Here is a 54,990-nt window from a genome sequence, read left to right on the forward strand (position 1 = left end):
GAGAAATCGCGGGGCAGGCGGTTTTCGGCGACGCGTACGTCGCGGATCGCGGCCGGGGTGTTGCGGCTGCGGCCGACAAAGCGCGGGATGCCATCGGTGACCACGGCGGCGACCGCGGGCACGTCACCGTTCCGCAAGGCCGAAAGCGCATCGTCCTGCGAGCCGCCGGCGCAGGCGTCGATCAACACCACGTCGGCGTCCTTGCCGACCTGCAGCAGGCCCGAATTCAGGCGATAGACCCGGGCATTGTTGCCGGTCGCGGCGGCGATCGCCTGTTCCGGCCGCATGCCGCCGAGGCTGGCGAGATGACTGATGGTGTAGAACATGCCGAGCGGCATGATTCCGCTGCCCGTCGGCGTATCGGTGGCGATCAGCAGGCGTTCGGGCTGCCCCGCATCGTCGAGCAATTTTGCGGTGAGCAATGCGGTGCGCAGGTTGCCGGCGGTACAGAGCTGCAGCGCGATGTCGCTTTCATTGACGAGGCGCGGAAAGCCGGCCTCGGGCATCGCGGTCGGGCCGCCATTGACGTGAAACGAGACGCTTGGGTTCGACGCCAGCACATGCTCGGCCCAGATGCCGGATGATCCGGGGATGGAGGATCCGCCGGTGTGCATGGTGGTGATCATGCCGAGCCGGCGTGCTGCCTGCATCAGCGGGGCGTAATCGAACGGCGTGTCGAACGCGCCGAAACCGGCCTTGGCCAGCCACAGCCCGGCCGCCACCAGCTCTTCGAGATCGCCTTCCGTGAGGCCTGGCTCGAGGATGATCGAGCCGGCGTGAACCCGCATGCCGCCAGGGCGGTAATCGAGGAAACAGGCGCGCGCGGCGAGCGCCAGCGCCTTGACGCCGGCGGGATCCTTCGGCCGGCCCGGCACGTGCACTTCGGAGGCGGTGATCGCCGTCGTGGTCCCGCCGTGCAGATAGCTTTCGAGGTAGCCAACCACCCGCTGCCGCGGCGTGTAGTCGCCGAAGGTGATGTGGACGTGGCTGTCGATCAACCCGGGAATGGCGGTGCAGCCCGCGGCGTCGATCACGACGTCGCAGCCCGCCGTTTGCGCGGAGGACAAGGTACCGATCGCGGCGATGCGACCGTCCTGCATCAGGATGCTGTCAGCCTCGGAAAACGGCGTCTTGAGGTCGCCGGTGACGATGGTGCCGAGATTGACGATGGCAGTCCGCATGATGTCGCTCCGCAGTTTGCGTTGTTCTAACGCAGCCCGTCCTTGCCGACGATCGCATTGGCGGCGAGGCCGCCGACTCGCGCATTGAGGCGGCCGCGGTTGGCGAGACATACGATCAATGCGACTTCATCGGCGGCGGGCGCGTCCGGCGGCAGCGTGACCGAGACGCCGTCATAATGCGAGCGGACATACAGCGCGTCCTTGTGCGCCAGCGGCACGTCGATCAGGCAGCCGGGCGCCGCAAGCTTGGTGAAGGACGGGATCCAGGCCTCTGCGCCGCCGACCGCCGCGCGCAGCGGAGTCGCGAACACGGTCGTCAGCATGGCATTGGCATGTTCCAGTTCGCCACCAAGTCCGACCACGCCGCCCTTGCCGTAGCTTTCGACCTTGAACGAACCCATCGCCTCGACCGCGAGCCTGGCCAGCACTTCGCCGATGGCGACACTGGCGGCAATCGCTTCGGAGAGATCCTCGACATAGCGTCCGGCATAGGGATTGGCGACGATCGCCACCGCCGCGACCCGGCGCAGCGGCTGCTCGTGGCGGCGGCCGCCTTCGACCTCCTTGTGGTCGGTCGTGCACAGCAGGCGGCGGATATCGAGCTTCATGGATGACCTCAAGGCGGTGGGCCTGCCACATTTGAACGGCGACGGAATACGACGGAGCGAAAGTTCACTTGCAGTAGAAAACGAACTACTACAACAATCAATATTGTCCTGCATCGCTTGCCAGAAAAACAAGAGTAGCTGGCTCCGTAATGGCGAACGACCTGCACGCCGGATTGCCGAAGGACCGCTACACGGTGCACACCTCGCGAATGTCGGCAACGCGGGGCTCGACTTGTTCGTGTTTGGCTGCACCTCGGGCGGTTCGTTGTTCGGGCTGGAATACGATCGCAATGTTGCGAACTGGGCGAAGCGGCGAAGTGCGAGTCGCTCGGCACCATCTCGGTAATGAACCAGGCCTTCGCTTTCGATAAATTGCGCGGTCTTCGATCTCCTATTTCGGCAGATAATTCCGGCGGCGCAAATGAGCCCAGCCGCGTCGAATCATTTCTTTCGGCGTGCTGTCGACCAGCGTGGCGATGCCGAGCCGGGCGCCGAGGATCATGCCGCCCACGGCAAACGGCCAGGACAGCGACAGCATCGATCCGGCGGTGATGCCTTGACCAATGGTGCAGCCTCCGGCAAGGATTCCACCAATGCCCATCAGGGCGGCACCGCAAAGATGGCGCCGCATTTCGTGGTCATCGTCGAAGGCCTCCCACCGCAATTCGCCCGCGCTCCACGCCGCGAGCCAGGATCCGGCGACGACACCGAACACGCTGCCGACTCCGAAATCCAGGAAATTCGCGGCATTGAGCAGTCCCGCATAAATCGCCCTTCCAACCGTCGACACAAAAGTCAGGCTTTGCGGACGGACCGGATTGTCGAAATTGTCTCCGAACCAGGATGTCGCGGCCCATCCTGCCACCGTCAGAAGGCCCAGTACGATTCCGGCCGACAGCAGGCGAGGCGTACGCCTCAGTCTCGGGTCGCCGAGCGCAAGCCAGCAAAGGGCGCCGCCTGCGGTCGCGGCGATCGCGACACGCACATCCAGGCCCAGGGCGTGCGTCGAGAGCGATGCCATGTCGGACCGCGCGCCGTCAGGCATGGCAATGGAAATGCCTTCCAGAACCGTGATGCGAAAGCTGGCGAACGCGCCGCGCAGCGTTGCATAGGCGGTCACCCCGAGGATGAGGATCACGATCAGGCTGCGCAGGTCACCTGTCCCCAGTCGCACCAGCGAACCGAAGCCGCAGGTCCCGACCATTGCCATGCCGGTCCCGAACATCAAACTGCCGATCAAGATCGCGACCAGTGGAAGGGCCGTGGGCGTGTAGCTCGTTTGTTCCGGGTCGAGAAAGCCGCCGATGATCAGCGCCTGCGTACCGAGGATCGCGATCCCGAGCGCCAGCCCGAAAATTCGGAGGCGACGGCTGTCGCCTCCCATCAACGCGTCCTCGATGGCTCCAAATGAGCATAGCCTGGCGCGGCGCACGGCAAACCCTGCAGCTCCGCCGATGGCAAAGCCAGCCAGCGCGAGCATCCAGCCAGACAGATTCTGCATGGCGTCTCTCCCGGGTCCGGCGCCGGCTTGCCTGGCGAATTATGGCTTGCCCGGCGAATTGCCGAACGGCCATGTCACCACTCTGCCGCGCGGCAGTTATTTCCTGGCGTCGGCAACCGCCGTTGCACAAAAGATGTCGTAAACGACCGAAATCACGCGACGCACATCCTCGTTGGCAAGACTGTAGTAGATCGTCTTGCCGTCGCGTCGCGTGTCGACCATTCCGTCATAGCGCAGGCGCGCCAGTTGCTGCGAAACGGCGGACTGGCGCAATGAAAGAATGTTTTCGAGCTCCGTCACCGACCGTTCACGCTCCGCCAGCAGGCAAAGCAGCAGAAGGCGGTTCTCGTGCGAGAGGGCTTTCAGAAAATTGCTGGCCTTTCTCGCCTTGCGCATCAACTGATCGAGTTCGGGCGAATACTCCGCGCCGTCGCGAAGTTCCGTCTCAAGGTCGGTCGAAAGGATCGATGTCATGGCGTCAGCGTGCCTTCAACTTGCCAAGTGATATTGCCTAGCTCGGATTGTTCTCGGGCCGTGAAGTTTCAATCTTGCTTACGAACGTGCCCAGCAATCCCCAGAATGCGGCGTCGTTGACGTAGCCGGTGATGCGTCCGATCTCGCGGCCGTTTTCCACCACCACGAAAGTTGGCGTGTAGCGCACCGGCGAAACGAGCGCGACACCGGATGCCGCCGGCCTGTCGATGTTGACGTGCCGCAATGGGAGCACCCTGGCTTCGTCGGTCTTGCCATAGCTGGAGCCGACGTCCCGGTCCCACCTCTGACACCAGACGCAGCCGTCGCGCCCGAACACCAGGAGTTCGGCCGCATCCGATGTCACCGGCCAAAACGCTGCTGCCAGCAGGAACAGCCGCAAGATGGGAAATTTCTTCAGCGTTTTCGCAATCATATGCTACATATAGACGAATTCGCATGTATCTGCCAGAGCCGGTAACGCTGTGATTTCAAATATTTCCCTGCTCGGGGCGTTGGGCGCGGGGCTGCTGTCCTTTCTCTCGCCCTGCATCCTGCCCTTGGTGCCACCCTATCTTTGCTTCCTTGCGGGGATCAGCCTCGACGATCTGACGCGAACCGGGCAGGGCCAGGTCGCGCGGCGGAATTGGCGCGTGGTGGCCTTGTCCTTCGCATTCGTACTCGGGTTTGCCACCGTGTTCGTCGCGCTCGGCGCTTCCGCCTCGTTGATTGGAAAAGCCGTCACCGCGCATTTCGAAACGCTCGGAATGATCGCCGGCCTGATTATCCTGATCCTTGGCCTGCATTTTCTCGGCGTATTCAGGATCGGCCTGCTGTTTCGGGAGGCCCGTTTTCAGACATCGCGCAGCGGGGCCGGCTATCTCGGCGCCTACGTCGTGGGACTCGCTTTTGCCTTTGGCTGGACCCCGTGCGTAGGTCCGGTGCTCGCAGCGATCCTCATCGTCGCCGGAGTGGAGGGATCGGCAGCGCGCGGAGCGACATTGCTCGGCTTCTATGCGCTGGGAATCGGAATTCCGTTCCTGCTGGCGGCTTTTTTTGCCGGCCATTTCATCCGACTGATGGGTCGGATGCGCAACCATATGAACCTCATCGAGAAGGTGATTGGTGCCGGCCTTGTGCTGACGGGCGTTCTGTTTTTGACTGGCGCGATGCCGCGCATCGCCGGCTGGCTGTTGCAGACATTCCCCGCCCTGGGATCGATCGGCTGAACGATAGCGAAAGGATGCCGCGATGCTGAAACCTGGATATCGCCTGAACCGAAGGAACGCCCTCGCCGTGCTGGGGCTTGGCGCTCTCGGCTTACGCGCGGCCCCCGCCGCGGCAGCGGCGAGGCTCGGCGATGACGGGCTCTATCAGATGGACTGGTATCTGGAGAGCTTCCTCGATCTTTCCGAAGATCTCGCCGGCGCTACGGAAAAGGGCAAGCGCTTCGCCATCATGTGGGGACTCAAAGGGTGCCCTTCCTGCAAGAAGATGCACGAGGTCCATCTGGCTGACCCGAAGATCGAGAGCTATATCCGCGACAATTTCGAGATCCTGCATCTCAACCACATCGGATCGCGCACCGTCACGGACTTCGATGGTCGCAAGTTGAGCGAAAAGGCGCTCGGCGAAGCATACGGAATTCGCTTCACGCCGACGATTCAGTTTTTCCCCGAGAAGCCGGCCGGTCTTTCCGCTTTGCGCGGGCAGGCGCGAGAGGTCGTCCGCATGCCCGGACTGCTGGAGCCCCAGGAGTTTCTCGCCATGTTCCGTTACGTGCGGGAAAAGGTTTACGACACTTTGTCGTTCCCTGACTGGCTCAGGAAGCCGGCCTGAGCCAGGCCTCCGGCGCCGCGGCTGTTCTAGAAATCCAGCTTGTCCCTGATCGCGTCTATTCCGGCCTTGGCGCAGGCATCGTCGGCGTCCCCTCCTGGTGCGCCTGAAACGCCAACGGCACCGACCATCGAGCCACCACCTTCGATGACCATGCCGCCGCCGAGGATGACGGCACCCGGCAGGTCACGCAGACCGGATTGCGGCATGCCCGGCTGGCTGATCGCCATCAGCGCGCTCGTGTCGGTACGAAAGGACGCCGCGGTCCAGGCCTTGCCGGCGGCCGTCGCCGGGGTATGCGCGCCGGCAAAGCGGTCGCGCAGCATGACCTGGGTCACGCCGAAGCGATCGACCACCGCCACCGCTACCTGGTATCCGCGCTTGCGGCATTCAGCGAGGGCGGCACGGGCGGAGTCCAGCGCAAGCTCCGGACTCAGCAATTTATAGGTGACGAGAGCCTCCTGCGCGCCGCCAGGCAGCGCCGTCAGCGCGACGATGGCCGATGCCAGCACCAAGCTTCGAAACGCCATGCTACGTCCTCCTTCATGCGCCGCCGCAAGCCCGAACGGATCGTCGGCCCGGTGCGGCTATTTGTTGACCGGGGATTCCGGATCGAACAGCAATGCGACGATGTCCTTGATCTGCTTTTCCGTCAGGAACTTGTTTGCGCCGAAGCGCGGCATATTCGAACATGCCACCACGGCATGTGAATTGTAGATCTTGGTGTAAGCCTGTTTGGCTTCCGCCGGATCAAATTTGCGGTCCTTGCCGTAAGAAGTCAGACTCGGGCCGAGCGTGCCGTAACTGACTTCCGCGAGCTCCAACTGGTGGCAGGCATAGCAATTGCCGCCGTTCACGGTTTTCTCGTTGTCGGAGAACTGTCCGCCGCGACCGTTGTTGGCGATTTTCTTGCCTTCCTTCCAGTCGCCGAGCAGTTTCCCGTCCGCTGGAAATACGACCTTGGCCAGTTCGCGCTGGACGATCTTGTCGGCCTCGGCGGACGGTACGTCGTTGCGGAAGTTGTTGCAGGTCTTCAGGGATTCATCCGGCTCAATTCTCGCCTGCCATTCCGGCGGGGCTTTGCCGAAAGTCGACTTCAGATAGGCATCTATCACGGCGGGATCGGCTTGCTTGGCGGCGGCTTGCTTGGGTGCGGTTTGCGCATCAGCCGTCAGCGGCAATACGATCGTTCCGGCGACGAGAACGAGAGCAGCGGTTTTCAGAATCGTTTTCATGGCGCGCTCCCTCAGCGTTTGATCGACGGTACGTTGATTTCACCGCCGAGCGCCTGCTTGTTCAGGAAGACGGTCAGCGCGGTGAGGCTATCGGAAGCATATTCCGGGACGGGCCAGCGCTGCTGACGGTAGCAGTCCCACAACCGATGCTGCATCGTGCGCAACGCGCCTTGCGACACCCGGTAGGTCGGCCATGATCCCATGGTCTCCTGAGCCTGCTTGCCGGCCTTGGACAACTCCGGCAAACCCTGCAACCGGATTCGCTTGCCTTCTTCGGCGTGACAGGTGGCACAGGCGAAATCCATCACGCCACCGCGCCTGAAGAACAGAGCCTCGCCGACGGCTGCCATTTCCGCCTCTTTGGGGTGGCCGAGTTGCACGTCGATTTTCATGCCGTTCGACTTATTGGCGATAAAGGCGACCAGATCCTCCATGTCGGAGGCGCGACCCGGTCCGGAAAACCGGCGCGCGATCACGTCCTTGGTGTCGAGCCCCTGGACGTTCTGCATGCACCACAGCAGCCGCTGTTCCAGGTCCATGACCTTGTCGGCATCCGCAAAAAACCGGGGTAACTTCGCGAAGGCGCCTTCGAGCTTTCCCGCGCCGAGCCCGAGATCGCACCCTTCAAGCGAAGCATTCTTGCTGCCGCGCTTTTCGCTCCACAGGATTTCTCCGCGATCGACCGCTAGAAATCCCGGGTTCGACATGGGGTCGGAGATCATGGCGCGGTAACGCTCGATCTCCTTCTCGCTCGCGTCCTGCGCGCCCACGTTAAAAGAAATTGTGCACAGCACAAAAGCGGTCAACACGGAACCGATTGCGGCTCGTCTCATCCCTCGTCCTCCCATCCGACGACCGTCTTTCGCGGTCCCTGAAGTCTTTTGCCCGTCAGGCATCTTTACATTCAAAAAAAACAATATAATGATATTTGCAGATCATGATAGATCAAAGTTGGAATCGTCAAGAGATTTCATCATCTAGGGATGCATCAAAGAGATCCCGCGGGAGGACACCCATATGGTTTGGAATTCGGTCGAAACGACTCGCCGCGAAGCGCTCACGCTCGCATCAATGCTCGGATTTGCAGCCCTGCTCGCGCCGAAGATGTCCTTTGCGGACGAGCCGGCGGTCGCCGCGGAAATCAAGAAACTTTACGGCGACAAGAAATTAGAGAGCGGCAAGATCAAGCTCGATGTGCCCGAAATCGCCGAAAACGGTCTCGTGGTGCCGGTCAACGTCGAGGTCGAGAGCCCGATGACCGATGCGGATTACGTCAAGGCGGTGCATGTTTTTGCCGACGGCAATCCGCTGCCGGGTATCGTCAGCTACAAGTTTACGCCCGCCTGCGGCAAGGCTTCCGCCTCGACGCGGATGCGGTTGGCGCAAACCCAGAACATCGTTTGCATCGCTGAAATGTCGAATGGAAATCTCCACATGGCGAAGGCCAATGTGAAGGTGACTATTGGCGGCTGCGGCGGCTGATCGGTCCCTCTCGAAGAAATTGAAATTGACAGGAATTCATCATGTCCATCAAGCCAACCCCGCGCGTTCGCGTTCCGGCCCAGGTCAAGCCAGGCGAAATCTTTGAAATCAAGACCCTGATCTCGCACGAGATGGAATCGGGTCAGCGCAAGGACTCCGCCGGAAAAACCATCCCGCGCAAGATCATCAACAAGTTCGTTGCTGAATTCAACGGCAAGACGGTGTTCGAAGCCGACTGGAATCCCGCGATTTCGGCCAACCCCTATCAGTCGTTCTTCTACAAGGCTGCCGAAAGCGGCGAGTTCACCTTCACCTGGAAGGATGATGACGGTTCGAACTACGTCTCCAAGAACAAGCTGACCGTCGCGGCCTGATCTGCGGGCGTGATGAAATTTGCCTGGAGCCAGGGAGGCATCGAGAGCCTCCCGGCAATGCTCTGAGCCCGAATGTAGCAAGGGTGGATCGATGATATCGAGGCGGGAATTCCTGCAGGCGACGTCGGCTGCGTCGGCGTTGCTGATCGGCAGCGGGGTCGGCGAACTCGGGAGAGTGGCAGCCCAGCAGCGCCTGTCGCAGGCTGACATCACGCGCTTCGACCCGTTGGGGACGGTCACGATTCTGCATGTGACGGACATCCACGCCCAGCTGATGCCGCTGCATTTCCGCGAGCCGTCCGTCAATCTCGGCGTGGGTGAAGTCAAGGGACTTCCGCCGCATCTTTCCGATGCGGAATTCCGCAAGTACTTCAAGATCGCAACCGGTTCAGCCGATGCCTTCGCGCTGACGTCCGACGACTTTGTGGCCATGGCGCGCAACTATGGCCGCATGGGCGGGATGGATCGCATCGCCGCCCTGATCGGGGCCGTGCGAGCCGAGCGCGGCGACGACAAGGTGCTGTTGCTGGATGGCGGCGACACCTGGCAGGGCAGCTGGACTTCACTGCAGACCAAGGCGCAGGATATGGTCGACGTCATGTCGGCGCTGAAGGTCGATGCCATGGTCGGCCATTGGGAATTCACCTACGGCGCCGACCGCGTCAAGGAAATCGCCGACAAGGCGCCGTTCGCATTTCTGGCCCAGAATATCCGCGACAATGAATGGCAGGAACCGGTGTTCGAGGCCCGCAAGACGTTCGAGCGGGGTGGCGCGAAGATCGCCGTGATCGGCCAGGCATTGCCGCGCACCGCCGTTGCCAATCCGCGCTGGATGTTCCCGAAATGGGAGTTCGGCATCCGCGAAGAGGACATGCAAAAGCAGGTCAACGAGGCGCGGGCCGACGGCGCTTCGATCGTCGTGCTTCTTTCGCACAATGGCTTCGACGTCGATCGCAAGCTCGCCGGTCGCGTCAAGGGACTCGACGTCATATTGACCGCACATACCCATGACGCGATGCCCGGCCTCATTCGCGTCGGCGATACCGTTCTGGTCGCCTCCGGTTCGCACGGCAAGTTTGTCTCGCGTCTCGACATCGAAGTGAAGGACAAGAAGGTTGCCGGCGTCCGTTTCAAGCTGATGCCTGTCTTTGCCGACGCCATCGCGCCCGATCCGGCGATGACCGCGCTGGTCGAGAAGGTGAGGGCGCCGTTCGCCAAGGATCTTGCGCGCACGATCGGCAAGACCGACTCCCTGCTCTACCGCCGCGGCAACTTCAACGGCACCTTCGACGATCTGATCTGCAACGCCATGCTCGCGGAGCGCGACGCCGAGATCGCGCTGTCGCCCGGTTTCCGCTGGGGAGGCACGTTGCTTCCCGGCGATACGATCACCTGGGAGCACGTCACCAACGCGACGGCGATCACCTATCCGAACTGCTATCGCAACCAGATGACCGGCGCGCAACTCAAGGAAATACTGGAAGATATTGCGGACAACATCTTCCACCCGGATCCCTATTTCCAGGGCGGCGGCGACATGGTCCGGATCGGCGGGATGGGCTATGCGATCGATATCGCCCAGCCCGCGGGCTCGCGCATTTCGAAACTCACCCATCTGAAGTCGGGCCAGCCAATCGAGGCGTCGAAGGCCTATACGGTCGCGGGCTGGGCGAGCATCAACCAGAACACGCAAGGGCCGCCGATCTGGGATGTCGTTGCCGCCCACGTTTCAAGACTGGGCTCGGTGAACATCGCGCCGAACACGGCAGTCAAGGTCACGGGGATCTGAAACGGGCGATGACGGTGCAATGTTGCGATTAACATATTCACGTATTGAGATAAATAGAGAGAAGGGATGCCCGCATGAGTGACAAGCCGGCAGCGGATAGTCTCAATCGCCGTCGATTTCTTGCAGCCGCGGGGATCGCGGGCACGGGGGCGGCGCTTTCCGCCGCATCGGCCTTTGCCGCGGAGGGCGGCAAACCCGATCCCCTGATCACCGAGGTGCAGGACTGGAATCGCTATCTTGGCGACGGGGTTCAATCCCGGCCATACGGCACGCCGTCGAAGTTCGAAAAGGATGTGGTGCGGCGCGACGTCCCGTGGCTGACGGCGTCACCGGAATCTTCGGTCAACTTCACGCCGCTGCACCGGCTGGACGGAATCATCACGCCGTCGGGACTTTGCTTCGAACGCCATCACGGCGGCATCGCCGAGATCGACCCGGCCGACCACCGACTGATGATCAACGGGCTGGTCGACAGGCCGCTCGTCTTCACCATGGAAGACATCAGGCGCATGCCGCGGGTGAACAAGATCCATTTTCTCGAATGTGCAGCGAATTCCGGCATGGAGTGGCGGGGCGCGCAGCTCAACGGCTGTCAGTTCACGCACGGCATGATCCACAACGTGATGTACACCGGTGTGCCGCTCAAGGTGTTGCTGGATGAGGCCGGACTGAAGCCGAATGCCAAATGGCTCATGCTGGAAGGTGCGGATGCCGCCGGAATGAACCGGTCGCTGCCGATCGAGAAGGCGCTGAACGATGTCCTGATTGCATTTGCGATGAACGGCGAAGCGCTGCGGCCGGAGCAGGGCTATCCCCTGCGCGCGGTGATCCCGGGCTGGGAAGGCAATCTCTGGGTGAAGTGGCTGCGCCGGATCGAAGCCGGCGACCAGCCGTGGCAGACCCGCGAAGAAACCTCGAAATACACCGACCTGCTGGCCGACGGTCGCTCGCGCAGACACACATTCGTCATGGATGCGAAATCGGTGGTGACGAATCCGTCGCCACAGGCGCCGCTCAAACACAAGGGACGCAACGTCCTGACCGGCGTCGCCTGGTCCGGTCGCGGCACGGTCAAGCGGGTCGACGTGACTCTCGACGGCGCCCGTAACTGGCAGTCCGCGCGCATCGACGGTCCGGTGCTCGACAAGTCGCTGGTGCGCTTCTACGTCGATCTCGACTGGAATGGCCAGGAGATGATGATCCAGTCGCGCGCCATTGATTCGACCGGCTACGTCCAGCCGACAAAGGAAGAACTGCGCAAGGTCAGGGGCGTCAATTCAATCTACCACAACAATGGCATTCAGACCTGGCTGGTGCGCACGGGCGGGGAGACCGAAAATGTCGAGATTGGCTAAAATCTTGCTCGCGGGCGTCCTTGGCGGGAGCCTGGCCGCGATGCCGGTCGTGGACGTCTCGGCGCAGCAGGTTGCCGCAAAGTCTTCCGCCAGGATCGGTCTCGGCCGGCCGGCATTGCCGGAGGAAATCAAGGCCTGGGACACCGACGTTCGGCCGGACGGCAAGGGCCTTCCGGTCGGAAAGGGCACGGTGAAAGAGGGCGACGTCTTGTTTCAGGAGAGATGCGCGTCCTGCCACGGCGAGTTCGGCCAGGGGGTCGGCCGATACCCCGTGATCGCCGGCGGGTTAGGCACGCTGAAGGCGGACCGGCCGGACAAGACCGTTGGGTCGTTCTGGCCGGACGCTTCGACGGTATTCGACTACATCAAGCGCTCGATGCCATTCGGCAATGCGCAGTCCTTGACGGACGACGAGACCTACGCGCTGACTGCCTATATTCTCAATTTGAACGACGTTATCAAGGACGAGAACTTCGAACTGAACGAGAAGAATTTTGCATCTGTCAAAATGCCGAATGCGGCGGCATTCTATGGGGATGATCGCGAAACCGCTGAAAAGCACTTCTGGAAGAAGGATCCTTGCATGAAGGACTGTCGCGCAGCGCCCAAAGTGATCGGCCGGGCTGTTTCGGTCGACGTCACTCCCGACAGCAAAGCCGGGCCCAAGGTGGACTGATGGCATTGCCCCGTCTCCCGGCGATGTCGGTCGGCTTGTTGCTGGCAAGCGCATCCACCGGCGCCCCGGCTGGCGACCGTGAACTGGGTGAGTACCTGTCCGCCGAGTGCGTGACCTGCCATCAGATATCGGGCCATGAGACCGGCGCCGTGCCTCGGATCACCGGCTGGCCTGACGATCACTTTGTTGCGGTGATGAACGCTTACAAGGACAAGCACCGGGACAACCCAATCATGCAGACAATTGCTGGGCGGCTGGCGGCAGAGGAGATCGAAGCGCTCGCCGCCTATTTTGGTGCGGTGCAGTCGCAATCTGTCGCAAAATGATGCGCCTGGATCACCCAGGCAAAGCCGGGGCGCAGGGAGTTCGAGTGAAAGTGAGATAGAATTCGCCGGCAAGAAGACCAACGCACTCGGATCGAAAAGTCGGGACGTCAAAACAAACGGGAGGGACCAATGGACTTCAATCGAAGGCAATTGCTGACGGGGACTGCCGCGCTCGCCGGCACGATGATGCTCGGATCACCCGCGGTGCTCGCGCAAGCCAAGCCTCGGGTCGTCGTGATCGGTGGCGGTGCGGGCGGCACGACGGCCGCCAGATACATTGCCAAGGATAGCGCCGGCGCCATCGCGGTGACCCTGGTCGAGCCCAATGCCAATTATCAGACCTGCTTTCACAGCAACCTCTATCTCGGCGGGGTGCGCGACTACGCCTCCATCACGCACGAATACACCGCATTGACCAAGAACAACGGAATTGAACTCGTGCGCGATCGCGCCACGATGATCGACCGCGACAAGAAGGAAGTGGTTCTCGCCGGCGGCCGCCGGCTGCCCTACGACCGCCTCGTGGTGTCTCCGGGCATCGATCTGAAATACGATTCCGTTCCGGGATGGTCGCAGGCGGCCGAAGAAGCGATGCCGCATGCCTGGAAACCGGGCGCCCAGACGCTGCTGCTGCGCAAGCGCCTCGATGCCGTCCCCAATGGCGGCGTGATCGTGATGATCGCCCCGCCGAATCCCTATCGCTGTCCGCCCGGCCCCTATGAGCGCGTCTCGATGATGGCCCATTCGTTGAAGGCCGCCGGCAAGGACCGCTGCAAGATCTTCGTGATCGACCCGAAAGAAACTTTTTCCAAGCAGGGTCTGTTTCAGGAGGGGTGGGAAAAGCACTACAAGGGCATGGTCGAATGGCTCGGCCCGAAAGTCCATGACGGCGTAAAATCGGTCGATGCGGCGAGCGGTACGGTCGTGACCGGCTTTGAGACCTACAAGAATGCCGCGCTGGTCAACGTCATCCCGGCGCAAATGGCCGGAGCGATCGCACGGGATTCGGGGCTGGCGAATGCGAGCGGGTTCTGCGCGATCGATCCTTCCAGCATGAAGTCGGCGGTCGATGCCAATATCTACGTGCTCGGCGACGCCTGCATCGCGGGCGACATGCCGAAGTCGGCATTCTCCGCCAACAGCCAGGCCAAGGTCGCGGCCATGATGATCAGAGGCGAGCTTGTCGCTGCGCGGACCTTCCCGGCCCGCTACACCAACACCTGCTGGAGCCTGATCGATACCGACGATTGCGTGAAAGTCGGGGGCGCCTACGAGGCCAAGGACGGCAAGATTGCGGCATCCTCGACCTTCGTTTCTAAGACCGGCGAAACGGCGGAACTGCGCAAACAGCAGCAGGCTGAGAACATGGGATGGTATGCCGGCATCACGGCCGACATGCTGGGGTGATCCACTCCTGACGCTTTCGGCGGGCTGAATTCGTTACCGCGGATTTGGCCCGCGATTGCGGCTGCGAGCAGCCAACGCATTTTGAAGAAAGGTTGAAGAGGAATGTTCTTTCGTTTGTTTCTGGCAGCGGCATTTTCTGTCGCTGCGGTCTGTGCGGCCAACGCACAGGACGTTGCCGCCGGCGAAAAATCGTTCAACAAGTGCCGCGCCTGTCATCAGGTTGGCGAGACCGCAAAGAACATCATTGGTCCGGTGCTGAACGGGTTGTTCGGCCGAAAGACCGGGACGATCGACGGTTACAATTATTCAGAGGCGAACCGGAATTCCGGACTGGTCTGGGATGAGGCGGTGTTTGCGGAATATATCAAGGACCCAAAGGCGAAAATTCCGGGAACGAAAATGATGTTTTCCGGCATCAAGGGCGAACAGGAAATCAAGGACCTGACCGCGTTCCTCAAGCAATTCGGCAAGGACGGAAAGAAGGCGAACTGAGTCCGTACAGCCTGCTGACAGGACTCTCGCGATACAGATCCTCGCCGCAGGTAGGCGAGGATCGGCGAGATTGGATTGCGCGGGATCAATGACGGGGCGATCGCGGTCAGCGATAGTCTCGCAAAATTTCCCTTATGCGTTTTTGCCCGGCTCCATGAACGCCGGGCAAAGGGACGGACAGCCTTGAACCTGGAATCGTTGATGGAGCTGGTCGGCGAAGCGGTGGTGCTTGCCGTGGGCGGGCTGCTTGTCGGAGCGTTTTTTGGTGCCTTTGCGCAGCTGAGCAAATTCTGCCTGCGCTCCGCGGTGATCGAGTTTTCGAGCGGATTGCTCGGATCGAAAGTCGCCATCTGGTTGCTGACGTTTTCCGCAGCGGTGGTGGGGACCCAGGCCTCGATTGGCCTGGGTCTGCTCGACGTCGACGGAGTCCGTCAGCTTGCGGCCCGTGGCAGCCTTTCCGGCAGCATCATCGGAGGTCTGCTGTTCGGTGCCGGCATGATTCTGGCACGGGGTTGCGCGAGCCGCCTGCTGGTTCTCTCGGCGACGGGAAACCTGCGCGCGCTGGTATCCGGACTGGTGTTGACGGTGGTGGCGCAGGCCTCGTTGAGGGGCGCTCTCTCACCGGCCAGGGAAGCGCTCTCGGAATTGTGGACGGTCGAGGGTGGGGCCTCGCGCAACCTCCTCACGTTGCTGAACGCAGGTCCGGTGGCGGGGGTTTGTCTCGGCGCCTTGGGGTTAGGTCTGGCCTTGTGGCTGGCGCGGCGCGCCCGTATCGGTGTTCCCGTTGCAGGCAGTGCGCTTGGCGTGGGGCTCACGGTCGCCGCGGGCTGGCTGTTTACGTTCCGCATATCCCAGGTTTCGTTCTCCGGGCCCCAGGTCAAGAGTATCAGCTTCACCGGACCGTCGGCCGATACGTTGATGGGCCTGATCAACTCACCGACCATGCCGCTGGGATTCGATACCGGGCTGGTCCCGGGTGTCTTTGCCGGTTCGATGCTCGCGGCCTTGATGGTCCGCGAATGGAAGGTTCAGGGATTTCACGATGGCCCCAGCATGGGGCGTCATCTGTTTGGCGCGTCCCTGATGGGCTTTGGCGGCATGCTCGCCGGCGGATGTGCCGTTGGAGCGGGTGTCACAGGAGGGGCGATCTTTGCTTTAACGGCATGGATCGCGCTGGCTGCCATGTGGGCGGGAGCGCTTGCGACGCACCAGCTCGTTGACGGGAATCTGACGAATCCGGCCGTGTCAGCGGCTCGGCAGCCTGGCAAGACGTCACCACCCCGATGACGCGGTCGCCGGCGACTACGGTCTCGCCTCCGCTGCAAAATCCGGTCGTTCCAGCAGCCAGGAGATGGCGAAGCCGGCTACGAGACCCCAGAATGCGGCCCCGATATTCAATAGGGGCACGTCCGCGACGGTGACGAGGAAAGCTAGCAGCGCGCCGAGCGAGAAGCGCTCCTTGAACGCAGTGACGAAGGCCGTCTGCAGGACGCGCAGCATCGCGAGCCCCGCCAGGGCCATCACCAGCGACTTGGGTGAAACGAGCAGCAACCGTGTAAAGGTGGGCGCCAGCAGTCCGAACACCAGCGCCAGGCAGCCAACGAACATGGCGGCGCTGTACTGGCGCTTCTGATCGCCACTCGAGACCACAATGGCGTTGGTCGGCCCCGTCAGGCAGGAACTGACTCCGCCGACGACGGCACTGATCAACGAACCGATTCCACAGGCCATGGTCACGGCGTTCACCGGCGGCGCATGCCCTGCTGCCCGAAGCACGGCAAAGCCCTGGCCGTTCTGCACGACGAGGACCGTGATCGCGAGCGGCACGACAAGTTCGACCAAGGCCGCAATCGACCAGACTGGGGCCTGGATCACGGGTCGGATCAGTTCGAACTGAAGCGTTGCGGAGGCGTCGAACCGGCTGAAGATCATGGTTATCGATGCGCCGACCAGGAGCGCCCCGATGATAGGTGGAACGCGCCGACCAAGCCGCGGGACCGCTGACAGGACGAGCCAGGTCGCAACCATGGGCCCGACGATGAAAGTGTCAGCAAAGACCGCGCGGACGAGCTCGAGGCCGAAGCGCAGAAACACCCCGGCGACCATGCCCATCACGATCGGCATCGGAACGAGCAGCATGGCGCGCTTGACCCAGCCGCTCGCACCCAGCACCAGCATCAGCAGACCCGTGGCGTAGAAAGCGCCGACAGCCTCAGCAAATGTCAGATGGGTCAGCGACTGTCCAACCAGGACCGTCCCGGGAATAGTCCAGAAGAAAACGAGCGGCTGGCGATAGAGCCAGCTGAACAGGACCGTGATCAGGCCGTTGAAAAAGAAAACGCCGAAGATCCAGGACGCGATCTCTGTTTCGGTGAGCCCTCCGCTCGAGCCGACCGCCATAATGATCGCCACAGGCCCGGTCACCGCGAACAGCCAGCCGATGAAACCGTTCGATGCGTAGAGGAAGCCGAAATCCGAAAAAGTCTTCCGAGGACCCGGCGGTCGTTCAGTCGGTCGTTCGATCTGTATGACCATCAGGGAGGCGGACGCCAAGCTTCCGAAGTCTGGGGACATTGATCCGGTTTGAACCGAATCGGAGGATGCCTCATCCCCCTATCACGTTCAACATGGCACCGGCGAAAATCGAGTGATGCGTTTACGTCATCGGGGCGAACCAATCGGCAGGTCACTTCTGATGGCAAAGGGCTGGTATCGGTTACCATCTTGCTGCGGAAGCCATTCCCTGTAATCTGACGGAAACATAAGGGAAAAGATCGATGGGGGGTGTTCTGGAGGGCGTGCGTGTCCTGGATTTTGGGCGCTATATCGCGGGTCCGTATTGCGCGACATTGCTGGCCGAGTTTGGCGCCGAGGTCATTCGCGTGGAAAAGCGCGACGGCAGCGAAGATCGCTTTGTGGCGCCGGTCGGCGAGGGTGGTGAGGGTGCGCTGTTTCTGCAGATCAACCGGAACAAGAAGTGCATCACGCTCGATCCGATGAAGCCGGCGGGACAGGAGGTGATGCGTCGGCTGGTTACGACTGCCGACGTGGTTGTCGCGAACCTGCCGCCGCAGACCTTGCGCGCGATGAAACTCGATTATGAGTCATTGAAAGCGATCAAGCCCGACATCATCCTGACGACGGCAACTGCGTTCGGTGGGCCGGGGCCCTGGTCCGACCGCGTCGGCTTCGACGGCGTCGGGCAGGTCATGTCCGGTTCGGTGTACATGACCGGCGTCGGTGATCCGCCTTACCGCGCCGCCGTGAACTGGGTTGATTTCGGAACCGCGCTGCATTGCGCGTTCGGGACGCTCGCAGCCCTGATTGAGCGCGGCAAATCCGGGCGCGGGCAGATCGTCGAGGGCGCGTTGCTTGCAACCGCTTTGTCTTTCACCAACGCAACGCTGATCGAGCAGGCAGTGATCAAGGCGAATCGCGTCCCGACCGGCAATCTCGGCCAGACCGCCGCGCCGGCCGATATTTACCGCACCCGCGACGGCTGGGTGCTGTGCCAAGTCACGGGTCATCCGCTGTTCATTCGCTGGGCCAGGTTGTTGGGCGAGGAGGAGCAGTGGCTCAGCGATCCCCGCTTTGCGGACGATATCAAGCGCGGCGATAACGGCCCTGTCATCAGCGAACGGATGGCACGCTGGTGCGCGGAGCGCACTACCCAGCAGGCCGTCGACACGCTGGGCGGAGCCATGATTCCGGCCGGACCGGTGCTCAGCCCGCAACAGGCGCTGGATCATCCGCACATCCGCGCCGCCGGCTTCATGCAGGATGTCGATTATCCGGGCTTGCCGACACCCGCACCGGTCGCACGAGCCGCCGTCCGGCTGTCGGAAACACCGGGCGAAATCGTGTCGCGCCCGCCGATGCTTGGCGAGCATACCGATCTTGTCCTGGCCGATCTCGGCTATGATGCGGCTGCGATTGCGGCGCTTCGGCAAGGCGGCATCATTTAGCGGCCATCCGGATTTTCGCGTGGGATTTCGAGGCCCTCGATGATTGTGGCCGACGCCTTCAACCCGCGATGCACCGGCCGGGACGCATCGGCGGGTTGCGGGAATTGCTTGAACGTCTGCTCTACCCGCAGGACTGGTGTCCTGCCGGCGGCTTGATTTTGACCTACTGCCAGCCCGGAACGCCCTTCATGTCGGGCAGTTGGTGGGCGATGCCCTTGTGGCAGTCGATGCAGGTCTTTTCGCCGGTGAACAGGAAGCGCTGATGCGCGACCGAGGCGCGCGGCGACTGCTTGGTGATGTCCATCGATTCGGCACTGTGGCAGTTACGGCATTCCAGCGAATCATTGGCCTTCAACCGCGCCCATTCGTGCAGCGCCAGTTCGAGCCGGTGGTCCTGGAATTTTTCGCGGGTATTGATGGTGCCGAACAGATGGCCCCAGACCTCCTTGGAGGCCTGCATCTTGCGCGCGATCTTGTCGGTCCAGTTGTGCGGGACGTGGCAATCCGGACAACTGGCGCGGACCCCGGATGGGTTGGAGAAATGCACGGTGGTCTTCAGTTCGGCGAACACGTTGTCCTTCATCTCGTGGCAGCCGGTGCAGAATTTTTCGGTGTTGGTGATTTCCAGCGCGGTGTTGAAGCCGCCCCAGAAAATGATTCCGGCGACGAAGCCGGCGAACACCAGCACGCCGAGCCCGAACACCGAACTCGGCCGGCGCAGCACGTCCCACAATTCGACGATGAAATTCCACAAACGTGCCAGCCAGGATCGGCGGGGGGATGCCGGATCGGCCGTGCTCATCGCTGGCCTCCCGGCGCCGTGCGGCCGATCAGGGTGTCGATGTCGACGAAGTCATTGGTGATCGGCGCCTTCACCACGTTCTGCGGCACGTGGCACGAGGTGCAGAAGTAGCGACGTGGCGACACCGAAGCCAGGAACTGGCCGTCACGGTCCATGAAGTGGGTGATCGAAACCATCGGAGCCTGCGATTCGCCGGTGCGGGCGCGGGCGTGACAGGACATGCATTTGTTGCCGTTGATGTCGATCTGATAACCCTCGATCGAATGCGGGATCACCGGCGGCTGTTCCGGATAGTTTCGCACCTCTTTCTCCGAGGTGTTGCGCATCGGCGTCATCGGAGGGGCAGGTCCCTCCTCGTTGAGCGGAGTCGGGCCGCGCAGGCCCGAATTGAGCGATTGCGCCAGCAGCGACCCCGATCCGGCCGCCAGCGCGATGAGTAGCACGAGAACGGAGGATTTCCGGATCATGTCGAACTCACCTTTTCGATGCGCACGGCGCATTTCTTGTAATCGGTCTGCAACGAAATCGGATCGGTGGCATCCAGCGTCACCTTGTTGATGAGCTGCGCCTCGTCGAACCACGGCACGAACACCAGCCCGCGCGGGGTCTTGTTGCGGCCGCGGGTCTCCACCCGGGTGCGAATGAAGCCGCGGCGCGACTGCACCTTGACCTCGTCGCCGCGCCGCAGCTTCAGCTCGGCGGCGTCGTCGGGATGCATGAAGCACACCGCCTCCGGGAACGCCTTGTAAAGTTCGGGGACGCGGCGCGTCATGGTGCCGGAATGCCAGTGCTCCAGCACGCGGCCGGTCGAAAGCCAGAACGGGTATTCGCTGTCGGGTGATTCGGCCGCCGGTTCGAACGGCAGGGCGAAGATCCGTGCCTTGCCGTCCGCGTGCCCGTAGAACTGCACGCCGGCCCCGGCCTTGACATAGGGGTCCAGGCCTTCGCGAAACCGCCATCTGGTTTCCTGGCCGTTGACGACCGGCCAGCGCAATCCGCGCTCGCGATGATAGGTCTCGAACGGCGCCAGGTCATGGGCATGGCCGCGGCCAAAGCCGGCATATTCCTCGAACAGGCCCTTGTGCACGTAGAAGCCGAACGCCTTCGACTCGTCGTTGGCGTAGCCGGCTTCGATGTCGGACAGCGGAAACTTGTCGACCTGGCCGTTCCTGAACAGCACGTCGAACAGCGTCTTGCCGCGGTATTCCGGCTTCTTGGCGATCAGCGCTTCCGGCCACACTTCCTCGATCTTGAAGCGTTTTGAGAACTCCATCAATTGCCAGAGGTCCGAACGGGACTCGCCGGGTGCGGTGACCATCTGGTGCCAGAACTGGGTGCGACGCTCGGCATTGCCGTAGGCGCCTTCCTTTTCCACCCACATCGCGGTGGGCAGGATCAGATCGGCGGCGAGCGCCGTTACCGACGGATAGGCATCGGACACCACGATGAAGTTTTCCGGATTGCGGAAGCCCGGATAGGTCTCCTCGTTGGCGTTGGGGCCGGCCTGCAGATTGTTGTTGACCTGAACCCAGTAGGCGTTGAGCAGGCCGTCCTTCAGCATCCGGCTCTGCAGCACGGCATGATAGCCCGGCTTGTCGGGGATGGTGCCCTCCGGCAGCTTCCAGATCTTCTCGGCGATGTCGCGATGCGCCTTGTTGGTCACCACCATGTCGGCGGGGAGGCGATGCGAGAAGGTGCCGACCTCGCGCGCGGTGCCGCAGGCCGAGGGCTGGCCGGTCAGCGAGAACGGGCTGTTGCCGGGCTCGGAGATTTTCCCGGTCAGCAGGTGGATGTTGTAGACGAGATTGTTGCACCAGACGCCGCGGGTGTGCTGGTTGAAGCCCATGGTCCAGAAACTGGTGACCTTGATCTTGGGATCGGCGTAGAGCTCGGCCAGCGCCTCAAGGCGGTTGACCGGCACGCCCGACATCTCCGCCGCCTTCTCCAGCGTGTAGTCGGCGACGAACTTCGCGAATTCGTCGAAGCTCATGTCGGTGGAGTCGTTGGCCTTGGCGGCGCCGGTTGCCTTCTTCTGCAGCGGATGTTCCGGCCGCAGGCCGTAACCGATGTCGGTTTGGCCGCGCTTGAAGGTGGTGTGCGCGGCGACGAAGGCCGTGTTGACCCGGCCGGTCTTGATGATGTGGTTGGCGATGGCGTTGAGGATGTAGAGGTCGGTCTGCGGCTTGAAGATCATGCCGATGTCGGCGAGGTCGAACGAGCGGTGCTCGAAGGTAGACAGCACGGCGACGCGGACATGCGACGCCGAAAGCCTGCGATCGGTCACCCGGGTCCACAGGATGGGATGCATCTCGGCCATGTTCGAGCCCCACAGCACGAATGCATCCGCCGCTTCGATGTCGTCATAGCAGCCCATCGGCTCGTCGATGCCGAAGGTGCGCATCATGCCGGCCACGGCCGAGGCCATGCAGTGCCGCGCATTGGGATCGATATTGTTGGTGCGGAAGCCGGCCTTGAACAGCTTGACGGCGGCATAGCCCTCCCAGATCGTCCATTGGCCGGAACCGAACATGCCGACCCCGCTGGGGCCGCGCTTCTTCAGCGCCGCCTTGTATTTCTCCGCCATGATGTCGAAGGCCTCATCCCACGACACCGGCGTGAACTCGCCGTTCTTGTCGTATTTGCCGGCTGTCTTGCGCAGCATGGGCTGGGTCAACCGGTCGTGGCCGTACATGATCTTGGACAGGAAATAGCCCTTGACGCAGTTGAGCCCGCGATTGACCTCGGACTTGATGTCGCCATGGGTCGCGACCACGCGATTGTCCTTGGTCGCCACCATGACGCTGCAGCCGGTGCCGCAGAACCGGCACGCCGCCTTGTCCCATTTCAACTCGCTGGTGGCGCGGTCGGTGACGACGTTCGCCGCCAGCGTCGGCGTGGCCATGCCCCCCGCCAGCGCCGCCATCGCGGCAGCCTCCAGCTTCAGAACCTGGCGGCGGTCGAGTTTGGGTGCGGTCATGACAATTCTCCCGACGTCAGCTTGCGTCGATGGCGTGAAAGACGAGCGAGGCGGTGTAGACGTCGGGCAGCAGCGCGATCGTGTTGAGCGTCGATCCGAGCGCGCCCGCATCGGCCGCATCGACCACGACGACCAGCTTTCCCTTGGGATCGCGGCCGTAGATCTCGCAGCCTTCCAGGGCCACGATGGAAGTTTCCACTTCGGAGAGGCGTTCCGGCCGCGCCTGGACCAGAATGCTGGCGATCTCGCCGCCGGGCGGCGCGACAACTTGATCCGCTTTGAGCAGGCGACCCGTGATGAGGGCCCGACGATCGATCGCGATGTGAGGTCTGGCCACGGTGGTTCCTTGAAAGTTGCAGTTAGCGCGGGGGAGGGCCGGGGGGGCCGGCCAGCATCTGGTAGACCCAGACGGCAAGTCCGTAGCTGCCGACGGTCGCTACCGCGAACGCCGGCATCAGCACTGCCGTCAGGAACAGAAACGCAAAGATTTCCATGCGCCGACGGCGCGGCCGTCCACCCGTGTCGTTGCCAGCGGCCGACATGTTGCGTGTCTCATTTGAAATGTGATGATCGGCGACATCAGGGTCGCCACCTTGGATCAGTCTCGAACTTCGACGCACTGAGCTCCTTGATCTGAATCAATTCAGCATGGGTTGTTCGCTTTGGCAATGACCGCGCCGGTCTCAGGTTACCAGCGGCAGCGGCAAAAGCTTCCCTGGAACAACCAGCGGTGCAGTTTGCGCCTCAACAAAGAATCACGTGGCCATGCGGCTTAAGATGACAGCATGAAACAGAGCCTGCCCACGCCCGACATGACGGTCGACCAGGTGATGAGCCGCTGGCCGGACTCGATACGGGTATTCATGGATTTCAAAATGGGCTGCGTGGGCTGCCCGATCGCGACCTTCCATTCGGTCGGCGAAGCGAGCCGCGAGCACGAGATCGACCCCGTGACATTCCTGCTAGCCCTGAAGGGCTGCGTCCGAATCGGAACCTGATCTGTTTGTCGATCTCATCTTCCCCGGCCTTCGGCGACCCCGAACAGTCGGTGAGGGTCGCGCAGCACGATGCGTTGCCGTCCGCCCTCGACCAGGCCCTGTTGTTCCCATGCGCTGAGAATGCGGCTCACGGTATGCAGGGTCGTGCCGGTCATCTCGGCAACGTCCTGCCGGCTGATCGGAAAATCGATCTCGACGCCTTGATCGACCTTGCGGCCGGCCTGCTTGGCCAGGCGCAACAGCGCATGCGCGACGCGCTGCTCGACCTGTTGGCTGGACATTTCGAGGACGCGGGCCTGGGTATCCTGCAATCGGCTGCCGACGGTCTGCAGCGCGCCGGCGGCAAGTGCAGGGAATTGTGTGATCAACTGGGGCCACAGGGTCGATGGCCACGACAACGCCACGCTGTCGACGGCCGCAATCGCGGTTGCCGGGTAATGCTTCAGCCCCATCGCCTGCGCGACCCCGAACAATTCCCCCGCGGAGACGTAGCGAACCACGATCTGCTGCCCTTGCGGTGTGGTCTTTTCAACCCGCAGATGGCCGTGCAGCAAGACGAAGAATGAATGCGCTTCCGTGCCCTGGCCGAATACGCTGGTGTCTTTTCGATATCTGACCGATCGGGCGCCACGCAGGATGACATCGAGATCCTCGGCGCTCAAGCCTGCGAAGATCGGGACACTTGCAACGATTGAACGGTCGAGAGAGGCCATGGAGTGTTCCGGATGCGCAATTGCGGACCGCCGTCCGCCGACGTTTGGCGCGACCGCCTGTTCGGCCGCCCTATATCGCGACAATCGACCGGCAGCTTGCGCTAAAGCAAGGTCCCCCAGGCGATTGCGGATTAGACGGCGCGCACGTGGCCATGGCAATGACGGTGGCGCGACGGCGGCCCGTGAACGTGGGAAGCCAAAGCAGGAGCCAGATCATGTCAATTCCGCGTTTGAGGGATTACCGGGGGCCTGCCTTGTTCTCCTACGGCTTCCGGCCGTTCTTTTTCTTCGGATCCGTCTATGCCGGCGCCATCATCCTGGTGTGGCTGCCGGTGTTTTACGGCCAGCTGTTCCTCGCTAGCGCGTTTTCGCCCCGGGACTGGCATGTCCATGAGATGTTGTTTGGATACATCGCGGCTGTCATTGCCGGTTTCCTGCTGACGGCGGTACCGAACTGGACGGGAAGACTGCCGTTGCAGGGCAGGCCGCTGATGCTGCTGTTCTCGACCTGGGTCGCTGGACGCATTGCGGTCAGCATCTCTGCCTGGATTGGCTGGGCGCCGGCCGCGGCGATCGATTCGGTGTTTCTCATCCTGCTTGCGGCATCCGCGGCGCGCGAGATCATTGCGGGCAAGAAGTGGGGCAATCTCATGATTGTCATCATTATCAGCCTGCTCGCCGCCGGCAATCTGGCGTTTCATCTGGAAGCGCATTTTTCCGGACTGGCTGATTACACCGCCCGTGGCGGCATCGCCGTGGTGATTACCCTGATCGCGCTGATCGGCGGGCGGATTGTTCCGAGCTTTACCCGAAACTGGCTGGCAAAGCAGCCGCCCGGCCGGATGCCCGCGCCGTTCGGCCGCTTCGACGCGGCGACCGTCGGCGCGAGCGGGCTCGTTCTCCTGTTCTGGGTGGTGCGGCCGCAGGACCGGATCACCGGCGGACTGTTGCTGCTGTGCGGCGGCATGCACCTGATCCGGTTGGTACGCTGGAGCGGATACCGCACATTCGCGGATCGTCTGGTGTTGATCCTGCATATCGCCTACGCCTTCGTCCCGGCGGGCTTCATTCTCTCGGCGCTCGGCGCCTTCGACCTCGTCGCCCCCAGCGCCGGGATCCACGCATGGACGGGTGGAGCGATCGGCACCATGACGCTTGCCGTGATGAGCCGGGCAACGCTCGGTCACACCGGGCAGCGGCTCGAAGCTTCGCCTGCCACGCAACTCATCTACGCTGCAGTGATTGTCGCTGCCATCGCGCGGGTTTGCGCCGCGCTGGAAACCGACCATGCGGGTCTGCTGCTGGCGGTTTCCGGTATCGCCTGGGCTATGGCGTTTCTCGGATTTGCCGCGGCTTACTCTGCGGCATTCTGGTCGCTACGCCGGCCATGAGCCGACGGCAAGTCGTGACTCAAGTCACCATGGCCGCAGTGATCATGGCGGCGAATGGCCTGGCCATCGGCCTCAAGCGTCCATATCTGCGAGCCGCTGGCGGTTGCGAAGCACGATCTGACGGGCGCTCGAAAACACCAGCACGCCCTGATCGTTGAGCTGCGACAGCGCCCGCGACACGGTTTCGAGGGTCAGGCCGAGATAATCTCCGATATCGCGGCGGCACATCGGCAATGCCATCATGCCGGTCTTGGCCAGCCTGCGGTCCATTTCCAGCAGGAACGTGGCAACCTTTTCTATCGCGGTCTTGCGGCCAAGCAGCAGCATATGATCTTCCGCGTGGCGAAGGTCAGCGGCGGTCATGGTCCAGAGATTATGCGCGACCCTGACGTCGGATCCGGCCGCTGTCTCCAGGCTGCGCCGCTTCACCAGGCGGACGGTGGTATCGGAGATCGCTTCGGCAGTCAGGCGATGAGCGGAACCGGGATCGAGGCCGAAAACGTCGCCAGGCAAATGGAAGGCGCCGATCTGGCGTCGTCCGTCGTTCAACAGCTTGTAGGTGCGAACCGCCCCGCGGATCACCTGGTAGACGTATTCCGATGGCTCGCCTTCTCCATAGATTTCCTCGTCCTTGCCGTAGGAAAATTCGGTGGCGATTGCGCCCGAGCAACTGGCGATGATGCTGAACTGGTCGGCCGAGGGGGAAACCGGGGCGCGCGGCGCGCTGAGAACCTGGGCTGATGCCGTGGTGATCGTCTGGGGTTGCATGTCGCCATCTCCTCGTTGCGGGATGGCTTGGTCTATCCGAGACGATTGTTCCCCGAAATTTAGGTCGATATCCTAGGGGGATCCACCTAAGGGGTTTTACGGAGGCAATCTGCCGGGTGTTTTCAGGGCCGGTTCGCCGCCTGGCCCGATTGGATGGCGTTTCGCACGCATTCCACCAGGCCGCCCTCGAGATTGGGCTTGAGGAGGACATGAAGCACTCCGGCGGAGCTTGCCTTCGCCGCGATGGTCTCGTCGGGATAGCCCGTAATCATGACAATCGGGGTGCCGACGTCGAGACCACGCAGCCTCTCGACCAACTCCAGCCCGTCAATTCCCGCCATTTTGTAATCCACAATGAGGCAATCCGCGCTGCCCCGGATCGAAGAGTTCAACAACGCGGACCCGCTGCGGAAGGTGCGAACCTCGAACCCCTCCGTCTCCAGGAAAAATCGCAACGACCTGACGACGTCGTAGTCGTCGTCGACGACGTAGACCATCGATTTTTTGGTCGGCAGGCCGGTCTCGGCCAAGCTCGCCGACATCTGATGGGCATCTCTCATGCCGCGCAGGATAGATACTCCCGCTCCATCCGAATTGACTTGGCTCAATTTTCGATTGACTTAATTTTCGATCATTCCGGCCCGGATCGCAAACCGGACCAGTTCCGAGAGGTTGCCCGCCTGCATCTTGGTCATGACGTTGGCCCGATAGACTTCAACCGTGCGCGGGCTGATGTCGTATTCCCTGGCGATCGCCTTGTTCGATTGGCCGCTCACCAGGCCCTGCATCACCTGGCGTTCGCGCTGGGTCAAGGAACCGACCCGCGCGGCCATTTCGGCCGTGAGTGCCTCGCTCTTCGAGCAACCATCGTTCTTCGAGAGGGCGATCTCGATCATACCGATCAGCCTGTCATCCTCGAAAGGTTTTTCGAGAAAGTCGAGTGCGCCAAGCTTCATGGCTTCGACGGCGAGGGGCACGTCGCCATGGCCTGTCATGACGATCACCGGAAGCTTCCGGTCCCCGGAGGCCGGATTGAGTCGACGCAGCAATTCCATGCCGTCCATGCCCGGCATCCGGATATCCGTCACCACACAGCCGGCCTCCAGCCCCGGAAGCTCGTCCAGAAAAATCTGTGCGGAATCGAACAGGCGCACGCTGAAGCCGGCCGAGCCCAGCAGGAAATCCAGCGAGTCGCGCATCGCGGGGTCGTCATCGATGACATAGACCTTAGCGCTCTGCGACATCGCTCGCATCCCTTGCAGAGGCAGCGGGCAAGGTGAAGCGGAACGCCGCACCATTGGCTGCATTTGTCTCGGCCCACATCCGGCCGCCATGGTTTTCGATGATCGTTCGGCTGATCGAGAGGCCGACACCCATGCCGGTTTCCTTGGTCGTGTAGAACGGCTGAAACAGGTTCGCCTGGGCATCGGGGCCAAATCCATGCCCGGTATCCGAGACGGCAATTTCAATCATATCGTCGGCTGCCTTGGCATTCGTGATGATCAGTTCGCGGTAGGTCGAACCGACCATCGCTTCCAGCGCATTGCGGAAGAGATTGACCAGGACCTGCTGGATCTGGACCCTGTCGGCGAGCACCTGGTCGCAGGCCGGATCGAGCTTGAAACGCAGGATGACCCCTTGCTCGCGGGCGCCGGTGAGACCGAGCGCGCCGGCTTCCTCGATCAGCTTCGAAAGACTCTCGACGTGCTTCTCCGAAGCTTCTCGCGCCACGAAATTGCGCAACCGCCTGATGATGTCACCGGCGCGGATGGCCTGCTCCGCCGCGCGATCGAGCGCTGCCCCGATCTTCGGCGCGTTGACGTCGGTGCTTGCCGCAAGCAGGCGGCGCGATCCCTTCATGTAATTGCTGATGGCCGAAAGCGGCTGATTGAGTTCGTGCGCCAGCGCAGAAGCCATTTCTCCCATCGCACTGAGCCGCGACACGTGAACGAGCTCGGACTGCAGCTCCTGCAGTCGTGCCTGAGTCTGCTGGTGCTCGGTGAGGTCGCGGACAAAACCCGTAAAGTGGGGCCGGCCGCTCGATTCCATCTCGCCGATCGTGAGGTGCATGGGAAATGTGGTGCCGTCCTTGCGCATCCCGGTCACGATGCGGCCGATGCCGATGATGCGCCGTTCGCCTGTCTTTAGATAGCGGGCGAGGTACCCGTCATGGCGGCTGCGATCGGGCTCCGGCATCAGTTGGCTGATGTTCCTTCCGATCGCCTCGGATTCGGTGTACCCAAACTGGCGCTTGGCGGCAATGCTGAAGAACTGGATGATGCCATTTTGGTCGATCACGATCATGGCGTCGGGGACCGTATCCAGAATCGAGCGAAATATTCGCTCACGTGTCCTCAACTCATCCTCAAGGCGCTTCTCGCGGTCGATGTCGATCATGACGCCGCTCAGTCGGACAGGACCGCCATCGGCGCCGGCCACGATCGTGCCGAGCGCACGCACCCAATGACCAGCATCCGAATGCCGGTGCACGCGGTACTGAACGTCGAAATTACAGCCGGTTTCGACCGATTGCCGCATGGCCTCCGCGGTGCGATCACGGTCCTGCAAATCGAGCAGGGAAAGAAAGATATCGTAATCGATCGGCGTGTCCGGTGAGATGCCGAAAAGCTCCCTCGTGCTGTTGGACCAGGTCAATTGCCGGGTCGAAAACTCGAAATCCCAGGTTCCGACGCCGGATCCGTTGCGCGCGTTCTGGTCGAGCGGATCAGGGCTGCGAAACGGTCGAACGGCGTCAATCATGTTCCGTTTTCTCGGCTCTCGATATGCGCCGATATGCATCCTATCGGGGCCGCAAATAGGCAGCGCAACCCGTTACTAGCGCGTAGCTCATTGAGATAAAAGACAATATCCACGAATTTCGCTCGCCGCCATATCCGGAAAATCCGGCGCGCGCCGCCGGCGAAGGCGCCCCTCGTCTTGATCTAGGTCAGGTTCGATCCCGGAATCGCCTCTTAAGATGCAGTTTCATCCTCAGGCAGCCCATATGGCATTTGAATCCGAGGATTTGGAGCCAAAGCGGCATGGAGCAGGAATATGGATTACGAAACCGTCATCTTTCCGCTCGCAGCCCGATGGTCCGATTTCCGAAGCGTTCTTTGGACTTGGAACGATATGCGGGAAGCCGGAACGACAGTCCGCGCGACCGGGTTGCCTCGGTAGAGAATCGATAATGACAAGGAACCGCCGTGCATAAATTCCTCGAGGCGACTGCCGGACAGTTCATGACGCGCACGGTAAAGACCGTGACGCGAGACACGACCATGCGCGAGCTCAAGCAGAAGTTCGATGATGGCGATTTCAACTGCTTCCCGGTTCGTGAAAACGGCGAAGTGGTGGGCTTGGTGACCAAGTTCGACTTCTTGAAGTGCTTCGCCTTCAACCCCGGCCGGATGGTGCCGGGTTATGATGGACTGCTGTCGAAGACGGTCGCGGATGTCATGACGCCGGAGTTCATTTATGTCGATCCGACGACCAAGCTGACGCGGGTGCTGCAGCTGATGGTAGACCACCGGATGAAGAGCATGCCCGTGCTGGATAGTGGACAGCGGTTGGCGGGGATCATCGCGCGCGAGGACGTGATGCGAGCGCTGCAGGAGTGCACCGCGCAGGATATCCCTGTTCGTCGGTGACGGGGACTAGGTGAAAACGGCTTCCTCGTGGATCTGCTCACGGTCTTCATCGATGACCCGGATCGATAGCCGGGGTCTGACATCGGGTTCCAGGCACCGCAGGTCAGCAGCCAGATATTTCGCGTACATGACGGCCTCCGAAGCCAGCGCGAAGTTGCGACCCACCTCGTCGCGGATGGGAAGGCTGTCGCTTGTGTCGAAATAGAATCGCATGGGTTTTCCAGTTCGCTGAGCCAATTGGCGGTTAGCGGGCGCCTATTCGAGGGTCTTCAGATAAGCCAGCAGGTCGTGAATCTGGTCGGGATCAAGGCGGAACTCAGGCATGGTCGGATGGCCGGTCTGGATGCCTTCGGCAAGCGACTCCGCCAGGGATTCGATGGGATAGCGCTTGTGCAGCTCCCGGAACGGCGGCGCGATCGGCAGCGGACTTGGGCTCACCCGATCGATGGCGTGACACCTCGCGCAATTGGTCAGCGCGAAGGTCTTGCCGCGCTGCTCGTCAGGTGAAATCGCCAAGGCCGGTGTCACGGCTGGCGTCAGAGTGATGAGCATAAGCGCCAGCGGCGCCAGAATTCGTCCAATCATGGCAGCATCAACTCCGAAGCAGAATTCCAAGCATGCTCGCAGCATGAAGCTTTTATCGCCGTCCCGTTTGATCTGGATCAACCGGTCGCGGGTGGGCCAACTAGAATGGACAGGTCTCACCGGGTCCATGAGCAGCAGCGATGACCGGGAGATGCAGTGGCCTGTCGTCGGCCGAACGGGCAGAGGCAATGATCCGAACCATCGCTCCCACTCCCAACCGTGCGCTTTCCGGCCGCTGCTCGGCATGCGCCGTCCGATCGCTCAGCATCTGCGGCGCCCTCGACCAGGCCGACCTTATCGAATTCGAACGGATCGCCCGTCAGGTTCATTTGACCCACAATGAGGCGATTTTCACCGCGGGGCAGGCCGCTACTTCCGTCCACAACGTGACCGCGGGTGTGGCGCGCCTGTACAAGCTGTTGCCCGATGGCAGGCGACAGGTGATCGGCTTTGCGCTGCCGGGAGATTTTCTCGGCGCGATGCCCTCGGACCGCTACAGCTTCTCGGCGGACGCGATCGAAGCCGTTTCGGTGTGCCGCTTGTCCGCGGAATCCTTCGCGCAGTTCATCGAACACCGTCCGCATTTCCTGCGCCGGATCAACGAATTCGCGGCGCGTGAGCTGATGCTGGCGCAGGAGCAAATGCTTTTGCTGGGACGACGGACCGCCGAGGAGAAGGTCGCGGCCTTTCTCGTCGGCTGGCGGGCGCGGCTGGCAAATATCGGCGACCAGCAGCACACCATCGCGTTGCCGATGAGCCGGCAGGATATCGCGGATTATCTGGGGCTGACGATTGAAACGGTGAGCCGAACATTGACCCGGTTCGAGCGCGAAAAGATGCTGGTCATCGTCTCCGGCGGCGTTCGGTTGCTGGACGCGAAACGCGCCGAGGCCATGGCCGGGGTGTGACGGATTTTGCGAGAGCGGGTCCTGTTCGATTGATTCAGGTCAAAGTCCTGTCGGTGCAAGGCAGGCAACGTACCTTCTTCACAGGAGGTTGGCCATGCTGGTCGATTCGATGCTGGTTGCCGCAGGTGTAGCCGCGATGTTCGTCGTCCTTGCTGCCGTGCGGGCAGGGGAAGATTTTCAGATCCGTCCGAAGCAATCCGCCCGCCAGTCCCACGCCAGCCGCAGGTCGTTCTGATCCCGGCAATTTCGCCGATGCGCCGGCGCAAGAAAGCCCTGCCGTGAACGATATCCTTCGCCATTACGCCAGACTGCAACTGCCGCGCTACACGTCCTATCCGACGGCCGCCGAATTTACGCCCTCGGTGGCGGTGGCCGACCAGCGGCGGTGGTTACGGGATCTGGATACGACCGAGGCGGTTTCGGTCTATCTGCACGTGCCGTATTGCCGCGATCTCTGCCTGTATTGCGGCTGCAACACCAAGAAAGCGCTGCGTGACGACGTCATCGACAACTATCGCCAGGCGCTCGAGCGTGAAATCGCGCTGGTCGGCGACGCCCTGTCGGGACCGGTCCGAATCGCCCGGCTGCACTGGGGCGGCGGAACACCGAGCATTCTGGGGGCGGACGGGCTCGCATCGGTGATGCGGGGCCTGCGCAGCCGCTTCGCCTTTGAAGAAGGCTTCGAGCACGCCATCGAGCTTGATCCGAGATATGTGACGGTCTCGCTGGTCACCGGCTTGACGGAATTGGGCGTCAACCGGGTCAGCCTCGGCGTGCAGGACGTCAATCCGCTGGTCCAGGCCGCTATCGGTCGTTGGCAGCCTATGCAGGATGTCGAGACGGCGGTGACCCGGCTGCGGGCGGCGGGTATCCGCAATCTGAATTTCGACCTGATCTACGGATTGCCGTTGCAGACCGTCGCCTCGCTCCGCAAGACCTGCGAGATCGTCGCTGCGATCTCGCCCGACCGTATCGCCTGCTACGGCTATGCCCACATGCCCCGCCTCAAGGCCAACCAACGGCGCATCGATGAGAACACGCTGCCGGGGGTGGAGGAACGCATCGATCAGGCTGCAGCCATCGCCGGGGAATTCCTGCGCCGCGGTTTCGTGAAGATCGGCATCGATCATTTTGCCAGACCCGACGATTCATTGACCCGCGCGGCAATGGCGGGGCGGCTTCATCGCAATTTCCAGGGATATACCGACGATGCGAGGGAGACCCTGATCGGCTTCGGAGCATCTTCGATTTCCAGGTTTGGCGACGGCTACGTTCAGAATATCTCCGATGTTCCGAGCTACGTTCGCGCGATTTCAAACGGTCAGCTTGCGCCGTCGCGCGGTTGCCGGCTTGACGCAGCTGAAAAACAGCGCGCCCGCACCATCGAGAGCCTGATGTGCACGTTTCAGGCCGATCTCGATGTCACCGCGCCGGATCTGGAATTCTGCGAAGAGCTTTCGCTGCTGCAGCCATTGGTCGATGACGGCCTGCTCCGCATCGAGGGGCGGGTGGTAACGGCCACCGATCCCGGCCGGTCGGTGGTGCGGGTCATTGCGGCGGCATTCGACCCTCACACCCGCACCGACCCGGGCCGCTTCAGCCGGGCGGTCTGACGGGCACCAGCGGTTGATCCACGTCAAGACGCTCATCGCCGGAACGGGCTCATGCTGCCGGCATAACTCTTGAGACCTCACTGTGATGCATGTTTCCGGCGAAAGAGCCCGGTTGCCGCAAGCCAGCGCTTTGGCTGGCCTGATGAGGGCAATTGTCGCCATCTTCACGAAGAATGAGTTGCGAGGGGTGAATCGCGACAGGTTTCAGAAGATTGCGCAGGATTTGAACCTGTCGCCCCCGGACCTTTACGAGCTCTTGACGGGGCGTCGGCTATCAGCCGGCGCGCTGGAAAAGCGTCTGGCGGCGGATCTCGAACGATCTCCGCAGCTTGGGAGCCGGCTGCGCGCGATCCAGGAGCATCGCTCGGCCAGCATTCGGGCGTCCTTGCCGATCGGTCCCCCTTGTTGCTGAACGTGTCCCCCGACTTATACCCAAAAGTTCCGTGAATCAGCCGGAATTTGACTTCGATCAAATCCAGCTTGCCACATGTGTGTTCATTCGAACCGGCATTTGCAGAAGAGAAGCCCGAGCATGAACCAGTCTCAAACCGCAAAATCGATGACCCACGGCGAGGCCGGTCTCACGACGGTTTTTGCCGTGTCCGCGTTGGTCTGCCTCTTCGCCGCCGCCAAGGCGCTGGATTCCGCTTTCGCCTTTCACGCATCGCTGGCGTCCGCCGCCAGCCTGTGGGCCCTCTTCGCGATCGTAAACCGCTACCAGGACCGCCCTGCGGCGCTGCCGCCGCAGGAAATCAACGGCCGGCCCAACTACAATATGGGCCCGATCAAGTTTGCCGCCGTGGCGTCGGTGTTCTGGGGCATTGCCGGTTTTGCCGTCGGGCTAATCATCGCCTGCCAGCTGGCGTGGCCGGCGCTCAACTTCGACCTGGCATGGATCAGCTTCGGTCGGCTCAGGCCGCTGCATACGTCAGCCGTGATCTTCGCGTTCGGCGGCAATGTGCTGATCGCGACCTCGTTCTATGTGGTGCAGAAGACCTGCCGGGCCCGGCTCGCCGGCGACCTCGCGCCGTGGTTTGTCGTGCTCGGCTATAATTTCTTCATCCTGATCGCGGGTACCGGCTACCTGCTCGGCGTCACCCAGTCCAAGGAATACGCCGAACCGGAATGGTATGCCGATCACTGGCTGACCATCGTCTGGGTCGTATATCTGCTGGTGTTCCTGATGACGCTGGTCAAGCGCAAGGAACCGCACATCTTCGTCGCCAACTGGTTCTATCTGGCCTTCATCGTCACCATCGCCGTGCTGCATCTCGGCAACAACCCCGCACTGCCGGTGTCGGTGTTCGGCTCCAAGTCCTATATCGCCTGGGGCGGCGTGCAGGATGCGATGTTCCAGTGGTGGTACGGACACAACGCGGTCGGATTCTTCCTGACCGCCGGCTTCCTCGCGATCATGTACTACTTCATCCCGAAACGCGCCGAGCGGCCGATCTATTCCTACCGCCTGTCGATCATCCACTTCTGGGCGCTGATCTTCCTCTATATCTGGGCGGGCCCGCATCACCTGCACTATACGGCGTTGCCGGACTGGGCGCAGACCTTGGGCATGACCTTCTCCATCATGCTGTGGATGCCGTCATGGGGCGGCATGATCAACGGCCTGATGACGCTGTCGGGCGCCTGGGACAAGCTTCGCACCGATCCCGTGCTGCGCATGCTCGTGGTGTCCGTCGCTTTCTACGGCATGTCGACCTTCGAAGGTCCGCTGATGTCGATCAAGGTTGTGAATTCGCTCAGCCACTACACCGACTGGACCATCGGTCACGTCCACGCCGGTGCGCTGGGATGGGTCGGATTCGTTTCGTTCGGCGCGCTGTATTGCCTGGTTCCCTGGTTGTGGGAGCGCAAGGGACTTTACAGCCTCAAGCTCGTCAACTGGCATTTCTGGATCGCGACAATCGGTATCGTCCTCTACATCTCCGCGATGTGGGTGTCCGGAATTCTGCAGGGTCTGATGTGGCGGGCCTACACCTCGCTCGGCTTCCTCGAATACTCCTTCATCGAGACCGTCGAAGCGATGCACCCGTTCTACATCATCCGAGCCGCAGGCGGCGGCCTGTTCCTGATCGGGTCGCTGATCATGGCCTACAATCTCTGGATGACAGTGCGCGTCGGCGAGGCGGAAGTGCAGGCACCGGCCGCCCTTCAGCCGGCGGAATGAGGAACGATAAAATGTCTTTCTGGACGCGGCATCAAATCTTCGAAAAGAACTCGATCGTCCTGATCGCCGGGATTCTCGTGGTCGTCGCGATCGGCGGTCTGGTCGAGATTACCCCGCTGTTCTATCTGAAGAGCACGATCGAGAAAGTCGACGGCATCCGGCCGTACACGCCGCTGGAACTGACCGGCCGCAACGTCTACGTCCGCGAGGGCTGCTATCTCTGCCACTCGCAGATGATCCGCCCGTTGCGCGACGAGGTCGAGCGCTACGGGCACTTCTCGCTGGCGGCCGAGAGCATGTACGACCACCCGTTCCAGTGGGGTTCGAAGCGGACCGGGCCGGATCTGGCGCGCGTCGGTGCCAAATATTCCGACGAGTGGCATGTCACGCATCTGGTCAATCCGCGCTCCATCGTGCCGCAATCGGTGATGCCCGGCTACCCGTTCCTGGCCCAAACCGAAGTCGACGTCGCCGGGATGGCGGACCATCTGCGCACCAGCCGCATGGTCGGCGTGCCCTATTCGGATGACCAGATAGCCAATGCCGTTGCCGATCTGAAGGCGCAGGCCGATCCCGACAATCCCGGGGTGGATGCCTTTACCAAGCGCTATCCGAAGGCGGTGGCGCGCAACTTCGACGGTAAGGGCGGCATTCCGACCGAGATGGACGCGCTGGTCGCCTACCTGCAGATGCTCGGCACGCTGGTCGATTTCAAGCTTTACAACGAAAAAGCAAATCTCCGCTGAGAAGGCATACGATGAAAGCTATCCTAACGGTCCAGAACATCACCTCGGAATTCGTCACGAGTTTCTGGACGCCGATCTTCGTCGGAATATTCATCGCAATCGTTACGTACGCCCTTTGGCCCCGCAACCAGGCCACTTTCGACGAGGCGTCGAGAATGCCGTTGCGGGAGGAATGAGCAATCATGGCTGAGCACAACGACATCGACCAGATCACCGGCACGTCGACCACAGGCCACCAGTGGGACGGCATCAAGGAGCTGAACACCCCGCTGCCGCGCTGGTGGGTCATTACCTTCTACATCACCATCGTCTGGGCGTTCGGATACTGGATCGTGTATCCGGCATGGCCGATGCTGTGGAGCCACACCACCGGCATCCTGCAGTATTCGTCCCGCGCCGACGTCGCCGTCGAACTCGCCAATCTGGAAAAGATCCGCGGCGACAAGATGGTGAAGCTCGGGGCGGCGCCGCTGGCGGAGATCCAGAAAGACCCGGCGCTGCTGGCGCTGGCGCGCGCCCGAGGCAAGACGGTGTTCGGCGATAACTGCGCGCCGTGCCACGGCAGCGGCGGCGCAGGCGCCAAGGGATATCCCAACCTGAACGACGACGAATGGCTGTGGGGCGGTTCGCTCGACCAGATCCTGCAGTCGATCCAGTTCGGGATTCGCTCGGGCCATGCGAAAGGCCACGAAAGCGCCATGCTCGCCTTCGGCAAGGAGGGCGTCCTGAAGAAGGATCAGATCGTCACCGTCGCCAACTACGTCCGCTCGCTGTCGGGACTGTCCACCGCCAAGGAATACAATGCGGCGGAAGGCGGCAAGATCTTTGCGGAGAACTGCGCTGCCTGTCACGGCGACGCCGGCAAGGGCAATCAGGAACTCGGCGCCCCCGACCTCACCGACAAGATCTGGCTCTACGGTTCCGACCAGGCCACCCTGGTCGAAACCATCGGTAACGGTCGGGCCGGGGTCATGCCGGCCTGGGTGGAGCGTCTCGATCCCTCCACCATCAAGGCGCTGGCGGTCTACGTCCATTCGCTCGGCGGAGGCAAGTAGCGCGGTTGCGGATAGGGGAACCCCGGGTCCTGTTTGAGGTGGATCAACTGCGCTTCTGAAGGTTGGGCTAGGCTCGCTTGCAAATGCGAGATCAATCCCTCCAATGAACAAATCCGTACCGATCGAGCTGAAAATCGATGACGATGGGCCGCTTTACGTTGCCCAGAAGAAAATCTATCCGCAGAGCGTCAAAGGCACCTTCCGTCGCATCAAATGGGGCCTGATGGCGTTCTGCCTCGGGGTCTACTATTTGTTGCCCTTCGTGCGCTGGAACCGCGGAATCGGTGCGCCCGACCAGGCGGTGCTGGTCGATCTGCCCAACAGCCGCTTCTATTTCTTCTTCATCGAGTTGTGGCCGCAGGAGGTCTACTATTTCACCGGGCTGCTGATCGTCGCCGCACTGACCCTGTTCCTGATGAATTCGGTGGGCGGCCGGATCTGGTGCGGCTATCTCTGCCCGCAAACCGTGTGGACCGACCTGTTCTACGCCGTCGAGCGCTGGGTCGAGGGCGACCGCCGCGAGCGCATGCGCAAGGACGCGGCGAGCGGCACCCGAAAGCTGCGGCGCTTCGGGGAGATCGCGCTGAAGCACTTTCTCTGGCTGATGATCGCCTGGTGGACCGGCGGCGCCTGGGTGCTTTATTTCAACGACGCCCCCACCCTGGTGAAGCAGCTCGTCACCTTCCAGGCTCCGATGCTGGCCTATATCTGGATCGGAATCCTGACCGCAACGACCTACGTGCTCGCCGGCTTCATGCGCGAGCAGGTCTGCGTGTACATGTGCCCTTGGCCGCGGATTCAGGCTGCCCTGACCGACGAATGGGCACTCAACGTCACCTACAAATACGATCGCGGCGAGACGCGCACCTCGCTGAAGAAGGCGAACGAACTGCGGGCGTCGGGCAAAGTCGCCGGCGACTGCATCGATTGCTATCAATGCGTCGCGGTCTGTCCGACCGGCATCGACATCCGCGACGGTTCGCAGCTCGACTGTATCCAGTGCGGCCTCTGCATCGACGCCTGCGATACCGTGATGACGAAAATCGGCAGGGAAACCCGCCTGATCGGCTACGACAACGACATCAACATCCAGCGTCGCCAGACCGGCAAGCCGCCGATCTACCGCATCGTGCGACCCCGCACCGTGGTCTATTCCGCCCTGATCGCGTGCGTTGGCGCGATCATGCTGTACGCGCTGCTGACGCGCTCGCTGCTCGACATCAATGTGTTGCACGACCGCAATCCCGTCGCGGTGAAACTGAGCGACGGATCGATCCGCAACGCCTATACCGTCCGCCTGCTGAACAAGCGGGGCTTCGACCGGGTCATCGCGATCGACATCGACGGCCCGGTCAACGCGTCGGTCCATATCGTCGGCGTCGATTCCGTGACGCCCGATCGTCCCATGATCGTGCTCGGACGGGACCAGACCACCGAACTGCGGGTGCTGGTAACCGCGTCCGCCGAGCAAAACTCCGGGAAATCGATTCCGGTACGATTCCGGGTCACCGATATCGGGCTCGGCGAGGTGACGTCGGCGACCGACAACTTCGTTTCACCATGAGCGCACAGGAGTCCCGCATGAATCGCCCGCCCGTTTCCCCAAAACCGCTGACCGGAGGCAAGGTGCTCGCGATGCTGCTCGCCTTCTTCGGCGTCGTGATCGGGGTCAACATGATCATGATGAGGCTCGCGATCCAGACCATGCCGGGGACTGAGGTCGACAGCGCCTATGCGGCGAGCCTCGCCTACGAGAAGGAAATTGCGATCGCCCACGACCAGAACGCGCGAAACTGGAAGGTCGACGCCCATATCGAGCGCGGCGCCGATGGCGGCGCGACATTGCGGGTGGAAGCGCGGGACAATGACGGCAAGCCGATGTCGGGTCTCAAGTTTCAGGGCCGGTTCGAACGTCCGACCGACCGGCGCGCCGATCTGCCTGTGGAACTGGCGGAGATGGGAATCGGCATCTATCGCGGCAACGCGCCGCTGATCGCCGCCGGACAATGGGATCTGGTCATCGAGGGCGCCTCGGCAGGGCGGCGGATGTTCCTGTCGAAGAACCGTGTCGTGCTGAATTAAGGAAGACCACATCATGCTGGCGACGCGGGATTTCTCACACTACGTCAAGGATGCGGGCGCGGGCCTCTCGCACATCGATTTGGCGGTGGAGGGCGTCAGTTGCGCCGGCTGTATGTCGAAAATCGAGCGCGGCCTTTCGGCGATCCCCGACGTGACGCTGGCACGCGTCAATCTGACCGATCGGCGGCTGGCGCTGGAATGGAAGCAGGGAACGCTCGATCCCGCCCGCTTCATCGATCGGCTCGCCGAACTGGGATACAAGGCCTATCCGTTCGAAACCGCCGGCGCGGAAGCCGCGGAAGCCGAGCAATCGCGCTATCTGCTCCGGTGCCTCGGCGTGGCGGCCTTCGCGACCATGAACGTGATGATGCTGTCGGTTCCGGTCTGGTCCGGCAATGTCAGCGACATGATTCCGGAGCAGCGGGATTTCTTCCACTGGCTGTCGGCGCTGATCGCGCTGCCCGCGGCGGCCTATGCCGGCCAGCCGTTCTTCCGCTCGGCCTGGAATGCGCTGCGCACGCGCAACGTCAATATGGACGTGCCGATCTCGATCGGCGTCATCCTTGCCCTCGGCATGTCGGTGGTCGAAACCATCCAGCACGCCGAGCATGCCTATTTCGACGCCGCCATCATGCTTCTCACCTTCCTGCTGGTCGGACGTTACCTCGACCAGAACATGCGGCGGCGAACTCGCGCGGTGGCCGGAAACCTCGCCGCCCTCAAGGCAGAGACCGCGACCAAATTCATCGGGACCGACGAAATCTCCGAGGTGCCGGTGGCGGCGATCCGGCCCGGCGATATCGTTCTGCTGCGGCCCGGCGAGCGCTGTGCCGTCGACGGCATGGTGATCGACGGCAACTCCGAAATCGATCAAAGCCTGATCACCGGCGAGACCCTTCCCGCCACGGCGGAGCAAGGCAGCCCGGTGTATGCCGGATCGCTCAACATTTCGGGCACGCTGCGCGTCCGGGTTTCGGCGGCATCGGAAGGCACCCTGCTTGCGGAGATCACCCGGCTGCTCGGCAACGCCCTGCAGGCGCGCTCACGCTACATCAGGCTGGCGGACCGGGCGTCGCGGCTGTACGCGCCGGTGGTCCACGCCACCGCGCTGCTGACCATGCTGGGCTGGGTACTCGCCGGCGCGAGCTGGCACGACGCCATCATAACGGCGATCGCGGTCTTGATCATCACCTGTCCCTGCGCGCTCGGGCTGGCAATACCGACGGTGCAAACCGTGGCGTCCGGCGCGATGTTCAAGGCCGGCGTATTGCTCAATTCCGGCGATTCCATCGAGCGGCTGGCTGAGGTCGACCGGGTCATCTTCGACAAGACGGGAACGCTGACATTGCCCGAGCTCGATGTCGTGAATTCGGCCCTTGTGCCCAGCGACGTGTTCGATCTCGCTGGTCGGCTGGCGCTGGCCAGCCATCATCCGGTCGCCGCCGCTTTGGCTCGCGCCTCGAAGGCGAAATTGCCGCTGGAGGGCGTGGTTGAAGAACCGGGACAGGGTGTGCGCGGCGTCTTCAACGGCGAAGAAGTCAGGCTGGGACGGCCTTCGTTCTGCCACGCGGATCACATGGCGAACGAGATTCTGGGCCTCGATCCGGAGGTCTCCGTTGTTGCCTTCAGTCATGGCGATACGCGGCATGTGTTCGCGGTTCGTCAGCAACTGCGCCCGGATGCACGCGAAACAATTTCTGCGCTGCAGGCGCGCGGCATCACGCTGGAGATCCTCTCGGGCGATCGGGAACCGGCGGTGCAGGCGGCAGCGCAATCGCTCGGCATCTGCGAATGGCGCGCCGGCGTCACCCCGGCCGACAAGATCGCGCGGATCGAGGATCTGAAGCAGCAGGGCTTCAAGGTCTTGATGGTCGGCGATGGCCTCAACGACGCCCCGTCGCTCGCCGCGGCGCATGTTTCCATGTCGCCGATCAGCGCCGCTCATTTGAGCCAGGCCACCGCGGATCTGGTGTTTCTGGGCAAGCCGCTTGCACCGGTGGTCGCGGCCATCGACTTCTCGCGCAAGGCGTTGCGGTTGATGCGGCAAAACCTGTGGCTGGCCGTGGCCTACAATTTTCTGGCCGTGCCGATCGCGATTGCCGGGTTTGTGACGCCTCTGATCGCCGCGGCCGCCATGTCGGGTTCCTCGGTGCTGGTCATGCTGAACGCGCTTCGTGCACGCCGCGCGAATGGGAGCGCGTGATGGAAGTGCTCGTGATACTGGTGCCTTTGGCGCTTGGACTAGGGCTCGCCGGCCTCCTGGGATTTCTCTGGTCGCTCAAGAGCGGACAGTATGACGATCTCGATGGAGCGGCCTGGCGTGCCATCGCGGACGACGAGCCGGTAGCGGAGCCCCCACCGAACCGTCCGGTTGCATAGCTTTCGCCGCTACCTTCGGCAGTAGGGATGCATCGAACGGCTGATTGCTCTCGGCGGATGGGTGCACCCTGCCGGCTCGGAGAAGGTTTTTCAGGGTATGAATCGCGGACGGCCGCAGCCCCAGGCGCCGCTGCAGGAGCCGATCACCCGGAAATCGTCGCAGCAAACATGAACCGACCCGATGCAACTCGTAATGCCGCTCGGGCATGCGGCGCGCAGGGCGGCGGCAGCTGGCCGGTCATTGAGGTTGCCATTGCCGGGCTCTTCGATGGCAATCGCCATGGCACCCTGGCGGACGGCAACCCGATCATTCTCGAGCGCGACGTCCTGTGCCGCAAACTCCATGGCTCCATTGTTGCCGAAGGCCACCAGGCGCACGGTGTTGCCGCGGCGATCGGCAGTACCCGCAAAATCAACGAAATCGCTCATCGTCGTCCTCGCAATCTTCCGCGGTCGGTCCGTGTGAGCCGACACGCGCTTCCGTGAGAGGGAGCGTGAGTTCCCGCGCCTTCCGAATGGCGGAAGACGCGGGTTACACAGAGCCGCTAGTTCGTTCGCTGCAGCTGCGGCAACGCTGAAGAAACGACGTTGGCGATCAGGTCGTGCGGCATGGCCATCCCGCTGGGAGCCAGGCTCGGAGCCAATGCCGGGGAGATCGTGCTCGGCTCGGTGCCGCCCTTGGTCAGTTCACCGACGATTGTCGGGATGGCAGATGCAACGACGCGTGCGATGGCTCCCCAGAATTTATCATCGCCGGACCCGTCTCCCGACGTAGGTGCAAACCCCTTGTCGGACTGGAAGTCGCCTTTGCGCAACGCGCCGATCACCGCGGGGAGGGCGGCCTGGACGATGCTGGCAAAGGCTCCCCAGAACTTCTCCTCGCCGCCGAAGTCCTTCTGGGGCTCGGCGCCGCTCTTGCTGAGGGCCTGGATGACGACCGGCGCCACCGTGCCGATCACGCTCATCAGCGCGCCCAGGAATTTTTCCTGTCCGGCCTGCTGGAAATCCTTCTGCGGATCAAGCCCGCTCTTGCTCAGGGCCTGGATGACGAGCGGTCCGAGTGTGCCGATGACGCTGGCGATGGCGCCGAAGAACTTCTGGTCTCCGGCCGGAACGTCCTCGAAACCCTTGGCGGGAGCGCCCTGCTTGCTGAGTGCGTTGATGACGACCGGCAGTGTCGCCGAGATCGCGCTCGCGATGGCGCCCCAGAACTTCTCTTCGCCGCCGAAATCCTTCTGCGGCTGGATTCCCTGCGCCGCGATGGTGCGCAGCAGAGGCGGCAGGCAGCCGGTGGCGACGCGCAGGATGGAGCCGAGGAACTTCTCCTGGCTACCCGAGAAATCCTTCTGCGGCTCGTAGCCGCTCTTGCGCAAGGCCTGCACCACCGCCGGCACGGCGGTCGTGACGACGTTCAGCAACGTACGCCAGAACTTCTCCTCGCCGCCTGGCACGGCCGTGAAGTCCTTTTGCGGCTGGTAATCGCCCTTTCGCAGCGCATCCATGATGGCCGGCACCGCCACCGAAGCGAGGCTTGCGAGCACGCCCCAGAATTTCTCGTCGCCGCCCGAACCGGGTTGATTGAAAGACTTGTCGTGCATCATGGCAAAATCCTTTCTTTGGCTGCTGAGTACATCCTGGATGATCCTCGTCATCCAGTCGGAGGAAACGGGTGGTGCGGCCTGGCCCTGAAACAGCAGGAACGACGTGGCCGCGAGGCCATTGGGGCTGGTCGGCTCGACGAGAACCGGTGTTTGCCGGAAGCCGAGGTCCCGCAGCATCCTGGTCGAGCCTTCCACGAGCTGCCGGTTCGAGACGTTGGGGCCGAAGGCGGCGAGCTGTTCGAGGAGCGCATAGGTGAAGGCAGACTTGCCGCCCGTTTTCGGTGTCGAAGCAGACGCGGTCTCGTCGGCGAGGCAGGCGGAGAGCAGCATTCCGTTCATCTGCAACTGGCCCGCCTCGTCGAATTCCTTCCCTTCCGTGATGCCGAACCGCTTGCCGATCGTCGATGCCGAACCGAGCCGGGCGCCGAAAGGGCGATAACGGAGCTGGGGAACCCTGCTGGGGTCGAGGAACACCTTGTCGTTGTCGGCGATCGGCGGGACCTTGAGTACCTTGGTCTGGGCGACGTCGACATGGCCTTCGGTCATCATGACCTTGTACATGCCGCCCGAATGGCAGCTGTCCGAGATCAAGGTGAAGACTCCGGGCGGGACCCCCTGTGATTTCCGGCTGATCACATTGTCGAAAAGGAACTGGTCGTACAGACACAGCACCTCTTCCAGGTTTTGTCCCTCGGCGACCTGGAAGCCATGGCCGGAGAAGAAGAATACGAGCCGGTCATCGGCGCTCGCTCCGCCGAACAGCCAGCTCAGTCCGGCTTCGACATTCTGCAGCGTCGCCTTTTCATCGTAATCGTATCGAACGTCGGTAAACTTGTAGACGTCGTCGATCCTCTGACGGAAGGCGTTGGCGTCGTTGATGCAACTCGGGAGATTGTTGGCGGGGTTGGGATAGTGATCGATGGCGGCGATGTATGCTTTGTATTTCGGCATGGCGGTTCCTCGCAATGAATGGTTCAAATCCGGGCGCTGCGGTCGTCCCAAAGGGCCGGCGGCTCGTCACGTCCGCAGTCCATGACACCGGACGACCATCGGGCGCGACTGTCTCGTGCCGATCACAAACCGGTCACTCAAGTCTCACAACATGGGACGGGTGAAGATTTTTTTGCGGATCGATGCCCGCACGATTCCGACAATCCAGTTCAGCCGCTTTCAGGAGGCGGGAGGTCCAGGCTGCAGCAGGGAGGCGAAAGCCCTGACTTCCTGGTTGAGCTGGTGAAGATGCTGCTGGATCAGCGCGAGGCGGCGCTCCACGTCGCGGTCGGCGGCTGCTTCCGGGACGGCCGGATCCGGCCGCTGGCCTCCATCATCGCGGAGCCGATTGTAAAGCGCTGTCGTTTCGCGGGCCGGCGAGACGCCGAGTTCCTGTCGGAAGGCAAACTGAAGTTTCTCGTAATGGCGCAACGCCGCCACCCGATCGCCCATCATGGCGTGGCAAAGCATGATCTCCCGGTGGATGTGTTCCAGGAAGGAATCCTCGGCCAGAATCCGCCGTGCGATCCGGATCGATTCCCTCCAGTCCGACCGCTGCTTGGCGAGCAGCAGCAGGGCCTCGAGACAAGCGAGGAAGCGGTTGCGATAGGCCTCTCTCTCCGCCAGGCACCAGTCGTATTCGAGTTCGGGGAGAAGATCGCCGCGATAAAGCTGCTCGATGGATTCCAGCGTTGCGAGAGGGCCCGGCCCGATCGATTGAAGTGACTTCCTGACGCACTGGTCGAATACTTCAATGTCGATCCATGCCTGCTCGTCCATGCGCAGGGATAGTGCCTCCGGCCGGGCGTTGATCCAGCGCGATCCGTCCTCGCCCGCCCTTTCAAGCGCGCAGCGAAGGCGCCATACTTCGGTGCTGAGGTTGCGCCGAAGCCGCTCGTCCGGTCCGTCGGTCCAAAGCCTTGCAACCAGGACGTCGCGGCTGACGGGTGCGCCTTTCTGCAGCACGAGCACGGCAAAGAGATGCTTGGAGCGTTCGCTGAGAAACTCGACGCGCGTCCCGTGACGGCTCCAGACCTCCAGCCGGCCGAACAATCGGCATACTGGACGCAGCGTTGCTCCGTTCTCCATGTTTCCCTCCCCGTCAAGCCCCCATGAACCGTAACCCGAAGCCGGGGTCTGCGTGTGAGTTGCTTCACATCCTGGAAGGAACGAGGTTTTTGCGTCACCGTGTCGTTAACGGGATCGAGTCGCCTCGATCAAAGTCTGAATCAATCTTGGGTCAAAAGCCCATCAGTCCCCGCGGTGAGCGACGTTCCGCTGATCGCCGCTACTCGATGACGCCATGTTCCGGCGGCAGCGACTGCTTGCGCAGCGAGGCCTTGCTCGATCCGATCATGACGGTCAGCGGGATCGCGCACAGCGTGAAGATCATCACCATCTGGTAGTCGTGCGAAAAGGAGATGATCTGGGCCTGCAGCTTGAGCATGGCGTCCAGCATGGCGCGGCCCTTGTCTGTGCCGAGGTCGATCACGGACCGCACGTCGGGCATCTGCAGACCATGGTTGAAGGGACTGGCGTGCTGCGACAACACGGCGTAGCTCCACCGCGAACCCTCGGTCAGCTGGGAGATGACGAGGGAAATGCCGATCGAACTGCCGACGTTGCGCAACAGCGTCAGCATCGAGGTGCCGTCGGTGCGCAGGTGGTTGGGCAGCGTCAGGAAAGCGACGGTGGAGAGCGGCACGAACACGAGGCCGAAGCCAAAACCCTGGAAGATGCTGATCACCAGGATTTCGTTGACGCCGGTCTGGTCGGTCCAGAGCGTCATTTGGAACAGCGACACGCAGGTCATGCCGAGGCCGCTGACGATCAGCGTGCGCGCCTCGATATAGCGCATCAGCCGCCCGACGATCATCATGGCGACGAAGGTGCCGAAGCCGCGGCTCGCCAGCAGCAGGCCGGCGGTGATGATGGGATAGCCGATCACGTTCTGCAGGAACGGCGATGCCAGCGCCATGGTCGAGAACAGCACCACGCCCATCACCGTCATGAACACACAGCCGCCGACGAAGTTCTTGTCCCGGAACAGCTCGAACTGGATGAACGGCTTCGGCGTCGTCAGCGAATGCGCGAGGAAATAATAGAAGCCGACGGCCGAGATGATGAACTCGGCGATGATCTCGTTCGAATTCAGCCAGCCGAGTTGCTCGCCGCGGTCTAGCGCGATCTGCAAGGACCCGATGCCGACCGCGAGCGCGGTGAAGCCGAACCAGTCGAAGCGCAGCTCGCGCGCCTTCCTGGTCTCGTCCATGAACACCATGAGGCCGATCACGGTGAAGATGCCGAACGGCAAATTGACCAGGAATACCCAGTGCCAGGAATAGGTTTCGGTCAGCCATGCCCCCAGCGACGGCCCCATGATCGGGCCCATCATCACGCCCATGCCCCAGATCGCCATCGCCTTTGCGCGCTCGTGCAGCGCGTAGGAATCGAGCATGACGGCCTGCGACAGCGGCACCAGGGCGGCGCCGAACACGCCCTGCAGCACGCGGAACAGCACCATCTGATAGATGTCCTGGGCTGCGCCGCACAGCACCGACGCCACTGTGAAGCCGGCGGCGCAGATGATGAAGATCCGCTTGCGGCCGAACCGGTTGGCGATCCAGCCCACCGGCGCGGTCATGATCGCCGCCGCCACGATGTAGGAGGTCAGCACCCAGTTGATCTGGTCCTGCGACGTCGACAGGCTGCCCTGCATGTAGGGCAGCGCGACGTTGGCGATGGTGGTGTCCAGCGCCTGCATGATGGTCGCCGTCATCGCGCAGATCGTCACCATGGTCCGGCGCAGGCCTGGAACGGCAATGGGGGCTGCGGCTGAAGTCGGCATGGCCGCTCAGTCCTGCTTCGCCGCCACCGCCGGCCGGCCGAACAGCGAGCCGATGGTGCGGCGGTGCCGGGTGTCGATGGTGGCGTAGACGCTCATGCCGGCCTTCAGCCTGCGCACGAAGTTGTCGTTCCTGTCGAAATAGATCCGCACCGGAATGCGCTGCACCACCTTGACGAAGTTGCCGGTGGCGTTCTGCGGCGGCAGGATCGCGAATTGTGCGCCGGTTCCGGGTGAGAGCGAGCCGACCGTGCCCTTGAAGACATGGTTGGGGAAGGCGTCGACATTGAGGGTTACGGACTGGCCCACCGCGACATAGGTGAAATCCGATTCCTTCGGATTGGCATCGACCCACGGGTTCGAGGTGTCGATCACGGAAAACACCGGGCTGCCTGCGATGACGTGGCGGCCGAGCTGGATCTGCTCGACCTGGGTCGCGGTGCCGTTCATCGGCGCGCGCACCGTGCTGAGTTCGAGATTGCGCTGCGCGTCGTCCAGCACGGCCTTGGCCTGCATGTAGGCCGGAAACTGCTCGAGCGGCAGATCGGGGTCGCCGAGCAGATGGTTAATGGCATTCGCACGCCGCTGCGTCACGAGCTGCCGCTGCGCCTGTGCGGTCACCAGCGCGGTGGCGCTGTTGTCGAGGTCGAGCTGCGATCCGGCATTGCTCCTGACCAGCGAATTCTTGCGCTCGACGTCCTTCTGCTTCAGCGCGATCCCCGCGTTGACCAGTTCGATGGTCTGCGCATAGAGCTTGACGTCGGCGACGAGATTGGCGTGGCTGGTCCTGGCGTCCTCGAGCTTGGCGCGGGCCTGCGCCAGCGCCAGCTGGAACGGCACCGGATCGATCTGGAACAGTTCGTCGCCGGTCGTGACCTGCTGGCCTTCCTTCACCGTCACGCTGATGATCTTGCCGGAAACGTCTGGCGTGATCAGCACCTTCTGCGCGCCGACATAGGCGTCGTCGGTGGTCACATAGCGGCCGCCGTTGAGATAGAGGGTGATCCCGGTCACCAGCGCCACCAGCGGCAGCACCACCAGCAGCAGAAACCGGCGGTAGCGCCGCATCGCGGCCATCAGGCGGCGGCGCGGCTCTGCGGCGATCTTGGTCCGCGGTTTTGCGGGCGGCTCGCCCTTCTGCTCCGGCGGAAATTTGAGGACTGGATCAGCCAAATTGCTGCTCCTTGCCGAGCGGCGCGCCGGCCGGGTGCTGGATCGCGTTGCGGACGTTCTCCTTGATCGCCTCGAGTTGCGCCAGCAGCCGGTGGGCATCGGCCGGATTGATGCCTTCGAGCGCGGTCGCCGTCAGTTCGGAGCGCAGCCCGCCGAGCTTGCCGAGCAGCGGGCGCGCGGCCTTCTTCAGATAAAGCCGTTTGACGCGGCGGTCGCTGGCGTCGCTGCGACGCTCGATCCAGCCGGCGTCGCACAGCCTGTCGATCAGCCGGGTCAGCGTGATCGGCTGCATTTCCATCTGTTCAGCGAGTTCCGACTGCTTGAGGCCCTCGGTGCGTTCCACCTTGGCCAGAACAGCCCATTGCGCGCGGGTGATGCCGTAGCGCGCCGCCTGCTTGTCGGCGTAGGCGCGCATCATTCGCTGCACTTCGCCCAGCGTGAAAAGAAAGTTCATATCCACGGAACCGGACATGGGTATCTCCGTAAGCCAGCGATATTATAAGCTAGCTTATCAATTGGGATTTACAAGTTAATTGGGACCGGGCAGCAGCAAAGGGGCTCCGCGAAAGCACATGTCCTGCCCGGGTTGCCGCCCCGGTATTTCAGTTCCGCGGTAAGGATGCCCGGATGCTGCGGTGCACTCGGTGGCTGGCGGAACATGGACCATCAGGTTCATCCGCGTTACATCATGGCTGTCATGACCCTCACCAAGCCGACCTTCCCCGCGCCCGATCACGATCACGGCCGCTGCACCGCGGACGGGCTTCTGCATGCCGAGCAGGTCTGCAAGTCGAGAGCGCAGAAATTCACGCCGATCCGCCGCCAGGTGCTGCAGGCGCTGCTGTCCAGCCATCGCCCGCTCGGCGCCTATGAGGTGATCGACGAGCTCGCCAAATCGATGCCGCGGCCGGCGCCGATCACGGTATACCGTGCGCTCGACTTCCTGATGGAGAACGGCCTCGTCCACCGCATCGAAAGCCGCAACGCGTTCCTGGCCTGCGCGCACGATCATGACGCAGCCGCGATGGTGGCGTTCCTGATCTGCGAGCGCTGCGGCTCGGTCGGCGAAATTCCGGCGGCGCCCGTCGCGCAAAGCCTCAACGCCGCGGCGCGCGCCTCCGGCTTTGCGCCAAAAATGTCCGTCGTCGAAATCACCGGCACCTGCGCGCACTGCCAGACCGCCGCATAATAAGAAAACGGCGCCAAGCCGGTCGCGAGGTTGAATGTCGTCGGATCAAATGCACCCATCGGCCGGGCGTCCGCTCAGCGCCGGCGCCGTCGCGCTGATGCTGATGCTGTGCCTGAGCTGGGGTTTCAATCAGATCGCCGTCAAGCTGGTGCTGCCGGAGGTACCGCCGATGCTGCAGGCGCTGATCCGCTCGGCCGGCGCCTTGCCGGTCCTGCTGATCATCGGCTGGTGGCGCGGCGTCAGGTTCTTCGCGCGCGACGGCACGCTGTGGCCGGGCCTCGCCGCCGGCATCATCTTCGGCATCGAATTCGTGCTGATCTATCGCGGCCTGCTTTTGACCTCGGCGTCGCGTGCGGTGGTGTTTCTCTACACCGCGCCGTTTTTCGTGGCGCTCGGCTCCTATTCGTTTCTCGGCGAGCGGCTGCGCGCGTCGCAATGGGGCGGCCTCGGCCTGAGCTTTGCCGGCGTGGCGCTTGCGATCGGCGTGCCGCAGGCCAATGTCGATGCCGATGTCCTGCTTGGCGATCTCCTGATCGTCGCCGGCGGCGCGCTGTGGGCGGCGACTACCCTGATCGTCAAGGCGACGACGCTGATCAGGGCGCCGGCGGAAAAGGGGCTGGGCTACCAGGTGGCGATATCGATCCCGATCCTGGCTTTCGCGGCGTGGGTCTCGGGCGAGCGATTGACCCAAATGCCCGGACCGTTGTCGCTGTCGCTGCTGGCCTACCAGGCGTTCTGGGTGGTCGGGCTGACCTTCCTGCTGTGGTTCGCATTGATAAAGACCTATTCCGCAAGCAAGCTGTCATCCTTCACCTTCTTCACGCCGTTGTTCGGCGTGGTCGCCAGCTACCTCATCCTGAACGACACGCTGACGATCACCTTCGGCGTCGCGGCGCTGCTGGTGATCGCGGGGCTTTATCTGGTGAACCGGCCCGAGGTCTCCGGACCGAAGGTGGTGCCGGATCCCAACGTGCCGGCGTGAGATAATTGCCGCCGTCATCCTGTCAGGATGGCGGAGCGCTTGCGGCTTCGAAGTTGCGATCAGGCTCAGCCCGTCTCGATCGGCAGCGAGGAATCCTTCGCCCATTCGCCCATCGAGGCGTCGTAAAGCGTGAGATTGTCGTAGCCGAGCCGGTGCAGCAAGAACAGGTCGATAGTGGCCGAGATGCCGCCGCCGCAATAGGCGACCACGCGCTTGTCCTTGGTCACGCCTTGCGCGGTGAATTTCGCTTCGGCGTCCGCCAGCGGCACGAACGTCTTTGTCACGGGATCGTACAGCGTCGCCGCCGACACGTTGACGCTGCCGGGAATGTGCCCCGGCCGGCCATAGCGGCTCGGCTCCAGGCCCTTGTGCAACTGCGGATTGAGCGCGTTGACGACGACGGTGTTGCGGTCGGCGCTGGCTTGCAGCGTCTCGTGCTTGTCGACGAAATAGCCGGCCCGCGGTTTCGCCGTGAAGCTCGCCGGCGGATAGGTTTTAGCGGGACCGGTCTCGATCGCGCGTCCCTCGGCTTTCCAGCTGTCGAGCCCGCCATCCAGCACCGCGACGTTGTCGAAGCCGAGCGATTTCAGCATCCACCAGAACCGCGTCGCCCACATCGCCGTGCCGATCGAGTACAGCACCACAAGGCTGTTCGCGCCGACGCCGTGCCGCCCGAAGGCGGCCTCGAGCTGTGCCGTGGCCGGCATCATGAAATGCAGTTCGATCCCTGCTTGCGAGAATTCGCCCTGCAGGTCGAGAAAGTCCGCGCCGGGAATATGCCCGGCCTCGAAGGTGTGCCGTCCCGGCACAGCGATATAGGGAACGCCGGACCCTTCCGGCTGATATTCCAGATAGGTCGTACAATCGAACAGCCGGAGGTCGGGGTGGTCCAGCATCGCGGCGAGCTCCGCCGTCGTCATGAGTCCGTCACGTTCCGCCATCTGGTTCCTCCCGTTCCGGTCATGCTAGGGCAGGGGGACAGGGTTGGAAAGCAAGCGCGTGCCGGCCGTTTGCCCTTTAATCCCCGGATTCAGGTCCGATATAGCGGTTAAGGGCCAGCGCAGCGCCGCAACCGTGTTTTGCTGCGGAATGGTTCAATAAGCTATTGAACCAAAAAGAGAAATAATTAGACCCAGAGGGGGCATCGGCTTTTGCCGCAGGCCCCTTGGTGAATGTCACCAAAACCTGATATTCGAGACGCCATGAACAAGCCCGAAAAACTTACCGACAACGACATCGCCGGCCCCAGCCCCCGGCATAAGACCACCCAGGTCATGGTCGGCAATGTTGCCGTCGGTGGCGGCGCGCCGATCGTGGTGCAGTCGATGACCAACACCGACACCGCCGATATCGAGGGCACGATCGCACAGGTGGCGGCACTGGCGCGAGCCGGCTCCGAAATGGTGCGCATCACCGTCGATCGCGACGAGGCCGCCGCCGCCGTGCCGCATATTCGCGACGGCCTGCGCAAGCGCGGCATCACCACGCCTTTGATCGGCGATTTCCATTACATCGGCCACAAGCTGTTGGCCGATCATCCGGCCTGCGCCGAGGCGCTGGACAAATACCGCATCAATCCCGGCAATGTCGGTTTCAAGGCCAAGCGCGACACCCAGTTCACCGACATCGTCGAGATGGCGCTGAAGTACAACAAGACGGTGCGGATCGGCGCCAATTGGGGATCACTGGATCAGGAACTGCTCACCAAGCTGATGGACGAGAACGCGCTGCTGCCGACGCCGAAAGACGTCCGCGCGGTGACCCGCGAAGCCATGGTGCAGTCGGCGCTGCTGTCGGCCGCGCGCGCCGAGGAGATCGGCCTGCCGAAAAACCGCATGATCCTGTCGGCCAAGGTATCCGCGGTGCAGGACCTGATCGCGGTCTACGAGACGCTGGCCGAACGTTCGGACTATGCCATCCATCTCGGCCTCACCGAGGCCGGCATGGGCTCCAAGGGCATCGTCGCTTCGTCGGCCGCGCTCGGCATCCTGCTGCAGCAGGGTATCGGCGACACCATCCGGATCTCGCTGACTCCGGAGCCCGGCGGCGACCGCACGCTGGAAGTCCAGGTCGCGCAGGAACTGCTGCAGACCATGGGATTCCGCACCTTCGTGCCGCTGGTGGCGGCCTGCCCCGGCTGCGGCCGCACCACCTCGACCACGTTCCAGGAACTGGCGCGCTCGATCCAGGATTTTATCCGCGAGGAAATGCCGAGCTGGAAGACCCGCTATCCCGGCGTCGAATCGCTCAACGTCGCGATCATGGGCTGTATCGTCAACGGCCCCGGCGAATCCAAGCACGCCGATATCGGCATCTCGCTGCCCGGCACCGGCGAAACCCCGGCGGCCCCGGTGTTCGTCGACGGCAAGAAATTCCGGACCTTGCGCGGCCCCAACATCGCCACCGAGTTCAAGGCGATGGTGATCGACTACATCGACCAGCGCTATGGCGGTGGCGGCAACGTGCCAACGGCCGAAGTGACGGCCGCAGAGTAGCTTTCGACGTTTCGCTGCAACCGGTGTCTCAGCACGCGATGGTGCTGACCTGGCCATCCTCGCCGTATTTTAGCAACAATCGATCCCGCGTGATCAGCGTGGCGCCGAGATCGCGCGCGGTCGCCAGCAAGATACGGTCGGCAGGGTCATTAGGCGGCTTCCCCGGCAGGAAAGACGACGCGATCAGTATCTCGGGCGAAAGGGCAGCGAGGCGAACGTTCGGTATGGACAGCAAACGCGTGAACCATCGCTGCGGCGTCGCAAGCAGGTCAACGCGCTTGTGCGAGACGAGAAGGCCAACCTCCCATGCCGTAATAGGTGAAACGAGAAGCGTGCCACCCGTCTCGTGAATGGCGTTGATCGCCTCTTCCGCCTCACGCGCAATCCGTTGGTTTGCAACGATCCAGATCGCGGTATGTGTGTCGAGGAGGAGCGTCAGCATCGATCACTCACCGCACTGGCGGGCCGTACTTCTTGTCCACCAGATCAGCCCACTCTGGGTCGGCGGGCTCGGTGAGATCGACGCCCGGGACAAGCCGCGTGATGTCCTTCAACGCGCCGAAAATCGGGTGACGTTCCCCCTTTTTCGCGGCTGTCGGCACAAGCGGGGGAAACAGTTCCTGGCCCACGCCCTTTGCGACGCGGCGAAACACCAGCTTGCGCGCTTGCATGTCCACCTGTGCGCTCTCGAAGCCGGCATCGAGCCATACCTTGGTCATGACGTTATTGGAGGCGTTGTTGCTCCACCACGCGCGATGGTGCTGCGCCTTGGGCGGCAATTTCGCGCCTGTGATTTTCTCGATCTCGTTGAATGTCAGGCGCACTTCCTGACTGCGTTGGCCGCGCAAAAAGGCCCCGAGAGGTTCATACTTTCCCAAAGCTTGCTTCCTCGTTACATACACACAGTGTGTCACATAAGTGTATAGCGCTCAAGGTGGACCGAACGCCATCGCCTTCTGGGACAACCGCTGCGCCCCAGCACCGCGCGATGTGGGACTACCGGCCGCACACCCGTTCCGGAACGCGGGTGACGGTGAAGGGCGAAGGGCCGGTGTAGCCGCGTTGACGCCCCGTTCCGCCTGCGCCAAGCTCCGTCAAAAGCAAAACAAAATCCGGAGGTCACGCCATGCTCCGCGCCGAGGACAACAAATTCCTGACCGAAAGCAATGCCGGTACGCCGATGGGCGAATTGCTGCGCCGCTTCTGGCTTCCCGTGCTGCTGTCGGAAGAATTGCCCGAAGCCGACGGCCCGCCGAAGAAGATCGTCGTCATGGGTGAGGAACTGCTGGCGTTCCGCGATTCGCGCGGCGTGGTCGGAATCATCGACCAATATTGCCCGCATCGCGGCGCCAATCTATGGCTCGGCCGCAACGAGGAATGCGGCATCCGCTGCGTCTATCACGGCTGGAAGTTCGACACCGACGGCCGCTGCGTCGACATGCCGACCTCCTACCCCGATCTCAATGCCAAGGATCTGATCCGCATCAAGTCCTATCCGGTGCGCGAATGGGGCGACATGATCTGGGCCTATATGGGCCCTGCGGATGCCGTGCCCGAACTGCCCGACATGGAAATGGCGCTGGTGCCGGCGTCGCACCGCTACGTCTCGAAGAAATGGCAGGACTGCAACTGGGTGCAGGCGCTCGAAGGCTCGATCGACACCGCGCATTTCACCTTCGCGCATCTGTCTTTCGAGAAGGAAGAGAACGAGATCCTCGACATCAAGAAGCACTTCGTGAACCCGCTGGTGCGCGTCGCCACCGATCACATGCGCTGGATCGCCGAGGATCCGCGGCCCGTGATCAAGGTCATTCCGCATGAAGCGGGGCTGACCATCGGCGGCGGCCGGGTCACCGGCCGCGACGACATCTACTGGCGCATCGCCCAGTTCCTGATGCCGGTGCACGCCTACGCGCCGAGCGCGATGCCCGGGGAAAACATCTTCGGGCAGAGTTTCGTGCCGGTGACGGACACCAATTGCTGGATCTACACCTATGCCTGGAATCCGGAGCGCCCCATTACCCAGGCCGAACGCGACGCCTATGACCGCGGCAATGGCGTGATCTCCGAGGTCGACGAGAACTACGTGCCGCTGCGCAACAAATCGAACGATTATCTGATCGACCGCAAGCTGCAGAAGACCAGCAGCTACACCGGCATCAAGGGCG

At 62.5% G+C, this 54,990-nt stretch carries 61 protein-coding genes and 1 pseudogene (1 of these 62 only partly in view); 32 read left to right on the plus strand and 30 right to left on the minus strand.

The features are described from left to right. The 5 genes from Q8R73_RS09220 to Q8R73_RS09240 all read right to left on the minus strand — a co-directional run. On the minus strand, positions 1-1,181 hold a 1,181-nt coding region (locus Q8R73_RS09220; RefSeq protein ID WP_305719236.1), incomplete at its 3' end, for an amidohydrolase family protein. A gap of 26 nt (positions 1,182-1,207) precedes the next feature. After that, a complete protein-coding gene (locus Q8R73_RS09225; protein ID WP_305719237.1) occupies positions 1,208-1,789 on the minus strand; it encodes an amino acid synthesis family protein in 582 nt (193 codons plus the stop codon). Between the two features lie 391 nt (positions 1,790-2,180). Continuing rightward, complete coding sequence (locus Q8R73_RS09230; RefSeq protein WP_305719238.1) at positions 2,181-3,290, minus strand: YeeE/YedE family protein; 1,110 nt, start codon at positions 3,288-3,290, stop codon at positions 2,181-2,183. 96 nt (positions 3,291-3,386) lie between these two features. Next, positions 3,387-3,764, minus strand: coding sequence for a metalloregulator ArsR/SmtB family transcription factor (locus Q8R73_RS09235; protein WP_305719239.1), 378 nt, complete (start codon positions 3,762-3,764; stop codon positions 3,387-3,389). A gap of 37 nt (positions 3,765-3,801) precedes the next feature. Continuing rightward, on the minus strand, positions 3,802-4,197 hold the full coding sequence (locus Q8R73_RS09240) for a thioredoxin family protein (RefSeq protein WP_305719240.1): 396 nt from the start codon (positions 4,195-4,197) through the stop codon (positions 3,802-3,804). A 49-nt stretch (positions 4,198-4,246) separates the two neighbouring features. Here Q8R73_RS09240 and Q8R73_RS09245 point away from each other — a divergent pair, with 49 nt between their 5' ends. Together Q8R73_RS09245 and Q8R73_RS09250 are read left to right on the plus strand one after the other, a co-directional pair. Then, on the plus strand, positions 4,247-4,990 hold the full coding sequence (locus Q8R73_RS09245) for a cytochrome c biogenesis CcdA family protein (RefSeq protein WP_305719241.1): 744 nt from the start codon (positions 4,247-4,249) through the stop codon (positions 4,988-4,990). Between the two features lie 22 nt (positions 4,991-5,012). Next, positions 5,013-5,600, plus strand: coding sequence for a thioredoxin family protein (locus tag Q8R73_RS09250; protein WP_305719242.1), 588 nt, complete (start codon positions 5,013-5,015; stop codon positions 5,598-5,600). A gap of 26 nt (positions 5,601-5,626) precedes the next feature. Here the strand turns inward: Q8R73_RS09250 and Q8R73_RS09255 are convergent, their stop codons facing one another. Genes Q8R73_RS09255 through soxA form a run of 3 tightly spaced genes read right to left on the minus strand, consistent with a single transcriptional unit; the run spans position 5,627 to position 7,665 of the window. Then, the gene (locus tag Q8R73_RS09255; protein WP_305719243.1) at positions 5,627-6,127 is read right to left on the minus strand and encodes a heme-binding protein; all 501 of its coding nucleotides are present in this window, start codon (positions 6,125-6,127) and stop codon (positions 5,627-5,629) included. 57 nt (positions 6,128-6,184) lie between these two features. After that, entirely contained in the window at positions 6,185-6,832 is a 648-nt protein-coding gene (gene soxX / locus Q8R73_RS09260) for a sulfur oxidation c-type cytochrome SoxX (protein WP_305719244.1), read from the minus strand. 11 nt (positions 6,833-6,843) lie between these two features. Beyond that, complete coding sequence (soxA, locus tag Q8R73_RS09265) at positions 6,844-7,665, minus strand: sulfur oxidation c-type cytochrome SoxA (RefSeq protein ID WP_305719321.1); 822 nt, start codon at positions 7,663-7,665, stop codon at positions 6,844-6,846. 184 nt (positions 7,666-7,849) lie between these two features. Here soxA and soxY point away from each other — a divergent pair, with 184 nt between their 5' ends. The 9 genes from soxY (at position 7,850) to Q8R73_RS09310 (ending at position 16,020) form a co-directional block, all read left to right on the plus strand. Next, positions 7,850-8,314, plus strand: coding sequence for a thiosulfate oxidation carrier protein SoxY (gene soxY / locus Q8R73_RS09270; protein ID WP_305719245.1), 465 nt, complete (start codon positions 7,850-7,852; stop codon positions 8,312-8,314). A gap of 41 nt (positions 8,315-8,355) precedes the next feature. Then, on the plus strand, positions 8,356-8,688 hold the full coding sequence (soxZ, locus tag Q8R73_RS09275) for a thiosulfate oxidation carrier complex protein SoxZ (RefSeq protein ID WP_305719246.1): 333 nt from the start codon (positions 8,356-8,358) through the stop codon (positions 8,686-8,688). 91 nt (positions 8,689-8,779) lie between these two features. Beyond that, the gene (soxB, locus tag Q8R73_RS09280) at positions 8,780-10,477 is read left to right on the plus strand and encodes a thiosulfohydrolase SoxB (RefSeq protein ID WP_305719247.1); all 1,698 of its coding nucleotides are present in this window, start codon (positions 8,780-8,782) and stop codon (positions 10,475-10,477) included. Positions 10,478-10,551: 74 nt separating this feature from the next. After that, positions 10,552-11,832, plus strand: a complete 1,281-nt coding sequence (gene soxC, locus Q8R73_RS09285; protein WP_305719248.1) for a sulfite dehydrogenase — start codon at positions 10,552-10,554, stop codon at positions 11,830-11,832. Further along, positions 11,816-12,508, plus strand: a complete 693-nt coding sequence (locus Q8R73_RS09290; protein WP_371126065.1) for a c-type cytochrome — start codon at positions 11,816-11,818, stop codon at positions 12,506-12,508. Before soxC ends, Q8R73_RS09290 begins: the two co-directional genes overlap by 17 nt. Continuing rightward, the gene (locus Q8R73_RS09295) at positions 12,508-12,834 is read left to right on the plus strand and encodes a c-type cytochrome (protein ID WP_305719249.1); all 327 of its coding nucleotides are present in this window, start codon (positions 12,508-12,510) and stop codon (positions 12,832-12,834) included. The genes Q8R73_RS09290 and Q8R73_RS09295 overlap by 1 nt, the downstream gene beginning before the upstream one ends. A 129-nt stretch (positions 12,835-12,963) precedes the next feature. Beyond that, entirely contained in the window at positions 12,964-14,241 is a 1,278-nt protein-coding gene (locus Q8R73_RS09300) for an NAD(P)/FAD-dependent oxidoreductase (RefSeq protein WP_305719250.1), read from the plus strand. Between the two features lie 102 nt (positions 14,242-14,343). Further along, positions 14,344-14,733 (plus strand): cytochrome c family protein, encoded by a 390-nt coding sequence (locus Q8R73_RS09305; protein ID WP_305719251.1) that lies wholly within the window; start codon positions 14,344-14,346, stop codon positions 14,731-14,733. A gap of 183 nt (positions 14,734-14,916) precedes the next feature. After that, complete coding sequence (locus Q8R73_RS09310) at positions 14,917-16,020, plus strand: YeeE/YedE family protein (protein ID WP_305719252.1); 1,104 nt, start codon at positions 14,917-14,919, stop codon at positions 16,018-16,020. A gap of 15 nt (positions 16,021-16,035) precedes the next feature. Here Q8R73_RS09310 and Q8R73_RS09315 read toward each other — a convergent pair whose 3' ends face one another. Then, entirely contained in the window at positions 16,036-17,268 is a 1,233-nt protein-coding gene (locus Q8R73_RS09315; protein WP_305719253.1) for a benzoate/H(+) symporter BenE family transporter, read from the minus strand. Positions 17,269-17,510: 242 nt separating this feature from the next. Between Q8R73_RS09315 and Q8R73_RS09320 the strand changes: the two genes are divergently transcribed. Continuing rightward, positions 17,511-18,698, plus strand: coding sequence for a CaiB/BaiF CoA-transferase family protein (locus Q8R73_RS09320; RefSeq protein WP_305719254.1), 1,188 nt, complete (start codon positions 17,511-17,513; stop codon positions 18,696-18,698). A 163-nt stretch (positions 18,699-18,861) separates the two neighbouring features. Here the strand turns inward: Q8R73_RS09320 and Q8R73_RS09325 are convergent, their stop codons facing one another. The 5 genes from Q8R73_RS09325 to napE are packed head-to-tail and all read right to left on the minus strand — an operon-like array spanning position 18,862 to position 23,019. Beyond that, on the minus strand, positions 18,862-19,500 hold the full coding sequence (locus tag Q8R73_RS09325; RefSeq protein WP_305719255.1) for a NapC/NirT family cytochrome c: 639 nt from the start codon (positions 19,498-19,500) through the stop codon (positions 18,862-18,864). Further along, entirely contained in the window at positions 19,497-19,967 is a 471-nt protein-coding gene (locus tag Q8R73_RS09330; protein ID WP_305719256.1) for a nitrate reductase cytochrome c-type subunit, read from the minus strand. The genes Q8R73_RS09325 and Q8R73_RS09330 overlap by 4 nt, the downstream gene beginning before the upstream one ends. Continuing rightward, positions 19,964-22,477, minus strand: coding sequence for a nitrate reductase catalytic subunit NapA (gene napA, locus Q8R73_RS09335; protein ID WP_305719257.1), 2,514 nt, complete (start codon positions 22,475-22,477; stop codon positions 19,964-19,966). The genes Q8R73_RS09330 and napA overlap by 4 nt, the downstream gene beginning before the upstream one ends. A 16-nt stretch (positions 22,478-22,493) precedes the next feature. Continuing rightward, positions 22,494-22,814, minus strand: coding sequence for a chaperone NapD (locus tag Q8R73_RS09340; protein ID WP_305719258.1), 321 nt, complete (start codon positions 22,812-22,814; stop codon positions 22,494-22,496). A gap of 22 nt (positions 22,815-22,836) precedes the next feature. Further along, complete coding sequence (napE, locus tag Q8R73_RS09345) at positions 22,837-23,019, minus strand: periplasmic nitrate reductase, NapE protein (protein WP_305719259.1); 183 nt, start codon at positions 23,017-23,019, stop codon at positions 22,837-22,839. A 243-nt stretch (positions 23,020-23,262) separates the two neighbouring features. Between napE and Q8R73_RS09350 the strand changes: the two genes are divergently transcribed. After that, on the plus strand, positions 23,263-23,475 hold the full coding sequence (locus tag Q8R73_RS09350; RefSeq protein ID WP_305719260.1) for a DUF1858 domain-containing protein: 213 nt from the start codon (positions 23,263-23,265) through the stop codon (positions 23,473-23,475). 14 nt (positions 23,476-23,489) lie between these two features. Here Q8R73_RS09350 and Q8R73_RS09355 read toward each other — a convergent pair whose 3' ends face one another. Further along, positions 23,490-24,188, minus strand: coding sequence for a Crp/Fnr family transcriptional regulator (locus Q8R73_RS09355; protein ID WP_305719261.1), 699 nt, complete (start codon positions 24,186-24,188; stop codon positions 23,490-23,492). 215 nt (positions 24,189-24,403) lie between these two features. Here Q8R73_RS09355 and Q8R73_RS09360 point away from each other — a divergent pair, with 215 nt between their 5' ends. Beyond that, complete coding sequence (locus Q8R73_RS09360; RefSeq protein ID WP_371126066.1) at positions 24,404-25,579, plus strand: NnrS family protein; 1,176 nt, start codon at positions 24,404-24,406, stop codon at positions 25,577-25,579. A 72-nt stretch (positions 25,580-25,651) separates the two neighbouring features. On the opposite strand, the gene Q8R73_RS09365 is transcribed toward Q8R73_RS09360, so the two are convergent. The 4 genes from Q8R73_RS09365 to fixL all read right to left on the minus strand — a co-directional run bounded on the left by Q8R73_RS09365 (position 25,652) and on the right by fixL (position 29,107). Further along, positions 25,652-26,347 carry a helix-turn-helix domain-containing protein gene (locus Q8R73_RS09365; RefSeq protein ID WP_305719262.1) on the minus strand — a complete coding sequence of 232 codons (696 nt, stop codon included), beginning with the start codon at positions 26,345-26,347 and terminating at the stop codon, positions 25,652-25,654. A gap of 122 nt (positions 26,348-26,469) precedes the next feature. Next, on the minus strand, positions 26,470-26,877 hold the full coding sequence (locus Q8R73_RS09370; RefSeq protein ID WP_371126067.1) for a response regulator transcription factor: 408 nt from the start codon (positions 26,875-26,877) through the stop codon (positions 26,470-26,472). A gap of 90 nt (positions 26,878-26,967) precedes the next feature. Beyond that, complete coding sequence (fixJ, locus tag Q8R73_RS09375) at positions 26,968-27,591, minus strand: response regulator FixJ (RefSeq protein WP_305719263.1); 624 nt, start codon at positions 27,589-27,591, stop codon at positions 26,968-26,970. Continuing rightward, positions 27,575-29,107 (minus strand): sensor protein FixL, encoded by a 1,533-nt coding sequence (fixL, locus tag Q8R73_RS09380; protein WP_305719264.1) that lies wholly within the window; start codon positions 29,105-29,107, stop codon positions 27,575-27,577. The genes fixJ and fixL overlap by 17 nt, the downstream gene beginning before the upstream one ends. A gap of 446 nt (positions 29,108-29,553) precedes the next feature. Here fixL and Q8R73_RS09385 point away from each other — a divergent pair, with 446 nt between their 5' ends. Beyond that, positions 29,554-29,997, plus strand: coding sequence for an HPP family protein (locus Q8R73_RS09385; RefSeq protein WP_305719265.1), 444 nt, complete (start codon positions 29,554-29,556; stop codon positions 29,995-29,997). A 6-nt stretch (positions 29,998-30,003) separates the two neighbouring features. Here the strand turns inward: Q8R73_RS09385 and Q8R73_RS09390 are convergent, their stop codons facing one another. Together Q8R73_RS09390 and Q8R73_RS09395 are read right to left on the minus strand one after the other, a co-directional pair. After that, positions 30,004-30,210 carry a hypothetical protein gene (locus Q8R73_RS09390; RefSeq protein WP_305719266.1) on the minus strand — a complete coding sequence of 69 codons (207 nt, stop codon included), beginning with the start codon at positions 30,208-30,210 and terminating at the stop codon, positions 30,004-30,006. Between the two features lie 42 nt (positions 30,211-30,252). After that, positions 30,253-30,549, minus strand: a complete 297-nt coding sequence (locus tag Q8R73_RS09395; RefSeq protein ID WP_305719325.1) for a cytochrome c — start codon at positions 30,547-30,549, stop codon at positions 30,253-30,255. A gap of 221 nt (positions 30,550-30,770) precedes the next feature. Between Q8R73_RS09395 and Q8R73_RS09400 the strand changes: the two genes are divergently transcribed. The 12 genes from Q8R73_RS09400 to ccoS all read left to right on the plus strand — a co-directional run bounded on the left by Q8R73_RS09400 (position 30,771) and on the right by ccoS (position 41,547). Further along, complete coding sequence (locus Q8R73_RS09400) at positions 30,771-31,490, plus strand: Crp/Fnr family transcriptional regulator (protein WP_305719267.1); 720 nt, start codon at positions 30,771-30,773, stop codon at positions 31,488-31,490. A gap of 94 nt (positions 31,491-31,584) precedes the next feature. Next, positions 31,585-31,725, plus strand: coding sequence for a hypothetical protein (locus Q8R73_RS09405; protein WP_305719268.1), 141 nt, complete (start codon positions 31,585-31,587; stop codon positions 31,723-31,725). Between the two features lie 43 nt (positions 31,726-31,768). Continuing rightward, positions 31,769-33,103: an oxygen-independent coproporphyrinogen III oxidase gene (gene hemN, locus Q8R73_RS09410; RefSeq protein ID WP_305719269.1), complete on the plus strand. Its 1,335-nt coding sequence runs from the start codon at positions 31,769-31,771 to the stop codon at positions 33,101-33,103. Positions 33,104-33,188: 85 nt separating this feature from the next. Continuing rightward, positions 33,189-33,515 (plus strand): hypothetical protein, encoded by a 327-nt coding sequence (locus Q8R73_RS09415; RefSeq protein ID WP_305719270.1) that lies wholly within the window; start codon positions 33,189-33,191, stop codon positions 33,513-33,515. Positions 33,516-33,662: 147 nt separating this feature from the next. Beyond that, positions 33,663-35,285: a cytochrome-c oxidase, cbb3-type subunit I gene (ccoN, locus tag Q8R73_RS09420; protein ID WP_371126068.1), complete on the plus strand. Its 1,623-nt coding sequence runs from the start codon at positions 33,663-33,665 to the stop codon at positions 35,283-35,285. Between the two features lie 11 nt (positions 35,286-35,296). Then, on the plus strand, positions 35,297-36,031 hold the full coding sequence (ccoO, locus tag Q8R73_RS09425; protein WP_305719272.1) for a cytochrome-c oxidase, cbb3-type subunit II: 735 nt from the start codon (positions 35,297-35,299) through the stop codon (positions 36,029-36,031). Between the two features lie 11 nt (positions 36,032-36,042). After that, on the plus strand, positions 36,043-36,207 hold the full coding sequence (locus Q8R73_RS09430; protein WP_305719273.1) for a cbb3-type cytochrome c oxidase subunit 3: 165 nt from the start codon (positions 36,043-36,045) through the stop codon (positions 36,205-36,207). 6 nt (positions 36,208-36,213) lie between these two features. Then, positions 36,214-37,086, plus strand: a complete 873-nt coding sequence (gene ccoP / locus Q8R73_RS09435; RefSeq protein WP_305719274.1) for a cytochrome-c oxidase, cbb3-type subunit III — start codon at positions 36,214-36,216, stop codon at positions 37,084-37,086. A gap of 103 nt (positions 37,087-37,189) precedes the next feature. Then, positions 37,190-38,650, plus strand: a complete 1,461-nt coding sequence (ccoG, locus tag Q8R73_RS09440; RefSeq protein WP_305719275.1) for a cytochrome c oxidase accessory protein CcoG — start codon at positions 37,190-37,192, stop codon at positions 38,648-38,650. Positions 38,651-38,667: 17 nt separating this feature from the next. Continuing rightward, a complete protein-coding gene (locus Q8R73_RS09445) occupies positions 38,668-39,168 on the plus strand; it encodes a FixH family protein (RefSeq protein WP_305719276.1) in 501 nt (166 codons plus the stop codon). A 13-nt stretch (positions 39,169-39,181) separates the two neighbouring features. Then, the gene (locus Q8R73_RS09450) at positions 39,182-41,371 is read left to right on the plus strand and encodes a cation-translocating P-type ATPase (protein WP_305719277.1); all 2,190 of its coding nucleotides are present in this window, start codon (positions 39,182-39,184) and stop codon (positions 41,369-41,371) included. Next, entirely contained in the window at positions 41,371-41,547 is a 177-nt protein-coding gene (gene ccoS, locus Q8R73_RS09455) for a cbb3-type cytochrome oxidase assembly protein CcoS (RefSeq protein WP_305719278.1), read from the plus strand. The genes Q8R73_RS09450 and ccoS overlap by 1 nt, the downstream gene beginning before the upstream one ends. Before the next feature lie 90 nt (positions 41,548-41,637). Here the strand turns inward: ccoS and Q8R73_RS09460 are convergent, their stop codons facing one another. From Q8R73_RS09460 to Q8R73_RS09485, 6 genes are all read right to left on the minus strand, one after another. Further along, on the minus strand, positions 41,638-41,976 hold the full coding sequence (locus tag Q8R73_RS09460) for a hypothetical protein (RefSeq protein ID WP_305719279.1): 339 nt from the start codon (positions 41,974-41,976) through the stop codon (positions 41,638-41,640). A 116-nt stretch (positions 41,977-42,092) separates the two neighbouring features. Continuing rightward, positions 42,093-44,099 carry a caspase family protein gene (locus Q8R73_RS09465; RefSeq protein WP_305719280.1) on the minus strand — a complete coding sequence of 669 codons (2,007 nt, stop codon included), beginning with the start codon at positions 44,097-44,099 and terminating at the stop codon, positions 42,093-42,095. 219 nt (positions 44,100-44,318) lie between these two features. Continuing rightward, complete coding sequence (locus Q8R73_RS09470) at positions 44,319-45,191, minus strand: BTAD domain-containing putative transcriptional regulator (RefSeq protein ID WP_305719281.1); 873 nt, start codon at positions 45,189-45,191, stop codon at positions 44,319-44,321. Positions 45,192-45,426: 235 nt separating this feature from the next. Further along, positions 45,427-46,986, minus strand: coding sequence for a DHA2 family efflux MFS transporter permease subunit (locus Q8R73_RS09475; RefSeq protein ID WP_305719282.1), 1,560 nt, complete (start codon positions 46,984-46,986; stop codon positions 45,427-45,429). A gap of 6 nt (positions 46,987-46,992) precedes the next feature. After that, positions 46,993-48,156, minus strand: a complete 1,164-nt coding sequence (locus Q8R73_RS09480) for an HlyD family secretion protein (protein WP_305719283.1) — start codon at positions 48,154-48,156, stop codon at positions 46,993-46,995. Further along, complete coding sequence (locus Q8R73_RS09485; protein WP_305719284.1) at positions 48,149-48,628, minus strand: MarR family winged helix-turn-helix transcriptional regulator; 480 nt, start codon at positions 48,626-48,628, stop codon at positions 48,149-48,151. The genes Q8R73_RS09480 and Q8R73_RS09485 overlap by 8 nt, the downstream gene beginning before the upstream one ends. A gap of 225 nt (positions 48,629-48,853) precedes the next feature. Here Q8R73_RS09485 and Q8R73_RS09490 point away from each other — a divergent pair, with 225 nt between their 5' ends. Together Q8R73_RS09490 and Q8R73_RS09495 are read left to right on the plus strand one after the other, a co-directional pair. Continuing rightward, entirely contained in the window at positions 48,854-49,345 is a 492-nt protein-coding gene (locus Q8R73_RS09490; protein WP_305719326.1) for a Fur family transcriptional regulator, read from the plus strand. A gap of 34 nt (positions 49,346-49,379) precedes the next feature. Beyond that, entirely contained in the window at positions 49,380-50,327 is a 948-nt protein-coding gene (locus Q8R73_RS09495; RefSeq protein ID WP_305719285.1) for a DMT family transporter, read from the plus strand. Between the two features lie 65 nt (positions 50,328-50,392). On the opposite strand, the gene Q8R73_RS09500 is transcribed toward Q8R73_RS09495, so the two are convergent. After that, positions 50,393-51,268, minus strand: coding sequence for a sulfurtransferase (locus Q8R73_RS09500; protein ID WP_305719286.1), 876 nt, complete (start codon positions 51,266-51,268; stop codon positions 50,393-50,395). Positions 51,269-51,529: 261 nt separating this feature from the next. Here Q8R73_RS09500 and ispG point away from each other — a divergent pair, with 261 nt between their 5' ends. Further along, positions 51,530-52,822, plus strand: a complete 1,293-nt coding sequence (gene ispG, locus Q8R73_RS09505) for a flavodoxin-dependent (E)-4-hydroxy-3-methylbut-2-enyl-diphosphate synthase (protein ID WP_305719287.1) — start codon at positions 51,530-51,532, stop codon at positions 52,820-52,822. A 28-nt stretch (positions 52,823-52,850) separates the two neighbouring features. On the opposite strand, the gene Q8R73_RS09510 is transcribed toward ispG, so the two are convergent. Beyond that, a complete protein-coding gene (locus Q8R73_RS09510; protein ID WP_305719288.1) occupies positions 52,851-53,264 on the minus strand; it encodes a type II toxin-antitoxin system VapC family toxin in 414 nt (137 codons plus the stop codon). A 7-nt stretch (positions 53,265-53,271) separates the two neighbouring features. Continuing rightward, positions 53,272-53,700: a hypothetical protein gene (locus Q8R73_RS09515; RefSeq protein WP_305719289.1), complete on the minus strand. Its 429-nt coding sequence runs from the start codon at positions 53,698-53,700 to the stop codon at positions 53,272-53,274. A 48-nt stretch (positions 53,701-53,748) separates the two neighbouring features. On the opposite strand from Q8R73_RS09515, the pseudogene Q8R73_RS26035 reads away from it, so the two are divergent. Continuing rightward, positions 53,749-53,879: pseudogene (locus tag Q8R73_RS26035) on the plus strand (taurine dioxygenase); the annotation flags it as partial. A gap of 69 nt (positions 53,880-53,948) precedes the next feature. Beyond that, positions 53,949-54,990, plus strand: partial view of a Rieske 2Fe-2S domain-containing protein gene (locus Q8R73_RS09520; RefSeq protein ID WP_305719290.1) — the 5' portion only. Its footprint extends 296 nt past the window's final position; the window shows 1,042 of its 1,338 coding nt (coding positions 1-1,042); the start codon lies at positions 53,949-53,951; its stop codon lies off the right edge, out of view.

The organism is Bradyrhizobium sp. (genome assembly GCF_030697065.1).
Classification (GTDB): Bacteria; Pseudomonadota; Alphaproteobacteria; order Rhizobiales; family Xanthobacteraceae; genus Bradyrhizobium.

Coding starts and splice junctions, on each gene's coding strand:
- Q8R73_RS09250 (WP_305719242.1), top strand. CDS start 5,013: ATGCTGAAACCTGGATATCGCCTGAACCGAAGGAACGCCCTCGCCGTG.
- soxB (WP_305719247.1), top strand. CDS start 8,780: ATGATATCGAGGCGGGAATTCCTGCAGGCGACGTCGGCTGCGTCGGCG.
- napE (WP_305719259.1), bottom strand. CDS start 23,019: ATGTCGGCCGCTGGCAACGACACGGGTGGACGGCCGCGCCGTCGGCGC.
- Q8R73_RS09405 (WP_305719268.1), top strand. CDS start 31,585: ATGCTGGTCGATTCGATGCTGGTTGCCGCAGGTGTAGCCGCGATGTTC.
- Q8R73_RS09350 (WP_305719260.1), top strand. CDS start 23,263: ATGAAACAGAGCCTGCCCACGCCCGACATGACGGTCGACCAGGTGATG.
- Q8R73_RS09475 (WP_305719282.1), bottom strand. CDS start 46,986: ATGCCGACTTCAGCCGCAGCCCCCATTGCCGTTCCAGGCCTGCGCCGG.
- Q8R73_RS09510 (WP_305719288.1), bottom strand. CDS start 53,264: ATGCTGACGCTCCTCCTCGACACACATACCGCGATCTGGATCGTTGCA.
- Q8R73_RS09460 (WP_305719279.1), bottom strand. CDS start 41,976: ATGAGCGATTTCGTTGATTTTGCGGGTACTGCCGATCGCCGCGGCAAC.
- Q8R73_RS09330 (WP_305719256.1), bottom strand. CDS start 19,967: ATGATCCGGAAATCCTCCGTTCTCGTGCTACTCATCGCGCTGGCGGCC.
- fixJ (WP_305719263.1), bottom strand. CDS start 27,591: ATGTCGCAGAGCGCTAAGGTCTATGTCATCGATGACGACCCCGCGATG.
- fixL (WP_305719264.1), bottom strand. CDS start 29,107: ATGATTGACGCCGTTCGACCGTTTCGCAGCCCTGATCCGCTCGACCAG.
- Q8R73_RS09400 (WP_305719267.1), top strand. CDS start 30,771: ATGATCCGAACCATCGCTCCCACTCCCAACCGTGCGCTTTCCGGCCGC.
- ccoS (WP_305719278.1), top strand. CDS start 41,371: ATGGAAGTGCTCGTGATACTGGTGCCTTTGGCGCTTGGACTAGGGCTC.
- ccoO (WP_305719272.1), top strand. CDS start 35,297: ATGTCTTTCTGGACGCGGCATCAAATCTTCGAAAAGAACTCGATCGTC.
- Q8R73_RS09450 (WP_305719277.1), top strand. CDS start 39,182: ATGCTGGCGACGCGGGATTTCTCACACTACGTCAAGGATGCGGGCGCG.
- Q8R73_RS09485 (WP_305719284.1), bottom strand. CDS start 48,628: ATGTCCGGTTCCGTGGATATGAACTTTCTTTTCACGCTGGGCGAAGTG.
- napA (WP_305719257.1), bottom strand. CDS start 22,477: ATGACCGCACCCAAACTCGACCGCCGCCAGGTTCTGAAGCTGGAGGCT.
- Q8R73_RS09430 (WP_305719273.1), top strand. CDS start 36,043: ATGAAAGCTATCCTAACGGTCCAGAACATCACCTCGGAATTCGTCACG.
- Q8R73_RS09240 (WP_305719240.1), bottom strand. CDS start 4,197: ATGATTGCGAAAACGCTGAAGAAATTTCCCATCTTGCGGCTGTTCCTG.
- Q8R73_RS09360 (WP_371126066.1), top strand. CDS start 24,404: ATGTCAATTCCGCGTTTGAGGGATTACCGGGGGCCTGCCTTGTTCTCC.
- Q8R73_RS09500 (WP_305719286.1), bottom strand. CDS start 51,268: ATGGCGGAACGTGACGGACTCATGACGACGGCGGAGCTCGCCGCGATG.
- ccoG (WP_305719275.1), top strand. CDS start 37,190: ATGAACAAATCCGTACCGATCGAGCTGAAAATCGATGACGATGGGCCG.
- Q8R73_RS09315 (WP_305719253.1), bottom strand. CDS start 17,268: ATGGTCATACAGATCGAACGACCGACTGAACGACCGCCGGGTCCTCGG.
- soxZ (WP_305719246.1), top strand. CDS start 8,356: ATGTCCATCAAGCCAACCCCGCGCGTTCGCGTTCCGGCCCAGGTCAAG.
- Q8R73_RS09300 (WP_305719250.1), top strand. CDS start 12,964: ATGGACTTCAATCGAAGGCAATTGCTGACGGGGACTGCCGCGCTCGCC.
- Q8R73_RS09290 (WP_371126065.1), top strand. CDS start 11,816: ATGTCGAGATTGGCTAAAATCTTGCTCGCGGGCGTCCTTGGCGGGAGC.
- Q8R73_RS09365 (WP_305719262.1), bottom strand. CDS start 26,347: ATGCAACCCCAGACGATCACCACGGCATCAGCCCAGGTTCTCAGCGCG.
- Q8R73_RS09495 (WP_305719285.1), top strand. CDS start 49,380: ATGTCGTCGGATCAAATGCACCCATCGGCCGGGCGTCCGCTCAGCGCC.
- ispG (WP_305719287.1), top strand. CDS start 51,530: ATGAACAAGCCCGAAAAACTTACCGACAACGACATCGCCGGCCCCAGC.
- Q8R73_RS09465 (WP_305719280.1), bottom strand. CDS start 44,099: ATGCCGAAATACAAAGCATACATCGCCGCCATCGATCACTATCCCAAC.
- Q8R73_RS09320 (WP_305719254.1), top strand. CDS start 17,511: ATGGGGGGTGTTCTGGAGGGCGTGCGTGTCCTGGATTTTGGGCGCTAT.
- Q8R73_RS09325 (WP_305719255.1), bottom strand. CDS start 19,500: ATGAGCACGGCCGATCCGGCATCCCCCCGCCGATCCTGGCTGGCACGT.
- Q8R73_RS09295 (WP_305719249.1), top strand. CDS start 12,508: ATGGCATTGCCCCGTCTCCCGGCGATGTCGGTCGGCTTGTTGCTGGCA.
- Q8R73_RS09235 (WP_305719239.1), bottom strand. CDS start 3,764: ATGACATCGATCCTTTCGACCGACCTTGAGACGGAACTTCGCGACGGC.
- ccoP (WP_305719274.1), top strand. CDS start 36,214: ATGGCTGAGCACAACGACATCGACCAGATCACCGGCACGTCGACCACA.
- Q8R73_RS09230 (WP_305719238.1), bottom strand. CDS start 3,290: ATGCAGAATCTGTCTGGCTGGATGCTCGCGCTGGCTGGCTTTGCCATC.
- Q8R73_RS09225 (WP_305719237.1), bottom strand. CDS start 1,789: ATGAAGCTCGATATCCGCCGCCTGCTGTGCACGACCGACCACAAGGAG.
- Q8R73_RS09355 (WP_305719261.1), bottom strand. CDS start 24,188: ATGGCCTCTCTCGACCGTTCAATCGTTGCAAGTGTCCCGATCTTCGCA.
- Q8R73_RS09490 (WP_305719326.1), top strand. CDS start 48,854: ATGACCCTCACCAAGCCGACCTTCCCCGCGCCCGATCACGATCACGGC.
- Q8R73_RS09445 (WP_305719276.1), top strand. CDS start 38,668: ATGAATCGCCCGCCCGTTTCCCCAAAACCGCTGACCGGAGGCAAGGTG.
- Q8R73_RS09415 (WP_305719270.1), top strand. CDS start 33,189: ATGCATGTTTCCGGCGAAAGAGCCCGGTTGCCGCAAGCCAGCGCTTTG.
- Q8R73_RS09305 (WP_305719251.1), top strand. CDS start 14,344: ATGTTCTTTCGTTTGTTTCTGGCAGCGGCATTTTCTGTCGCTGCGGTC.
- ccoN (WP_371126068.1), top strand. CDS start 33,663: ATGACCCACGGCGAGGCCGGTCTCACGACGGTTTTTGCCGTGTCCGCG.
- soxY (WP_305719245.1), top strand. CDS start 7,850: ATGGTTTGGAATTCGGTCGAAACGACTCGCCGCGAAGCGCTCACGCTC.
- Q8R73_RS09255 (WP_305719243.1), bottom strand. CDS start 6,127: ATGGCGTTTCGAAGCTTGGTGCTGGCATCGGCCATCGTCGCGCTGACG.
- Q8R73_RS09390 (WP_305719266.1), bottom strand. CDS start 30,210: ATGCGATTCTATTTCGACACAAGCGACAGCCTTCCCATCCGCGACGAG.
- soxX (WP_305719244.1), bottom strand. CDS start 6,832: ATGAAAACGATTCTGAAAACCGCTGCTCTCGTTCTCGTCGCCGGAACG.
- soxA (WP_305719321.1), bottom strand. CDS start 7,665: ATGAGACGAGCCGCAATCGGTTCCGTGTTGACCGCTTTTGTGCTGTGC.
- Q8R73_RS09395 (WP_305719325.1), bottom strand. CDS start 30,549: ATGCTCATCACTCTGACGCCAGCCGTGACACCGGCCTTGGCGATTTCA.
- soxC (WP_305719248.1), top strand. CDS start 10,552: ATGAGTGACAAGCCGGCAGCGGATAGTCTCAATCGCCGTCGATTTCTT.